The organism is Acidovorax sp. GW458-11-26-14-TSB4, assembly GCF_059423865.1.
Genome location: NZ_JBWKYR010000023.1, coordinates 1 through 56,622, shown reverse-complemented (window position 1 = coordinate 56,622; position 56,622 = coordinate 1). Strand labels below are relative to the sequence as shown.

The 56,622-nt window shown below is 68.3% G+C and carries 49 protein-coding genes (1 of these 49 only partly in view); 24 read left to right on the top strand and 25 right to left on the bottom strand.

Annotation, left to right across the window (positions count from 1 at the left end):
* The 4 genes from AC07X5_RS28010 to AC07X5_RS27995 all read right to left on the bottom strand — a co-directional run.
* On the bottom strand, positions 1 to 609 hold the beginning of the coding sequence (locus AC07X5_RS28010) for an aminotransferase-like domain-containing protein (protein ID WP_494772798.1). The gene continues 876 nt to the left of window position 1, outside the view; 609 of the gene's 1,485 nt are visible here — the first part of the coding sequence; its start codon is at positions 607 to 609; the stop codon falls past the left edge of the window.
* A 571-nt stretch (positions 610 to 1,180) separates the two neighbouring features.
* Positions 1,181 to 2,395 (bottom strand): DesA family fatty acid desaturase, encoded by a 1,215-nt coding sequence (locus tag AC07X5_RS28005; RefSeq protein ID WP_494772797.1) that lies wholly within the window; start codon positions 2,393 to 2,395, stop codon positions 1,181 to 1,183.
* Between the two features lie 209 nt (positions 2,396 to 2,604).
* Entirely contained in the window at positions 2,605 to 3,876 is a 1,272-nt protein-coding gene (locus AC07X5_RS28000) for an RsmB/NOP family class I SAM-dependent RNA methyltransferase (RefSeq protein WP_494772796.1), read from the bottom strand.
* A gap of 60 nt (positions 3,877 to 3,936) precedes the next feature.
* Positions 3,937 to 5,793 carry a M48 family metallopeptidase gene (locus tag AC07X5_RS27995; protein WP_494772795.1) on the bottom strand — a complete coding sequence of 619 codons (1,857 nt, stop codon included), beginning with the start codon at positions 5,791 to 5,793 and terminating at the stop codon, positions 3,937 to 3,939.
* A gap of 44 nt (positions 5,794 to 5,837) precedes the next feature.
* Here AC07X5_RS27995 and AC07X5_RS27990 point away from each other — a divergent pair, with 44 nt between their 5' ends.
* The 3 genes from AC07X5_RS27990 to AC07X5_RS27980 all read left to right on the top strand — a co-directional run bounded on the left by AC07X5_RS27990 (position 5,838) and on the right by AC07X5_RS27980 (position 7,981).
* Entirely contained in the window at positions 5,838 to 6,101 is a 264-nt protein-coding gene (locus tag AC07X5_RS27990) for a DUF1653 domain-containing protein (protein ID WP_494772794.1), read from the top strand.
* 206 nt (positions 6,102 to 6,307) lie between these two features.
* Complete coding sequence (gene xopAW, locus AC07X5_RS27985) at positions 6,308 to 7,291, top strand: XopAW family type III secretion system calcium-binding effector (RefSeq protein ID WP_494772793.1); 984 nt, start codon at positions 6,308 to 6,310, stop codon at positions 7,289 to 7,291.
* Positions 7,292 to 7,426: 135 nt separating this feature from the next.
* A complete protein-coding gene (locus AC07X5_RS27980) occupies positions 7,427 to 7,981 on the top strand; it encodes a hypothetical protein (protein ID WP_409960592.1) in 555 nt (184 codons plus the stop codon).
* Positions 7,982 to 7,987: 6 nt separating this feature from the next.
* Here the strand turns inward: AC07X5_RS27980 and purN are convergent, their stop codons facing one another.
* Positions 7,988 to 8,572, bottom strand: a complete 585-nt coding sequence (gene purN, locus AC07X5_RS27975) for a phosphoribosylglycinamide formyltransferase (RefSeq protein WP_494772792.1) — start codon at positions 8,570 to 8,572, stop codon at positions 7,988 to 7,990.
* Between the two features lie 24 nt (positions 8,573 to 8,596).
* Between purN and AC07X5_RS27970 the strand changes: the two genes are divergently transcribed.
* The 4 genes from AC07X5_RS27970 to AC07X5_RS27955 all read left to right on the top strand — a co-directional run bounded on the left by AC07X5_RS27970 (position 8,597) and on the right by AC07X5_RS27955 (position 13,122).
* Positions 8,597 to 9,295, top strand: a complete 699-nt coding sequence (locus AC07X5_RS27970) for a YceH family protein (protein WP_494772791.1) — start codon at positions 8,597 to 8,599, stop codon at positions 9,293 to 9,295.
* Between the two features lie 46 nt (positions 9,296 to 9,341).
* Complete coding sequence (locus AC07X5_RS27965) at positions 9,342 to 10,523, top strand: acyl-CoA dehydrogenase family protein (RefSeq protein ID WP_494772790.1); 1,182 nt, start codon at positions 9,342 to 9,344, stop codon at positions 10,521 to 10,523.
* A gap of 12 nt (positions 10,524 to 10,535) precedes the next feature.
* Positions 10,536 to 11,651 (top strand): acyl-CoA dehydrogenase family protein, encoded by a 1,116-nt coding sequence (locus tag AC07X5_RS27960; protein WP_494772789.1) that lies wholly within the window; start codon positions 10,536 to 10,538, stop codon positions 11,649 to 11,651.
* A 79-nt stretch (positions 11,652 to 11,730) separates the two neighbouring features.
* Complete coding sequence (locus AC07X5_RS27955) at positions 11,731 to 13,122, top strand: alpha/beta fold hydrolase (protein WP_494772788.1); 1,392 nt, start codon at positions 11,731 to 11,733, stop codon at positions 13,120 to 13,122.
* Positions 13,123 to 13,154: 32 nt separating this feature from the next.
* Here AC07X5_RS27955 and AC07X5_RS27950 read toward each other — a convergent pair whose 3' ends face one another.
* Positions 13,155 to 13,712 carry an HNH endonuclease gene (locus AC07X5_RS27950; protein WP_409962160.1) on the bottom strand — a complete coding sequence of 186 codons (558 nt, stop codon included), beginning with the start codon at positions 13,710 to 13,712 and terminating at the stop codon, positions 13,155 to 13,157.
* A 169-nt stretch (positions 13,713 to 13,881) separates the two neighbouring features.
* Between AC07X5_RS27950 and AC07X5_RS27945 the strand changes: the two genes are divergently transcribed.
* The 10 genes from AC07X5_RS27945 (at position 13,882) to AC07X5_RS27900 (ending at position 26,076) form a co-directional block, all read left to right on the top strand.
* A complete protein-coding gene (locus tag AC07X5_RS27945; protein ID WP_409962158.1) occupies positions 13,882 to 14,934 on the top strand; it encodes a bifunctional riboflavin kinase/FAD synthetase in 1,053 nt (350 codons plus the stop codon).
* A 112-nt stretch (positions 14,935 to 15,046) separates the two neighbouring features.
* Entirely contained in the window at positions 15,047 to 17,905 is a 2,859-nt protein-coding gene (ileS, locus tag AC07X5_RS27940) for an isoleucine--tRNA ligase (RefSeq protein ID WP_494772787.1), read from the top strand.
* The gene (gene lspA / locus AC07X5_RS27935; RefSeq protein ID WP_409962170.1) at positions 17,905 to 18,408 is read left to right on the top strand and encodes a signal peptidase II; all 504 of its coding nucleotides are present in this window, start codon (positions 17,905 to 17,907) and stop codon (positions 18,406 to 18,408) included. Before ileS ends, lspA begins: the two co-directional genes overlap by 1 nt.
* A 130-nt stretch (positions 18,409 to 18,538) precedes the next feature.
* Positions 18,539 to 19,531, top strand: a complete 993-nt coding sequence (locus tag AC07X5_RS27930) for a LacI family DNA-binding transcriptional regulator (protein ID WP_409962154.1) — start codon at positions 18,539 to 18,541, stop codon at positions 19,529 to 19,531.
* A 37-nt stretch (positions 19,532 to 19,568) separates the two neighbouring features.
* A complete protein-coding gene (locus AC07X5_RS27925) occupies positions 19,569 to 20,582 on the top strand; it encodes an ABC transporter substrate-binding protein (RefSeq protein ID WP_409962152.1) in 1,014 nt (337 codons plus the stop codon).
* A gap of 5 nt (positions 20,583 to 20,587) precedes the next feature.
* On the top strand, positions 20,588 to 21,403 hold the full coding sequence (locus AC07X5_RS27920) for an ABC transporter permease (RefSeq protein ID WP_494772786.1): 816 nt from the start codon (positions 20,588 to 20,590) through the stop codon (positions 21,401 to 21,403).
* Positions 21,404 to 21,413: 10 nt separating this feature from the next.
* Positions 21,414 to 22,211: an ABC transporter permease gene (locus AC07X5_RS27915; protein ID WP_494772785.1), complete on the top strand. Its 798-nt coding sequence runs from the start codon at positions 21,414 to 21,416 to the stop codon at positions 22,209 to 22,211.
* Positions 22,201 to 23,256: an ABC transporter ATP-binding protein gene (locus AC07X5_RS27910; protein WP_494772784.1), complete on the top strand. Its 1,056-nt coding sequence runs from the start codon at positions 22,201 to 22,203 to the stop codon at positions 23,254 to 23,256. Before AC07X5_RS27915 ends, AC07X5_RS27910 begins: the two co-directional genes overlap by 11 nt.
* Before the next feature lie 17 nt (positions 23,257 to 23,273).
* Positions 23,274 to 24,101: a phosphodiesterase gene (locus AC07X5_RS27905; RefSeq protein ID WP_494772783.1), complete on the top strand. Its 828-nt coding sequence runs from the start codon at positions 23,274 to 23,276 to the stop codon at positions 24,099 to 24,101.
* 319 nt (positions 24,102 to 24,420) lie between these two features.
* Positions 24,421 to 26,076 carry a Na/Pi cotransporter family protein gene (locus tag AC07X5_RS27900; RefSeq protein ID WP_494772782.1) on the top strand — a complete coding sequence of 552 codons (1,656 nt, stop codon included), beginning with the start codon at positions 24,421 to 24,423 and terminating at the stop codon, positions 26,074 to 26,076.
* Here the strand turns inward: AC07X5_RS27900 and AC07X5_RS27895 are convergent.
* Positions 26,063 to 26,908 (bottom strand): NUDIX hydrolase, encoded by an 846-nt coding sequence (locus AC07X5_RS27895; RefSeq protein WP_494772781.1) that lies wholly within the window; start codon positions 26,906 to 26,908, stop codon positions 26,063 to 26,065. The two genes, AC07X5_RS27900 and AC07X5_RS27895, sit on opposite strands and share 14 nt — an antisense overlap.
* Positions 26,905 to 27,888: a quinone oxidoreductase family protein gene (locus AC07X5_RS27890; protein ID WP_494772780.1), complete on the bottom strand. Its 984-nt coding sequence runs from the start codon at positions 27,886 to 27,888 to the stop codon at positions 26,905 to 26,907. Before AC07X5_RS27890 ends, AC07X5_RS27895 begins: the two co-directional genes overlap by 4 nt.
* 90 nt (positions 27,889 to 27,978) lie before the next feature.
* On the opposite strand from AC07X5_RS27890, the gene AC07X5_RS27885 reads away from it, so the two are divergent.
* Positions 27,979 to 28,878 carry a DMT family transporter gene (locus tag AC07X5_RS27885; protein WP_494772779.1) on the top strand — a complete coding sequence of 300 codons (900 nt, stop codon included), beginning with the start codon at positions 27,979 to 27,981 and terminating at the stop codon, positions 28,876 to 28,878.
* A 16-nt stretch (positions 28,879 to 28,894) separates the two neighbouring features.
* Here AC07X5_RS27885 and AC07X5_RS27880 read toward each other — a convergent pair whose 3' ends face one another.
* The 11 genes from AC07X5_RS27880 to AC07X5_RS27830 form a co-directional block, all read right to left on the bottom strand.
* On the bottom strand, positions 28,895 to 31,558 hold the full coding sequence (locus AC07X5_RS27880) for a bifunctional diguanylate cyclase/phosphodiesterase (protein WP_494772778.1): 2,664 nt from the start codon (positions 31,556 to 31,558) through the stop codon (positions 28,895 to 28,897).
* A complete protein-coding gene (locus AC07X5_RS27875; RefSeq protein WP_494772777.1) occupies positions 31,555 to 32,664 on the bottom strand; it encodes a TRAP transporter substrate-binding protein in 1,110 nt (369 codons plus the stop codon). The genes AC07X5_RS27880 and AC07X5_RS27875 overlap by 4 nt, the downstream gene beginning before the upstream one ends.
* A 244-nt stretch (positions 32,665 to 32,908) precedes the next feature.
* Positions 32,909 to 33,712, bottom strand: a complete 804-nt coding sequence (locus AC07X5_RS27870; RefSeq protein ID WP_494772776.1) for an SDR family oxidoreductase — start codon at positions 33,710 to 33,712, stop codon at positions 32,909 to 32,911.
* Between the two features lie 92 nt (positions 33,713 to 33,804).
* Entirely contained in the window at positions 33,805 to 34,725 is a 921-nt protein-coding gene (locus AC07X5_RS27865; RefSeq protein ID WP_494772775.1) for a DMT family transporter, read from the bottom strand.
* 147 nt (positions 34,726 to 34,872) lie between these two features.
* Entirely contained in the window at positions 34,873 to 36,177 is a 1,305-nt protein-coding gene (locus tag AC07X5_RS27860) for a DUF3422 family protein (protein WP_494772774.1), read from the bottom strand.
* A gap of 126 nt (positions 36,178 to 36,303) precedes the next feature.
* Positions 36,304 to 37,815 carry a tripartite tricarboxylate transporter permease gene (locus tag AC07X5_RS27855; RefSeq protein ID WP_409962126.1) on the bottom strand — a complete coding sequence of 504 codons (1,512 nt, stop codon included), beginning with the start codon at positions 37,813 to 37,815 and terminating at the stop codon, positions 36,304 to 36,306.
* Positions 37,816 to 37,833: 18 nt separating this feature from the next.
* Positions 37,834 to 38,322, bottom strand: coding sequence for a tripartite tricarboxylate transporter TctB family protein (locus AC07X5_RS27850; protein WP_409962124.1), 489 nt, complete (start codon positions 38,320 to 38,322; stop codon positions 37,834 to 37,836).
* Between the two features lie 130 nt (positions 38,323 to 38,452).
* The gene (tfpB, locus tag AC07X5_RS27845; RefSeq protein WP_494772773.1) at positions 38,453 to 40,261 is read right to left on the bottom strand and encodes a type IV pilus assembly ATPase TfpB; all 1,809 of its coding nucleotides are present in this window, start codon (positions 40,259 to 40,261) and stop codon (positions 38,453 to 38,455) included.
* 60 nt (positions 40,262 to 40,321) lie between these two features.
* Positions 40,322 to 41,086, bottom strand: a complete 765-nt coding sequence (locus AC07X5_RS27840; RefSeq protein ID WP_409962120.1) for a class I SAM-dependent methyltransferase — start codon at positions 41,084 to 41,086, stop codon at positions 40,322 to 40,324.
* Positions 41,087 to 41,635, bottom strand: a complete 549-nt coding sequence (locus tag AC07X5_RS27835; RefSeq protein WP_409962118.1) for a DNA-deoxyinosine glycosylase — start codon at positions 41,633 to 41,635, stop codon at positions 41,087 to 41,089.
* 69 nt (positions 41,636 to 41,704) lie between these two features.
* Positions 41,705 to 42,565 (bottom strand): TatD family hydrolase, encoded by an 861-nt coding sequence (locus AC07X5_RS27830; protein ID WP_494772772.1) that lies wholly within the window; start codon positions 42,563 to 42,565, stop codon positions 41,705 to 41,707.
* Positions 42,566 to 42,664: 99 nt separating this feature from the next.
* Here AC07X5_RS27830 and AC07X5_RS27825 point away from each other — a divergent pair, with 99 nt between their 5' ends.
* From AC07X5_RS27825 to AC07X5_RS27810, 4 genes are read left to right on the top strand one after another with little or no spacing between them, the layout of a single operon-like run.
* Entirely contained in the window at positions 42,665 to 43,612 is a 948-nt protein-coding gene (locus AC07X5_RS27825; RefSeq protein WP_494772771.1) for a S1C family serine protease, read from the top strand.
* A gap of 30 nt (positions 43,613 to 43,642) precedes the next feature.
* Positions 43,643 to 44,659 (top strand): AAA family ATPase, encoded by a 1,017-nt coding sequence (locus AC07X5_RS27820; RefSeq protein WP_409962112.1) that lies wholly within the window; start codon positions 43,643 to 43,645, stop codon positions 44,657 to 44,659.
* A complete protein-coding gene (locus AC07X5_RS27815) occupies positions 44,640 to 45,644 on the top strand; it encodes a DUF58 domain-containing protein (RefSeq protein ID WP_494772770.1) in 1,005 nt (334 codons plus the stop codon). Before AC07X5_RS27820 ends, AC07X5_RS27815 begins: the two co-directional genes overlap by 20 nt.
* A gap of 20 nt (positions 45,645 to 45,664) precedes the next feature.
* Positions 45,665 to 46,708 (top strand): VWA domain-containing protein, encoded by a 1,044-nt coding sequence (locus AC07X5_RS27810; RefSeq protein ID WP_409962108.1) that lies wholly within the window; start codon positions 45,665 to 45,667, stop codon positions 46,706 to 46,708.
* 4 nt (positions 46,709 to 46,712) lie between these two features.
* Here AC07X5_RS27810 and AC07X5_RS27805 read toward each other — a convergent pair whose 3' ends face one another.
* The 4 genes from AC07X5_RS27805 to AC07X5_RS27790 form a co-directional block, all read right to left on the bottom strand.
* Positions 46,713 to 49,616: a PAS domain S-box protein gene (locus tag AC07X5_RS27805; protein WP_494772769.1), complete on the bottom strand. Its 2,904-nt coding sequence runs from the start codon at positions 49,614 to 49,616 to the stop codon at positions 46,713 to 46,715.
* 139 nt (positions 49,617 to 49,755) lie between these two features.
* A complete protein-coding gene (gene lolD / locus AC07X5_RS27800) occupies positions 49,756 to 50,484 on the bottom strand; it encodes a lipoprotein-releasing ABC transporter ATP-binding protein LolD (RefSeq protein WP_494772768.1) in 729 nt (242 codons plus the stop codon).
* Positions 50,477 to 51,730, bottom strand: a complete 1,254-nt coding sequence (locus tag AC07X5_RS27795; RefSeq protein WP_494772807.1) for a lipoprotein-releasing ABC transporter permease subunit — start codon at positions 51,728 to 51,730, stop codon at positions 50,477 to 50,479. The genes lolD and AC07X5_RS27795 overlap by 8 nt, the downstream gene beginning before the upstream one ends.
* Entirely contained in the window at positions 51,730 to 52,986 is a 1,257-nt protein-coding gene (locus tag AC07X5_RS27790) for a lipoprotein-releasing ABC transporter permease subunit (RefSeq protein ID WP_409954445.1), read from the bottom strand. The genes AC07X5_RS27795 and AC07X5_RS27790 overlap by 1 nt, the downstream gene beginning before the upstream one ends.
* Before the next feature lie 75 nt (positions 52,987 to 53,061).
* Here AC07X5_RS27790 and AC07X5_RS27785 point away from each other — a divergent pair, with 75 nt between their 5' ends.
* Positions 53,062 to 54,012, top strand: coding sequence for a phosphoglycerate mutase (locus tag AC07X5_RS27785; protein WP_494772767.1), 951 nt, complete (start codon positions 53,062 to 53,064; stop codon positions 54,010 to 54,012).
* Positions 54,009 to 55,724 (top strand): single-stranded-DNA-specific exonuclease RecJ, encoded by a 1,716-nt coding sequence (gene recJ, locus AC07X5_RS27780; protein WP_494772766.1) that lies wholly within the window; start codon positions 54,009 to 54,011, stop codon positions 55,722 to 55,724. The genes AC07X5_RS27785 and recJ overlap by 4 nt, the downstream gene beginning before the upstream one ends.
* A gap of 10 nt (positions 55,725 to 55,734) precedes the next feature.
* Here the strand turns inward: recJ and AC07X5_RS27775 are convergent, their stop codons facing one another.
* Positions 55,735 to 55,959: a tautomerase family protein gene (locus tag AC07X5_RS27775; protein ID WP_494772765.1), complete on the bottom strand. Its 225-nt coding sequence runs from the start codon at positions 55,957 to 55,959 to the stop codon at positions 55,735 to 55,737.
* A 105-nt stretch (positions 55,960 to 56,064) separates the two neighbouring features.
* On the bottom strand, positions 56,065 to 56,622 hold a 558-nt coding region (locus AC07X5_RS27770; RefSeq protein WP_494772764.1), incomplete at its 5' end, for a methyl-accepting chemotaxis protein.

Below are 56,622 nucleotides of genomic sequence, written 5' to 3'. Positions count from 1 at the left end.
CGCGAGCGCCAGGTTCACAGCGTCCGAATTGCCCAGGGTGGCCATCACCTCCTGCGGCGCCACGTTCACGCCGACATCCAGCGCCTGCCGGGCCATGGCCGCCTGGAACAGCGGATGGGTGCCCGGCCGCGAATGGCCCTGCACCAGTATCTCGGGAAACTCGCGCAGCAGCGCGGCGCCGATCCGGTTCAGGGTGAGGTGGTCGAACAGCTCGGGCGCAGGCATGGCAGCCCCCAGGTCCACGCGCACCTGGGCCCTGCGCCCCTGCTCCAGCCACAGCGAGATGCGCTCGTTGATGCCCGCGAACTGGGCCCCGTCGATCTGCTGCACCGGACAGCGCGGGTCGGGCTCGCTGCTGTGGTCCAGCAGGTGCACCCGGTGGTCCTGCACGAAATAGCCGACGCGGGGACGCGCCAGCACGCTGCCCTGCTCCTCCAGGGTGCGCAGCGCCTGCAGCGCGGTCGACAGGCTCACGCCGTGGCGCTGCATCAGCTCGCGCACCGACGGCATGCGCGTGCCGGGCAGCAGCACGCCCTGGGCCACCGCCTGCTGGTAGTGGTCGGCCAGTTGGCGGTACAGGGGAAGGCTGTCGTCGAAGGCTATGGGCATGGCGAGCCGATGATGCGCCGAAATCTGCTACCAGAACAGATACAGGCCATCCAAGAATCGACCTCAACAGGGCACAAATCCATGGCCTGCTCTGCCTCGCCCGTCCGGTTTCTGTGCCTGTTGCGAAGCAGGCGTCGGTTCTACGCTGGAGGCATGAAACAGCAGCACCTCCCCCCATCCCCCGCCGCCACCGGCGCAAGTCGTCGGGCACAGCCCCTTCACCGCCCTGCGGAGGGCGTGCAACGCCTGGCCCTGGGCATTGGCCAAGGCCGCCTGGTCTGGCTGGACGCCGGCTGTGAGCTGCGCAGCCTGTCGGGCACCGTCCTGCTGCGCACCGCAACCACGGCGCCCGGGGGTCAGCCGCCACCGCCCCGCCTGCGCCCCCACACCGCATGGCGCAGTCCGCAAGCAGACTGGATAAGCATCGAGGCCGGCGAAGCGCCCGCCACCCTTGAGCTGAGTGCCCCCGCAGAACAGGGCGTGGCGCTGTCCGGAACGCACAGCCATGAAAAAAGCCGCCCAGGGCACGGGGCCCTGCAGCGGCTTCGGCACAGCCTGAGAAAACTGCTCGTCAGGCGCGCGCAGCCCGCAGGCTGATCGAGAAGTCGCGCAGGGCGGCAATGCCGCTTTCTTCGGCACGGCGGCACCAAGCCTGCAGGTCGGCCGTGAGCTGCTCGCGCGACTGCGTGGTGTTGAGCCACATCTGGCGCAGCTCTTCGCGCATCGTGACCATCTTGTCCAGGGCCGGGTGCGCCGCGCGCACCTGGGCCAGCTGGGACTGGGCATTGGCGGGCACCTTCTCGGCGTCACGGTGCAGCCAGCGCTTGGCCGCCTTGAGCACCGAGGCATCGGCCTGGCGCGCCTGCAGCGCAGCGATCTCTTCGCGGCAAGCCTGGCGCACGCCGCGGGCATAGCCGGCCATGACCTCGTAGCGGTTGGCGATCAGCGCCTCCAGCGTCTTCTCATCGGCCACGGGCTTGACGTCGCCGCGCAGCAGCTTGGGCGGCACCTTCTTCACGGTGGCCCAGCCCACCTTCTTCATCAGGCTGATGTAAACCCAGCCGATGTCGAACTCATAGGGCTTGACCGAGAACTTGGCCGAGGTGGGGTAGGTATGGTGGTTGTTGTGCAGCTCTTCGCCACCGATGATCACCCCCCAGGGCGAGAGGTTGGTGCTGGCGTCGGTCGCCTCGAAGTTGCGGTAGCCCCAGTAGTGGCCTACGCCGTTGACCACACCAGCGGCCCAGAACGGAATCCACAGCATCTGCACCGCCCAGACGGCCGCGCCGATGGCTCCGAACAGTGCCAGGTTCAGCACCAGCATCAGGCCCACGCCCTGCCAGGGGAAACGGGAGTAGACGTTGCGCTCCACCCAGTCATCGGGCGTGCCGTGGCCGAACTTCTTCAAGGTCTCGGCGTTCTTGGCTTCGGCACGGTACAGCTCGGCACCACGCCACATCACGGTATCGAGGCCGCGCGTCTGCGGGCTGTGCGGGTCGTCGGCGGTTTCGCACTTGGCGTGGTGTTTGCGGTGGATGGCGACCCATTCCTTGGTCAGCATGCCGGTACCCACCCACAGCCAGAAGCGGAAGAAGTGCGAGGGAATGGCATGCAGGTCCACCGAACGGTGGGCCTGCGAGCGGTGCAGGAAGATGGTGACGGCCGCAATGGTGACGTGCGTCGTCGCCAGGGTGTAGAGAACGATCTCCCACCAGGCGAGATTCCACAGCCCATGGCCCAGCCAGTCGATGGCCGCGTTCAGTACAACCCAGTCGGGTAACAGCATAGTGAGAAAACCTTGTGCAAAACACCCGGCCGCCAGCGGCGGCAGGTTCCGAATTTTAAAGGGCGGCCGCTGTTTTGGATCAGCGCTTATCCACAGTATTCACGGTGAAATAGCCCCTGCGTCGCTTGCGCGACAAGGCCCATGCAACCACCGTGCCAGAGCCCTGTCCGTACAGGGACCACCTCGCCCCGGAACAATGGTCCAGCGGACTACTTCCTCGTCCACACGGCGGCGAAGAACCCGTCCGTCTGGTGCATATGGGGCCAAAGACGCAGATAGCCAGTGCCCGAGGCACCGCCGCTGCACAATTTATCAGCACCCTCGACCTTGAGCTGGGCCAGGGCCTCGCCCGCATCCAGGGGCACGAAGTCGGGATGCGCCGCAGTGAAGGCGTCCGCGATCGCCTCGTTTTCCTCGGGCAGGATGCTGCAGGTGGCATACACCAGCCGGCCGCCGGACTTGAGCAGGCGCGCCGCGCTGGCCAGGATGGCGGTCTGCTTGGCCGTGAGTTCCTCCACCGCCTTGGGCGACTGGCGCCACTTGAGGTCGGGGTTGCGGCGCAGGGTGCCCAGGCCCGAGCAGGGTGCGTCGACCAGCACACGGTCGATCTTGCCGGCCAGGCGCTTGACGCGCTCGTCGCGTTCATGGGCAATGGCGGCAGGGTGCACGTTGGACAAACCGCTGCGCGCCAGGCGTGGCTTCAGGGCATCGAGCCGGTGGCCCGAGACATCAAAGGCGTACAGGCGACCGGTGTTGCGCATGGTGGCGCCGATGGCCAGCGTCTTGCCGCCCGCACCCGCGCAGAAGTCGACCACCATCTCGCCGCGCTTGGCGTCGAGCAGCAGGGCCAGCAGCTGCGAGCCTTCGTCCTGCACTTCCACCGCACCGCGGGTGAAGGCGTCGAGCTTGGCCAGCGCCGGCTTGCCATCGATGCGCAGGCCCCAGGGAGAGTACGGCGTGGACACGGCCTGGATGCCGGCCTTGGCCAGCTCCTTTTGCACGTCGGCGCGCTTGTCCTGCAAGGCATTCACGCGCAGGTCCAGCGGCGCGGCGTTTGAGAGGCTTTCCACCAGCGGCCAGAAGCCCGTGCCCAACTGGTCCTTGAGAGGCTGCACCAGCCACTCGGGCAGGTTGTGTCGGTGGCGCTCCATCAGGTCGTCGGCCGTCACGGCATCGCATTGGGCGAGCCACTTCTTTTCCTGCTCGTTGAGCGCCCCCAGAAGGAAATCGCGCGGGCCATGGAAGCCCAGGATGGCCAGGCGCCGCTCCTTCGGGCCCGAGCCCGAGGGGGCCATGTGATCGAACAGCAGTTTCTTGCGCAGCACGGTGTAGACCGTCTCGGCCAGTGTGGCGCGCTCGCGGGGCCCCAGGCCCCTGTTGTCACGGAAAAAACGCGACACCACCGCATCGGCGGGGTGTTCGAAGGTAAGGGTCAGCCTGACGAGTTCAGCGCAGGCGTCGAGAAGAGCTTTCGGATGCATATCCCCCCGATTGTCCCACTCTGGCCCATGGATCCTTGATTTGGGCTTTTGCCGGCCCTTTCAACGTGTGAATACGGGGTCGAACGCCGAGCGCTGGATTTCCTTGAGCGTCGGCGACTCGCCCGCCCACAGCACCAGGGCCGGGCCGGGCAGACCAAGCTGGCGCTCCATGGCACGGCACAGCTGGTAGCGGCTGCCGTCGTCCATGTCGGGCAGGTCCACGAAGACCAGGTAGGCGCGGCGCTGGGGGTGCTCGCGCAGGTTCTTCCGCACCAGCCAGCAGCGTTCCACATCGCTGTAGCGCACCAGCTCGGCCTGCAGCTCCTCCAGTTCGAAGGGGCTCAGGTCATGGCGCGTGGTCTGGCTGAAGAAGGAGGTGCCCGACAGCTCTTCCCAGGCGCGTTCCTCGGACTCCTGGGCGCGCTCGAGCCGCTTGCGCCACTGCTTGAAGGCAGCGGCATCGTGGTCGTGGCCCAGGCGCGGCGTTTCCAGTTCGGCCAGCGCGGTGCGCGCGGTCCAGTAGCGGTCGCTGCTGCCGGCCTCCCAAAGCCGGTGCAGCAGGGCCATCTTGCCCTCGCGGTCCTCGGGCGCCAGGCACTGCACCAGCCCGCGCAGCGCAGCCGGGTAATCGGTGCTGCGCGCCAGCGCCGTCTCGTAGAGGCCGCGCACCTCGGCGCGCGGGTCCAGGTGGCGCTGCAGGCGCGCCAGTTCCACCAGCTCCGCAGCGCTGGCCTGGGGCATGCGCGCCTGCAGGACCTGGGCACGGTCGCGCACCCGGCCCAGCCAGCCGTGGTGGCGTTTCCACTCGCCAGCGTTGTCGCGGCACCATTGCTTGTCGAAATGCGCCACCCAGCGCTTGGCCTCGGACCCGAGCAGTGCCAGCGCCCCACCCCGCGACCATTCGACAGGCAGGGTGGGCACAGCGTCCAGCGATTCGAGGCGGTCGCGCAGGCCTGGGTGCGTGTCGTCCACGTTGCTGATGCGCTTGAGCGCCTGGCGCAGCGCGTCGTTGGCGAATGCGGCCTCGGGCACTTCGGCCAGGCGCTTGCGCATGGCCCGGTAGGGCCCCACGGGCAGGGGATTGCCGGCGGCCTCGCTCCAGTGGCGGCCCCAGAAGTTGTCGTTCAGCCATTCGCCGCGCACCTCGATCTCGATCAGCGCGGCCGCGGCGATGTCGCGCCCCAGCAGCTTGCCGGCGATGCGGTCGGCCTCGTACTCGTCCTGGCGCGCCAGCGCGAAGGTCTTGGCCACGAAACGCGGGAAATACCAGCGCATGAAGGCCTGGGTGGCCACGGCCACGGCGCCCTCATCGTCCTCCAGGCTGCTGTTCAATCGCATCCAGGACAGCCGGGTGCGGTAGATCCAGGCCGCAAACCGGCCATGGTCGCCACGCAGGTGCCCGTATTCGTGCGCCAGCACGGCCAGAAAGCGCGGCCGGTCCAGCGCCAGCAAGAGCGGCAGGCCGATGGTCAGGTAGTTCACGGCCCCACCCAGCAGGCCATAGCGCGGCAGCTGCTGGATGCTGGCGTTGAACTCGTCGTTCAGGTAGACATGGTGGATGGGCGGGCCCTTGATCTTGCGGCGCATGCGCTCCAGCGCCTCGAACAGCTCGGGCGCCTCCAGCGCGGTGATCTCCATGCCCTTGGGCTCGTCCACCCGCACCCAGAGGGCGCGTATGCTCACCCACAGCAGGCTGGCAGCGCCCAGCAGCACCATCACCAGCACCAGCCGGAACCGGCCATACAGCAGCTGCGGAATGGCCCAGGCCAGCAAGCCCACGCCCAGTGCCAGGCAGCCGAGCACCCAGGCGTAGCCGAGCGCAGCGAACGCAGCCACGCCCAGCCGGTAACGGCGGCTGTTGTCGGCACTGTCCTGCTCGCTCATGCGCACCAGGTGCACGAAATCTGCCTGATCCACTGGACTTTCCCCTCAACCTTGTTCTTTATCGACCGACATACTAAATGACCGACAACGACCTGCCCGCATTGACCCTCACCCCTCCCGGCCTGTACCGGCACTACAAGGGCATGCTCTACGAGGTGATCGACACCGTGCGCCACAGCGAGACACTGGAGCCCATGACGCTGTACCGCGCGCTGTACGGCCAGCGCGGCCTGTGGGTGCGCCCCGCGGCCATGTTCGCCGAGGACGTGCTGATCGATGGCCGCCTGCGCCCGCGCTTCGAGAAATGCAGCGACGAGACTGCACCGCCTGCGCCCGCATGAACCCGCCCCTGCGGGGCGATGCGCCGAATTGAAGGGCAAACACCCGCCAGTTCGCACGATCACCTGCGCCATTGTGTCCGCCCGGGCACAAACCGTACAAACCGCGGTGACCGGAGCTTCCAAGAATGGGACACGGGCCGCTGCCGGCATTGCTCGCCGCTTCGGGGAACACAGGCCGCGGCCCGCAACCCTTGGAAGGAACGACGATGACGAGCATCACAAGCAGCGTCAGCAGTGCCTGGTCCAGTGCGAATATGCAGCGGGCGCAACAACGCCCGGGGCACTCGCCGGAGCGGCTGCTGGCCAAGATGGACACCGATGGCAGTGGCGGCGTGAACGCAACGGAGCTGCAGGGCCTGCTGGACGATGTGTCCAACAAGACCGGCGTGGGCAGTCAGGCCAGCGCCGCCGGCCTGGTCCAGCAGTACGACAGCGATGGCGACGGTAGCCTCAATGCCGATGAGCTGGGCAAGACGATGCAAAGCGTTCTGCCCCCGCCGCCGTCGACCATGGCCTTCGCACAGTCGCGCAGCGACAGCAGCACGGGCGCTACGGGACAGGCAGGCGACGACCTGTTCGGCAAGGTGGATACCGATGGCGACGGCGGCGTGAGCCAGACCGAACTCCAGGCCCTGCTGGAAAAGATGTCCGGTGGCACGGCGGGCAAGACCGGCGTCAGCAGCGGCGAACTGTTCAGCCAGCTCGACGCAGATGGCGACGGCAGCCTCTCGGAGGCCGAATTCGACGCCGGACGGCCTTCGGGCGAGGCCGGAGGTGGCGTGGTGGCTGGCATGCCACCGCCACCTCCAGGCGGTCCGTGCGGTGCGTCGGCCAGCAGCAGCACCACCTATGACCCGCTCGATACCAACGAGGATGGTGTGGTCTCGGCCGCGGAGCAGGCCGCGGGCGCAACCCAGGCGGATGCGATCACAGCGCTGTTCAAGACCATTGATACCAACGGCGACAGCAGCATCAGCAGCGCAGAGGCACAGTCCTTCATCAGCCAGTTGACGAGCCAGTTCGCCAGCGCCACGGGTAGCACGGAATCCGCGTCCCGCAGCGAATCGTCCGGCAGCGGGCAGAACACGGACCTCGTGAAACTGGCCCAACTGGCACGCAGCCAGTACGAGGCCGCAGCCGGCTCCTGGTCGCGCAGCACCAGCGGCGCCAGCCTGAGCGCACTGGCCTGACACAAGACGGCGTGGAGGTGTGAGGCCCTGCGCCCGCACCTGCACGCCGTGCAGTCCTACAGCATCCCCCGGAAGCCCGGTATATCTTTATAGCCATTGCCCAGGCCTCCATGCCCGAGGGCCCGGAGCACTTTCATGGACTATCTTTTGCAAGGAATATTCAGCGACAAATCGCTGGCCAAGGTCGTAGGGTTCTTCACCCGGCAGGCCGATGCGGACATCGCGGTGCGCCGCTTGCTGCGCTTGCCCGGCATGGCGTCCGACCAGGTCCGGCTGCTGGGGCCGGAGCAGGCCCGGTTGCGCGCGCGGGATCTGCTCACCCAGACATTGGAGCCGCAGCCGCAGGGCTTTGTCACCACCCTGGTTCGCACCCACGCGATTGCGGGCTGCGCTGGCGCCGTACTGGGCCTGCTGGCCTTTGGCTTCCTGATCGCCACCCACGAACCTGCGGTGCTGAACAGCCCCTTGCTGGCGTTCATCGCCATCGTGGGCTTCGGCACCACCTTCGGCCTCATGCTGGGCGCGCTTGCGGCATTGCGGCCCGACCGCATCTGGGTCATCAGCCAGGTGCGCTCTGCCCTGCGGCGCCACCAGTGGGTGGTGGTGGCCCACGCCACCGATTCGCACCAGACCGTGCTCGCACAGGACTTGCTGGAGAGCAGCGAAGCCCAGGTGGTGCGCACCCTCTGAGCGCGATCAGCCCAGCGCAGCCACGAATGCCCGCACGGCACGCGGGTAGATCACGTGCTCCTGGGCCTGCACCCGGGCCGCCAGAGTTTCGGCCGTGTCCCCCGGGAGTACCGGGACTGCTGCCTGGTCCAGTATGGGGCCCACATCCAACTCATCAGTGACCTGGTGCACCGTGACGCCGGCGACCTTGCAGCCGGCATCGATGGCGCGCTGGTGGGTGTTCAAACCCGTGAAGGCAGGCAGCAGCGAGGGGTGGATGTTGATCAGCCGACCGGCATAGCGCGCGACGAAGCCCGGCGTCAGAATGCGCATGAAGCCCGCCAGCACCACCAGGGCGGGTTGGTAGCAGTCGATGGCCTGGGCCAGGGCCGCGTCGAAATCCTCGCGGCTGGCAAAGGCCTTGTGGTCGAGCGCCTCGGCGGCAATGCCTTCGCCGCGCGCGAAGGCCAGGCCCGGGGCATCGGCCTTGTTGCTCAGCACGGCCGCCACGCGGGCACCGTGGCGGCGCGCCCAGTCCTCCTGCTGCGCAGTGCGCACGATGGCAGCCATGTTGGAGCCGCTGCCAGAGATCAAAATCACGATGTTCTTCATAAATTGCCACGGATTATCCCAGCCATGCCCTTCGACCCCGCCAACCGCCCCCTGACCGCCAACGAAGCCCGCGTGCTGGCCACGCTGATGGAAAAGGCCCGCACCGTGCCCGACAGCTATCCGATGTCGCTCAACGGCCTGGTGACCGGCTGCAACCAGAAGACCAGCCGCGACCCAGTGATGACCCTGAGCGAGGCAGAGGTCCAGGAGGCCCTGGACTCCCTGCGCCAGCAGACGCTTGCCTTCGAGACCAGCGGCAACCGCACCACGCGCTGGGAGCACAACTTCCAGCGCGGCGTGGGCGTGCCCGAGCAGTCGGCGGTGCTGCTGGGCCTTTTGATGCTGCGCGGTCCGCAGACCGCGGGCGAGCTGCGCATCAATGCCGAACGCTGGTACCGGTTTGCCGACATCTCGTCGGTCGAGGCCTTCCTCGACGAGCTGCAGGAACGCAGCGCCGAGAAGGGCGGGCCGCTGGTCGTGCTGCTGCCCCGGGCTCCCGGAGCACGCGAACAGCGCTGGGCCCACCTGCTGTGCGGGCCGGTGGACACCACCGCCCCGGCCGCCGCCAGTGCCGCAGGGGGTGGAGCGCCGTCGGCCCTGCAGGCGCGTGTGACGGCCCTGGAGACCCAGGTGGCCGGCCTGCAGGCCACGGTGGAGCGGCTGTGCGCAGAGCTGGGCATCGCCCCGCCCGAGGCCCCGATGTCGCCACCCGGACAGGAATAAAACGAACGACCGTGCTACAAACAGGACTTCTCAGGAGACAAGCCGTATGGACCTCGCATTCACCCCCGAAGAGCAGGCCTTCCGCGAAGAAGTTCGCGCGTGGGTCCGCAGCAATCTGCCCCCCGAAATTTCGCACAAGGTGCACAACGCCCTGCGCCTGACCCGCGACGACATGCAGGGCTGGGCCAAGATCCTGGGCAAGAAGGGCTGGCTTGGCTTCGGCTGGCCCAAGGAATTCGGCGGCCCCGGCTGGACCGCCGTGCAAAAGCATTTGTTCGAAGAAGAGTGCGCACTGGCCGGCGCGCCACGCATCATCCCTTTCGGCCCCGTGATGGTGGCCCCGGTGATCATGGCCTTCGGCAATGCCGAGCAGCAAAAGCGCTTTCTGCCCGGCATCGCCAGCGGCGAAGTCTGGTGGAGCCAGGGCTACAGCGAGCCGGGTTCGGGTTCGGATCTGGCCTCGGTCAAGACCCGCGCCGAGCGCGTGGGCGACAAGTACATCGTCAACGGCCAGAAGACCTGGACCACGCTGGGCCAGCATGGCGACTGGATGTTCAACCTGGTGCGCACCAGCACCGAGGGCAAGCCGCAGACCGGCATCTCTTTCCTGCTGCTGGACATGAAGTCGCCCGGCGTGACCGTGCGCCCCATCAAGCTGCTCGATGGCGAGTGCGAGGTCAACGAGGTGTTCTTCGACAACGTCGAAGTGCCGGCCGAGAACCTGATCGGCGAAGAGAACAAGGGCTGGACCTACGCCAAGCACCTGCTGAGCCACGAGCGCACCAACATCGCCGACGTGAACCGCAGCAAGCGCGAACTGGAGCGTTTGAAGCGCATCGCCAAGGCCGAAGGCCTGTGGGAAGACACGCGTTTCCGCGACCAGGTGGCCCTGCTCGAAGTGGACATCGTGGCCCTGGAAATGCTGGTGCTGCGCGTGCTCTCGGCCGAGAAGTCGGGCAAGAACTCGCTCGACATCGCCGGCCTGCTCAAGATCCGCGGCAGCGAGATCCAGCAGCGCTATGCCGAGCTGATGATGCTGGCCGCGGGCCCCTTTGCCCTGCCCTTCATCGAGGAAGCCATGGAAGCCGGCTGGCAGGGCGACTTCCCTGGCGGCGAGGCGGCCAACGCGCCCCTGGCATCGACCTACTTCAACCTGCGCAAGACCACCATCTACGGCGGCTCTAACGAGGTGCAGCGCAACATCGTGGCGCAGACCGTTCTGGGCTAAGGAGACAAGAACATGGATTTCGATTTTTCCGACGACCAGGAACAGCTGCGCGACGCCGTGCGCAAATGGGTGGACAAGGGCTACAGCTTCGAGCGCCGCCGTGCGGCCGTGGAGGCCGGTGGCTTCTCGCGCGACGCCTGGAATGAACTGGCCGAGCTGGGCCTGACGGCCCTGACCGTGCCCGAGGCCCATGGCGGCCTGGGCCAGACCGCCGTGGATGCCATGGTGGTGGCCGAGGAGCTGGGGCGCGGCATGGTGCTGGAGCCCCTGGCCCAGGCCTTTATCGCGAGCGCCGTGCTCTCGGAGTTCGGCAGCGCCGAGGTGCAGGGCGCCTGGCTGCCGCGCATCGCCAGCGGCGAAGCGCTGGTGGTACTGGCCCAGCAGGAGCGCAAGGCGCGCTACCGCCTGGATGTGTGCGATGCCAAGGCCACCGCAGCCGCGGGCGGCCATACGGTGAGCGGCACCAAGAGCATCGTGGCTGCGGGCGACCAGGCCGATGCCTTCCTGGTGCCCGCCCAACTCGACGGCAAGATCGCGATGTTCGTGGTGGAGCGCTCGGCCAGCGGCGTCGCCACGAAGGGCTACGTCACGCAGGACGGCAGCCGCGCCGCAGAAGTGGTGTTGGCCAACGCGCCCGCCACCCTGGTGACCACCGACGGCCTGGCCGCCCTGGAGCTGGCCGTGGACACCGGCATCGCCGCCACCTGCGCCGAGGCCGTGGGCGTGCTGGACAAGACCGTGGCCGGCACCGTCGAGTACATGAACCAGCGCAAGCAGTTCGGCGTGCTGATCTCAAGCTTCCAGGCCCTGCGCCACCGCGTGGCCGACATGAAGATGCAGCTGGAGTTGGCGCGCTCGATGAGCTACTACGCCAGCCTCAAGCTGGGCGCCCCCGCCGCCGAGCGCCGCGCCGCCATGGCCCGCGCCAAGGTGCAGCTGGGCCAGGCCATGCGCTTCGTGGGCCAGCAGTCGGTGCAACTGCACGGCGGCATCGGCGTGACCGACGAGTACATCGGCAGCCACTACTTCAAGAAGCTCACGCAGCTGGAGATGGCCTTTGGCGACACGCTGCACCACCTGGGCGAGGTGTCGGCGCGCATGCAGGACACGGCGGGCGTGTTTGCCTGACGCAGGCACGTAACACCGGCATGACATGCTCGTGGATCACCCGGTCCACGGGCATTTTTCATTTCTGGAGAAGAACACGATGACGACGATTTCCCTGCAACGCCGATCCGCACTGATTGCCGCAGCCGCCACGGCGCTGGCCCTTGCGGGCTGCGCCAGCCAGGCACCTTTGCAGGACAGCAGCCTTCCGCCCATCGTCTTCGTGCACGGCAACGGCGACACGGCAGCCCTGTGGCAGACCACGGTGTGGCGCTTCGAGTCCAACGGCTGGCCGCGCGAGCGCCTGCACGCCATCGATGTGCCCTACCCGCTCAACCGCGACGACGACACCAAGCCCCAGGCCGGGCGCACCTCGGCGGCCGAGCACATGGCCTACCTCAAGTCTGAGGTGGACAAGGTGCTCAAGGCCACCGGCGCGAAGAAGGTGGTGCTGATCGGCAACTCGCGCGGCGGCAACGCGATCCGCAACTACATCCAGAACGGCGGTGGCGACCAGACCGTGAGCCATGCCATCCTGGGCGGCACACCCAACCATGGCGTCTGGGCGATTCCGGGTTTTCGCGAAGGCAATGAGTTCGCGGGCACAGGCCCCTTCCTCAAGGGCCTGAACGCGCCCAAGAACGCCGCTGGCGACGAGGTCACCGGCCCCGTGCGCTGGATGACCGTGCGCTCGGACAGCAACGACAAATTCGCCCAGCCCGACGGCCTGTGGATCGGCCAGAAAGGTACGGCCACGAATGTCACGGCGGCCGGGCCCGAGCTCAAGGGCGCCACCAACGTGGTGATCCCGCGCATCGACCACCGCGAGACCTCGTTCTCGCCCGCCGCTTTTGCCGCAGCCTACCAGTTCATCACGGGCAAGGCGCCGTCCTCCACGGCCATCGCCAACGAGGCGCGCGTGGCCCTGTCCGGCAAGGTCACGGGCCTCGGTGTGGACCCGCTGGACGCGAAAACCGGCAATTTCAGCAACAACCTGCCCCTGCCCGGCGCCCAGTTGGAGGTGTTTGCCACCGACCCAGCCACAGGCGCCCGCACCGGCAATGCGCTGCTGCGCACCACGGTCGCGGCCGATGGCCAGTGGGGCCCCGTGGCCGTGCCGACGGGCGCGCCGCTGGAATTCGCCATCACCGCCCCGGGCTATGCCACCACGCACATCTACCGCAGCGGCTTTCCGCGCAGCAGCGCCATCGTGCACCTGCGCGCCGAACGCATCGCCGACGCCGACAAGGCTGCCGCCAGCGTGGTCAGCATGACCCGCCCGCGCGGCTACCTGGACCCGGCGCGTGACCAGATGCTGCTGGACGGCGCCCCGCCCGCAGGCGTGCCGGCCGGCGCTGGCGTGGCCTCGGCCAAGATCAAGCCCGAGGGCCCCCAGCGCAGCGTGGCCGCGCAGTTCAATGGCGAACGCGTGGTGGGCCAGACCTGGCCGGCCGCCAGCGGGCACCTGGTGTTTCTGGAACTGACGTATTGAACAGACAGGGCAGGTGCGGAGCCTGCCCTGCTCTATGCCAGCAAGCGCGAAGATTTCGGTACGTGGGCCATCAAAAATTCCATTTGATCGGCCAGGATGCGGCGGTTGCGCAGAATGAAGTCTTCCCACAGGCTGGGCACGTACGGGGCGTAGAGCAGCGGCATGTGCGCCTGCTCGGGAGTACGCGGGCCCTTCCTGTGGTTGCACGGCCGGCAGGCGGTGACCACATTCATCCAGTGGTCCTGCCCGTTGCGGGCAAAAGGCACGATGTGCTCGCGCGTGAGGTTGTCTTCGTGGAAGTGGCCGCCGCAGTAGGCGCACACATTGCGGTCGCGGATGAAGAGCTTGCTGTTGGTCAGGCCGGGCTTGAGGTCAAAGGGGTTGATGCTGGGCACGCCCTTGGTGCCGATGATGCTGTTGACCGCGATCACCGACTGCTCGCCCGTGACCGCGTTGTGCCCACCCCGGAAAAGCGCGACCTGGCCGCCGGATTCCCAGCGCACCTCGTCGGCAGCATAGTGGGTGACGGCCTGCTCCAGCGATATCCACGACTGGGGCAGCCCCTGGGCTGACAGCTTCAAGACCTTCAAAACACGCCTCCTGGAACAAGAATGAACACAAGGAATCGGAACGCGGATGTCTCGCGGACCCGGCTGCGCAGCCGGGCCCGTAGTACACAATATACTCTGTTTTCGTGACAGATTGGCGTCTGGTGCTTTACCCATATGCCCAAGCTGCTATCAAAAAGATAACAAGTCCATGAAGATCTTCCGCGGCTTCCACCACCCCGGCATCGCCCCCGCCTGCGCGCTGACCATCGGCAACTTCGATGGCGTGCACCGCGGCCACCAGGCCATGCTGGCCCTGCTCAACAGCGAGGCCGCCCATCGGGGGGTGGAAAGCTGCGTGCTCACCTTCGAGCCCCACCCGCGCGACTACTTTGCCGGGGCCCTGCACAAGCCCGAACTGGCGCCCGCGCGTGTGGGCACGCTGCGCGACAAGCTCACCGAGCTGGCACGCTGCGGCGTGCAGCAGACGGTGGTGCTGCCCTTCGATGCGCGCCTGGCCGCCCAGTCGCCCCAGGCCTTCATCGACGAGGTGCTGCTCAAGGGGCTTGGGGTGCGCTATGTGCTGGTGGGCGACGATTTCCGCTTCGGCGCCCAGCGCGCGGGCGACTACGCCCTGCTGGATACCACCGGCCAGGCCAAAGGCTTCGACGTGGCGCGCATGAACAGCTACGAGGTGCACGGGCTGCGCGTGTCGAGCTCTGCCGTGCGCCAGGCCCTGGGCCAGGGCGACATGGAGGCCGCGGCCCGCCTGCTGGGACGGCCCTACGCGATTTCGGGCCATGTGGTGCATGGCCGCAAGCTCGGGCGCGAACTGGGCGCCACGGCCGAGGGTGCGGGCGACGGCTTTCGCACGCTGAACCTGCGCTTTGCGCACTGGAAACCCGCCGCCAGCGGCATCTTCGCCGTGCTCGTGCATGGCCTGGGTGAAACGCCGTTGCAGGGGGTGGCCAACCTGGGTGTGCGACCCTCGCTGGACCCCGACGACGTGAATGGCGGCCGCGTGCTGCTGGAGACGCACTGCCTGCAATGGCCCGCCGAACTGGGGGCCGAAGGGGCGTACGGTAAAATCGTCAGGGTGGAACTGCTGCACAAACTGCACGACGAGCTCAAGTACGATGGTCTGGATGCCCTGACAACAGGCATTGCCAAGGACTGTGCGGATGCGCGCGCCTACTTTGCGTCGGCCCACGCACCCACCAACCACACCGAGACCCGGCGCCAGACCACGCGCGACCGAATTTAGGGGGCTGCCTGCGCAGCGCCTGCCCTGCAGGCCGGATACCGTCCAACCCTCCTTGTTGCTTCCCGCATTTGCTCCGGGCCTGCCCCGGAATGCCCCGTTTTAAGGCTCCCCCATGTCCGACAACGCCAGTACCCCCGAATCCACTGCACCGGATTACCGCAGCACCCTGAACCTGCCCGACACCCCCTTCCCCATGCGCGGCGACCTGCCCAAGCGCGAGCCGGGCTGGGTCAAGGAGTGGGAGGACAAGGGCCTGTACAAGCGCCTGCGCGATGCGCGCTGCGGTGCGCCCAAGTTCATCCTGCACGATGGCCCGCCCTATGCCAACGGCCAGATCCACATGGGCCACGCGGTCAACAAGATCCTGAAGGACATGATCACCAAGGCGCGCCAGCTCGAAGGCTTCGACGCGCTGTACGTGCCCGGCTGGGACTGCCATGGCCTGCCGATCGAGAACGCCATCGAGAAGAAGCACGGCCGCAACCTGAGCCGCGACGACATGCAGGCCAAGAGCCGCGCCTATGCCACGGAGCAGATCGCGCAGCAGATGGCCGACTTCCAGCGCCTCGGGGTGCTCGGCGAATGGGACAACCCCTACAAGACCATGAACTTCGCCAACGAGGCGGGCGAGATCCGTGCCTTCAAGCGCGTGATGGAGCGCGGCTTCGTCTACCGCGGCCTCAAGCCCGTGTACTGGTGCTTCGACTGCGGCAGTTCGCTGGCCGAGTTCGAGATCGAATACGCCGACAAGAAGAGCACCACGCTGGACGTGGCCTTCAAGGCGCACGAGCCCGCCAAGCTGGCCGCCGCCTTCGGCCTGCCCGCGCTGGCCAAGGACGCCTTCGTGGTGATCTGGACCACGACCGCCTGGACCATCCCCGCCAACCAGGCGCTGAACCTGAACCCCGAGATCAGCTACGCGCTGGTGGACGCTGGCGAGCGCCTGCTGCTCGTGGCCGAACCGCTGGTGGCCTCGTGCCTGGAGCGCTACGGCCTCACCGGCCAGGTGCTGGCCACCACTGCCGGCAAGAACCTGGGCGGCCTGGAATTCGAGCACCCGCTTTACGACGTGGACGCCGGCTACCGCCGCCTCTCGCCCGTGTACCTGGCCGACTACGCCACGGCCGACGACGGCACGGGTATCGTGCACTCCTCGCCCGCCTACGGCCTGGAAGACTTCAACTCCTGCCGCGCCCATGGCCTCGCGCTCGAGGACATCCTGAACCCCGTGCAGGGCAACGGCACCTACGCGCCGGACTTCCCGCTGTTCGGCGGCCAGCACATCTGGAAGGCCGTGCCGGTGATCATCGAGGCGCTGCGCGACGCCGGCCGACTGATGGCCACCAAGGACATCAGCCACAGCTACCCGCACTGCTGGCGCCACAAGACGCCGGTGATCTACCGCGCCGCTGCGCAGTGGTTCATCCGCATGGACGAAGGCGAAGGCGTGTTCACCAAGGCCGGCGAGAAGCCTGCCAAGACCCTGCGCCAGATCGCGCTGGACGCCATCGAGCACACCAGCTTCTACCCCGAGAACGGCAAGACCCGCCTGCACGACATGATCGCCGGGCGGCCCGACTGGTGCATCTCGCGCCAGCGCAGCTGGGGCGTGCCCATCCCGTTCTTCCTGCACAAGGATTCGGGCGAGCTGCACCCGCGCACCATGGAGATCATGGACCAGGCGGCCGAGATCGTCGAGAAGGGCGGTATCGAGGCCTGGAGCCGCGTGACGCCCGAGGAGATCCTGGGCGCCGAGGACGCCGCCTGCTACACCAAGAGCACCGACATCCTGGAGGTGTGGTTCGACTCGGGCTCCACCTTCTTCCACGTGCTGCGCGGCACGCACCCCAACGTGCACCACGACACCGGCCCCGAGGCCGACCTGTACCTGGAAGGCCATGACCAGCACCGCGGCTGGTTCCACAGCTCGCTGCTGCTGGCCAGCGCACTGGAAGGCCGCGCGCCCTACCGCGGCCTGCTGACCCACGGCTTCACCGTGGACAGCCAAGGCCGCAAGATGAGCAAGTCGCTGGGCAACGGCATCGACCCGCAGGAGATCAACAAGAAGCTGGGCGCCGAGATCATCCGCCTGTGGGTCGCCGCGAGCGACTACTCGGGCGACATCGCGGGCGACGAGAAGATCCTGGCGCGCGTGGTGGACGCCTACCGCCGCATCCGCAACACGCTGCGCTTCCTCTTGGCCAACGTGAGCGATTTCGATCCGGCCACGGACACCGTGCCGTTCGATCAGATGCTGGAGATCGACCGCTATGCGCTCACGCGCGCGGCCGAGTTCCAGGCCACGGTGCTCGCGCACTACAAGGTCTACGAGTTCCACCCCGTGGTGGCCAAGCTGCAGCTGTACTGCTCGGAAGACCTGGGCGGCTTCTATCTGGACGTGCTCAAGGACCGCCTGTACACCACGGCGCCCAAGAGCCTGGCGCGCCGCAGCGCTCAGACCGCGCTCTACCAGATCACGCACGCCATGCTGCGCTGGATGGCGCCGTTCCTGTCCTTCACGGCCGAAGAGGCGTGGAAGGTGTTCGGCTCGTCCGACTCCATCTTCGTGGAGACCTATGGCTCCATCGCCAGTGCCGACGAAGGCATGTTGGCCAAGTGGTCGCGCCTGCGCGAGATCCGCGACGTGGTGAACAAGCAGATCGAAGTGCTGCGCGCCGAGGGCCAGGTGGGCTCGTCCCTTCAAGCCTCGGTGGTGCTCACGGCGGCGCCCGAGGACCACTCGTTGCTCGCCAGCCTGGGCGATGACCTGCGCTTCGTGTTCATCACCTCGGCCGTGCAACTGGTGGCGGGCGATGCCCTGCAGATCAGCGTCAAGCCCAGCAGCGATGCCAAGTGCGACCGCTGCTGGCACTACCGCGCCGATGTGGGCCAGGATGCGGCCCACCCGACGATCTGCGGCCGCTGCACGAGCAACCTGTACGGCGCTGGCGAAAGCCGGGTGCACGCATGATGGCGGCCAACGGCAGCTCTTCCTCGGCCCTGGGCCGCATGTGGCCCTGGCTGGCATGGGCGCTGGTGATCCTGGTCGCCGACCAGATCACCAAGTCGCTGATCCTGGACGCCTACCGCCTGGGCGATGCCACCCCCATCACCAGTTTCTTCAACATCGTGCGCGCGCACAACACGGGTGCGGCCTTCTCTTTCCTGGCCGACGCCGGGGGCTGGCAGCGCTGGGCCTTCACCGGCATCGGCGTGGCCGCCACGGTGTTCATCGTGTGGCAGTTGCGCGCGCACCCGGAACAGAAGCTCTTTTGCTTTGCGCTGTCGAGCATCCTGGGCGGTGCCGTGGGCAACGTGGTGGACCGCTTGATGCACGGCTACGTGGTCGACTTCCTGGACTTTTACGCACGCGGCTACCATTTCCCGGCCTTCAACCTGGCCGATTCGGCCATCACCGTGGGCGCGGTGTGCCTGGTGCTTGACGAGTTGCTGCGGATGAAGAAGGCCAAGTAAACCGCCCCGCTCCCGCATTCCTGAACGGCCCTTGAGAGGGCCGTTTTTTTATGGCCGGCGCTGCGCCCCGGTCACACGCGCGTCACATGGCTTCGCTCCAATGTAAACGTTTACATTGCAACGAGGTTCCATGAGCATCCAGGACGTGGCCCGCCAGGCGGGCGTGTCGGTCGCCACCGTGTCGCGGGTCTTCAACCTGCCGGACAAGGTGACACCCGCCACGCGCCTGCACGTGGAGCAGGTCGCCCAGGCACTGGGCTACCTGCCCAACGCCAGCGCGCGCACGCTGCGCACCCAGCGCAGCCGCGTCATCGGCGTGGTGCTGCCGACCCTGCTCAACCCGGTGTTCGCAGAATGCCTGCAGGGCATTGCCCAGGCGGCAGTCGGTGCCGGCTACGCGATCCTGCCCTTTGCCTCTGAGTACCTGCTGGCGCAGGAAGACCGTGCCGTGCATCTGCTGCTGGCGGGCAATGTGGACGGCATGATCCTGGTGGTCTCCGACCCTGCCACGTCCACCGCACTGCAGCGCCTGGCCGAGGCCGGCCTGCCCTATGTGCTGGCCTACAACCGGCACCCGGACCATCCCTGCGTGTCGGTGGATGGCGAGCAGGCCGTGGCCGAACTGGTGGAATACCTGGCATCGCTGGGGCACCGGCGCATCACCATGGTCAGCGGCCAGTTCTCCGCCTCGGACCGTGCGCAGCAGCGCTGGCGCGGATTCCAGCGCGGCATGGCGGCGGCTGGCCTGGCCGATGCGCCGGTGCTCGAAGTGCCGTTTGTCGAAACCGCAGTGCAGGACGTCGCCACCATGCTGCAGCGCGCGGACCGGCCTACTGCGCTGGTCTGCTCCAACGACCTGCTGGCCATCCGCAGCATCCGCGCGGCCCACCTGGCCCGCCTGGCCGTGCCGCGCGACCTGAGCGTGGCGGGCTTCGACGGCATTGCACTGGGCGAAGACCTGACCCCCATGCTGAGCACCGTGGCCCAGCCCAATGCCGACATCGGCCGCTGCTGCGTGCAGTTGCTGGTGCAGGCCATGGCCGGCGGCACCCCGCTGGCGCCCGATGCCGGGCTGACCCTGGCGCACCAGTTTCGCACCGGCGAGTCCTGCGCGGCCGCCTGATTCTCCCCTCCCCACCCCCTGTCCACAGGAGTTCCCGATGACCTTCCCGCTCACCCACTTCCTGCGCGCTGCGGCGCTCGCCTTCGGCCTGGCGGCCACCGGCACGGCCATGGCCCAGACCGCCATCTGCTACAACTGCCCGCCCGAATGGGCCGACTGGGGCAGCCAGATCAAGGCCATCAAGGCCAAGACCGGCGTCACCGTGCCGCCGGACAACAAGAACTCGGGCCAGTCGCTCGCGCAACTGGCCGCCGAGAAGGCCAGCCCCGTGGCCGACGTGACCTACCTGGGCGTGACCTTCGCCATCCAGGCGCAAAAGGACGGCCTGGTCACTCCTTACCAGCCTGCGGCATGGAAGGACATCCCCGACGGCCTCAAGGACCCGGCAGGCCACTGGTTCACCATCCACTCGGGCACGCTCGGCTTCATGGTCAACGTGGACGCGCTCAAGGGCAAGCCCGTGCCGCAGTCCTGGGCCGACCTGCTCAAGCCCGACTACAAGGGCCTGATCGGCTACCTGGACCCGGCCTCGGCCTTCGTGGGCTACGTGGGCGCCGTGGCCGCCAACCAGGCACGCGGCGGCACGCTGGAGAACTTCGGCCCAGGCATCGACTACTTCAAGGCGCTGCAGAAGAACGAGCCCATCGTGCCCAAGCAGACCTCGTATGCGCGCGTGCTCTCGGGCGAGATCGCCATCCTGCTGGACTACGACTTCAACGCCTACCGCGCCAAGTACAAGGACAAGGCCAACGTGCAGTTCGTGATCCCGGCCGAAGGCACGCTGGTCGTGCCGTATGTGATGAGCCTGGTGGCCAATGCGCCCCACGCCGCAGACGGCAAGAAGGTGCTGGACTTCGTGCTCTCCGACGAAGGCCAGGCCCTGTGGGCCAATGCCTACCTGCGCCCGGTGCGCGCCAGCGCCATGCCCAAGGAGGTGCAGGCGCGCTTCCTGCCCGCCAGCGACTACGCGCGCGCCAAGACGGTGGACTACGGCCGCATGGCCGCCGTGCAGAAGGGCTTCTCGGACCGCTACCTGGCCGAAGTGAAGTAACGCCCATGCGCCACGGTTTTGCTCCTTCACGCACGCTGCTGCTCGGCTGCGCAGCGCCGGCCGTGGCCTTCTTCGCGGCCTTCTGGCTGCTGCCCGTGGCCCTGCTGCTGGCCCTGCCGGCGGGCAAGGGCTGGGCCACCTATTTCGCGGTGCTCACCAACGCGCGCTACCTGCAGAGCCTGCTGCAGACCCTGGGCCTGTCGCTGGCCGTCACGCTGGCCACGCTGGTGCTGGGCGCGCTGGTGGGCATCACGCTGGCGCGCCAGCGCTTTCGCGGACGCCAGCTGCTGCTGTCGCTGCTCACGCTGCCGCTGTCCTTTCCCGGCGTCATCGTGGGCTTCTTCATGATCCTGCTGGGTGGGCGCAAGGGCCTGGTGGCCGACCTGTCGGACGCGCTGGGCGCAGGCCGCACCACCTTTGCCTACGGGCTCGCAGGCCTGTTCCTGGCCTATTTGTATTTCTCGCTGCCGCGCGCCATCGCCACCTACACCGCCGCGGCAGGCGCCATGGATGCAGCGCTGGAGGAGGCAGCTCGGTCACTGGGCGCTTCGCGCTGGCGCGTGGCGCGCGACGTGTGGCTGCCCGAGCTGGCCGCCACCACGCTGGGTTGCGGCGCCATCGTCTTCGCCACCGCCATGGGCGCCTTCGGCACGGCCTTCACCCTGGCCAGCAAGTTCGAGGTGCTGCCCATCACCATCTACAACGAGTTCACCAACTACGCCAACTTCGCACTGGCCGCCAGCCTGTCGATCACGCTGGGGCTCATCACCTGGCTGGTGCTGTGGGCGGCGCGCCGCGCCTCCGGCACCCCGGCCTTCTGAAGCACCCATGATGAGAAACGCACGACAAGCCCCCTGGTCCCTCGTCGCCCTCACGGCGCTGGTGGCCCTGTTCATGCTCGCACCCATCGCGCTGTCGGTACTGGCCGGGCTGGTGAACAACTACAGCACCGGCCTGAAGAGCGGGCTCACCCTGCGCTGGCTCGGCGAGGTGTGGGAGAACTATGGCGGCACCGTGGGTGCGTCGCTGCTGCTGGCGCTGGCTTGCGTGCTGGGCAACCTCGCCATCGGCGTGCCCTGCGCCTATGCGCTGGCACGCAGCCGATCGCGCTGGGCCCGGCTGTTCGAGGAACTGCTCACGCTGCCCGTGGCCGTGCCGGGCCTGGCCAGCGCGCTCGCGCTGATCCTGGCCTACGGCACGCTGCAGGGCTTTCGCCAGAGCCTGGCCTTCATTCTCGTGGGGCACATGGTGTTCACGCTGCCCTTCATGGTGCGCACCGTGGGCGCGGCCTTCCAGAAGGACGAACTGCGCTCGCTCGAAGAGGCAGCGCGTTCGCTGGGCGCCAGCTTCGCGCAGCGCTTTCTCGGCGTGTTGGTACCGGCCGTGCTGCCGGCCATCGTGGCGGGCTGCCTGATGGTGTTCACGCTCTCGGTGGGCGAATTCAACCTCACCTGGATGCTGCACACCCCGCTCACGCGCACCCTGCCCGTGGGCCTGGCGGACAGCTACGCCTCCATGCGCATCGAGATCGGCTCGGCCTACACGCTGGTGTTCCTGATCGTCATCCTTCCCGTGCTGTGGGGCCTGCAGGCCATCGGCAGCTTCATCGAGAAACACCATGGAACTTGAACGCACGCGCGTGGACATCGTCCGCTGCGCCAAGACCTATGCCGACGGCACGCGCGGCCTGCAGCCCACTGACCTCACCGTGGAACCCGGCGAGGTGCTGGCCCTGCTGGGCCCCTCGGGCTGCGGCAAGACCACGCTGCTGCGCCTGATCGCGGGCCTCGAGTCGCCTGACGCAGGCAGCTGCATCGCCTTCGGTGGCACCGACGTGACGCAACTGCCCATCGAGCAGCGCGGCATCGGCATGGTGTTCCAGCACTATGCCCTGTTCCCGCAGATGACGGTGGCTGCCAACATCGGCTACGGCCTGCGCATCCGCGGCACCGATGCGACCGAGCAGCGCCGCGTGGTCGGCGAGCTGGTGGACCTGGTGCGCCTGAACGGTCTGGAAAACAAGCGCCCCGCCGAACTCTCGGGCGGCCAGCGCCAGCGCGTGGCCCTGGCCCGCGCCGTGGCCGTGCGCCCGCGCGTGCTGCTGCTGGACGAACCGCTCACTGCGCTGGACGCCAAGCTCAAGGAATCCCTGCGCGACGAGCTGGCCGAGTTGCTGCGCCGCCTGCACATCACGGCCATCCACGTCACGCACGACCAGCAGGAGGCCCTGGCCATTGCCGACCGCCTGGCCGTGATGCAGGCCGGCCGCATCGTGCAGGTGGGCGATGGCGAGACGCTGTACCGCGCACCGGCCCACCCCTTCGTGGCCACCTTCTTGGGCCGGGTCAACCGGTTGCAGCGCGACGACGCGGCCCGCCAGCGCCAGGTGCTGCCGCTGGGCGGCATCGAGCTGCCCTGCCCTGCCCCCGACTCCGTACTGCTGGTGCGACCCGAAGACATCGAGGTGCGGCCCGGCCACGCCGGTGACGGCTGGGGCCGCGCCGAGGTGCTGCGCCGCAGTTTCCTGGGCGAGCGCGTGCAGCTCACGCTGGCGGTGGACGGCCAAGGCCCGCTGCAGGCCGACGTGGCGCGCGACCACCCGGCCCGCCATGGCGAGAACGTGGCCATCCGCATCCGCCCAGAATGCCTCATGCCCAGCCACGAAAGCCCCTGATCAGCCCTTCGACAACCATGACCACCCTGCTGCTGCAACTGTCCGACCTGCACATCCGCGAACCCGGCCGCCTGGCCTATGGGCGCATCAACACCGCGCCCTACCTCACACAGGCAGTGCAGACCATCCTGCGCCTGCCGCAGCAGCCCACGGCCCTGGTGATCACCGGGGACCTGACCGATTTCGGCCGCGCTGCGGAGTACGAGCACCTGCGCGGGCTGCTGGAGCCGCTGGGAGACCTGCCCACCTACCTGCTGCCCGGCAACCACGACGAGCGCCAGCAATTGCGGGCCAGCTTTCCTGAGCACCACTACCTGGGGACGGAGGGCTTCGTGCAGTACAGCGTGCCCGTGGGCGCACTGACACTGGTCGCGCTGGACACGGTGGTGCCCGGTGCCAGCGAGGGCGGCCTGTGCGCCGAGCGCCTGGCCTGGCTGGCGCGCGAGCTGGAGACCCACCGCACGCGCCCCGTGGTGATCGCCATGCACCACCCACCGTTCCGCACGCTGATCGGCCACATGGACGACATCGGGCTGCTGCAGGGCGCCCGGGAGCTGGAGGCCCTGGTGGCCCGATACCCCAATGTGGAGCGCATCGTCTGCGGGCACCTGCACCGCAGCATCCAGGTGCGCTTTGGCGGCACCCTGGCGATGACCGTGCCCTCGCCCGCCCACCAGGTCTGCCTGGACCTGGCGCCCGCCGCCGCCTCGGCCTGGACGCTGGAGCCCCCCGGGTTCGCACTGCATGCACTGCCCGCTGGTGGCCGGCTGGTCAGCCACCTGGTGGCCAGCGGCAGCTACCCGGGCCCCTTTCCCTTCCATGACGGCGGGCAGTTGATCGACTAGCGCGTGCCGGCCGGTCCTGTCCGAAGCGGACAACACACCGGTCGGCTCATGGGCATGCTTCCCGCGCTATGGATTCAGGAGTATGCTTGCGCGTCCGTTATGTGTCATTTTTATGACAATGGCGGGTGCCTTTATTGTCTGCGAGCGCCCACTCCACCCCGGAGTCGCTCCGCGCCGCAGCCCTTCTCCGCGCCCGCCCAGGGTGCTGCAGCGCCCTGCAATCCCACAATGTGGAAATGGACGGATGGAGCCGACCCGCGTGCGGGCACGGTGCATGCTTGGCAGTGCACGTCACAAGAAGAAAAGTTAGCGTTTACTAATGAAGCATCTCCTGAATCTGTTGGCAGCGGTTGCGCTGCTGGTATGGGGAACCAACCTCGTGCGAACGGGTGTGCTGCGCGTGTTCGGCGCCAACCTGCGGACCATGTTGGCGCGCAGCATGGGCAACCGCTTCACGGCGGCGCTCTCGGGCATGGGCGTCACGGCGCTGGTGCAGTCGAGCACGGCCACCTCGCTCATGACCTCGTCCTTCGTGGGCCAGGGGCTCATCACCCTGCCTGCGGCCCTGGCCGTGATGCGCGGCGCCGACGTGGGCACGGCCCTGATGTCGGTGCTGTTCTCGTTTGACCTGTCCTGGCTGTCGCCGCTGTTCATCTTCGTCGGGGTGGTGCTCTTCATCTCGCGCCAGGCCAGCACGGCCGGGCGCGTGGGGCGGGTGCTCATCGGCCTGGGGCTGATGCTGCTGGCGCTGGAGATGGTGGTGCAGGCCAGCGGGCCCATGCTGGCGTCGCCCATCATCAAGGCCATGCTGGGCTCGCTCAACAGCGATATCGTGCTGGAAATCTTCATGGGCGCGCTGCTGGCGGTGCTGGCCTATTCCAGCCTGGCCATCGTGCTGCTGCTGGCGGCCATGGCGGCGTCTCAGGTGGTGCCGCTGGACGTGGCCCTGGGCCTGGTGCTGGGTGCCAACCTGGGCAGCGGCTTGCTGGCCGTCTTCACCACGGCCAAGTCGGCCATCGAGGTGCGCCAGGTCACGGTGGGCAACCTGGCCTTCAAGCTGCTCGGCGTGCTGCTGGTGGCGCCCTTCATCGGGCTGTGGCTCACCTATGTGCAGCCACAGCTGCCGGGCCGGGGCCAGGGGGTGGTGCTGTTCCACCTGGGCTTCAACGTCATCATCAGCGTGGGCTTCATCGGCTTCACCCACTGGGTGGCCGACTGGGTGGCGCGCCTGCTGCCGCGCGAGAAGGCCCAATCGGCGGCCGGCCGGCGGCCGCACCACCTGGACCCGTCGGCCCTGGCCACGCCCTCACTGGCCATCTCGTGCGCGGCGCGCGAGGCGCTGCACCAGGCCGATGTGGTCGAGTCCATGATGATCGGCCTGCACACGGTCATCCGCACGGACAACCTGCAGCTCGCGCAGGAGCTGCGCAAGCTCGACGACGAGGTGGACGGCCTGTACTCGGCCATCAAGTACTACATGACCAAGATCTCGCGCGAGTCCCTGGACGAGCGCGAAAGCCGGCGCTGGGCCGACATCATCAGCTTCACCATCAACATGGAGCAGATCGGCGACATCATCGAGCGCGTGCTGATCGACATCGAGGACAAGAAGATCAAGAAAGGCCGCCGCTTCTCCGAAGCCGGCATGGAAGAGATCAACGAGCTGCACGCCCGCCTGCTGGACAACCTGCGCCTGGCGATGAGCGTGTTCCTCAACGGCAACGTGCGCGATGCGCAGAAGCTGCTGGAGGAAAAAGCACGTTTCCGCGACCTGGAGCGCGCCTACTCGGCCACCCACCTGGTCCGGCTGTCGGACAAGACGGTGCAGAGCATCGAGACCAGCTCGCTGCACATCGACCTGATCAGCGAGCTCAAGCGCATCAACTCGCTGCTGTGCTCGGTGGCCTATCCGATCCTGGAGTCGGCCGGCGCGCTGGCACCGAGCAGGCTGCGGGCTGCCGTCACTCCTGAATGATGCGCTGCTGCGCCCCAGCCGCCGCGTTATCCAGGTAGCCACCGATCACCAGCCCGGCCTCCTGCGTGAACTCGCCGCGGGCCACCCGGTCCTGCACCTCGCCCAGGTCGAGCAACTCGAAACGCTCCACCTCGCCATCCTGGTTGGCGGGCTCCACGCCCTCGGGCACGGTGGCGCGGAACCAGTCGATGCGCTCGACCATGTAGCCGATGCCGCCGCCCTCGCGGCTGGGCCGCGAGAACAGCACATGGCCGCCATGGGCCACGCCAGCCAGCTCGGCCGTACGCAGCCCGGCTTCCTCCCAGGTCTCGCGCGCGAGGGCCTGGTCGAGCGTATCCACGGCGGCGACCATGCCCCCCATCAGCGTGTCCCACATGCCCGGGTTGTTGGGCTTGGTGTGCGAGCGCAACTGCACCCACATGCGCCCGTCGGGCGCCAGGCCCACCAAGTGTACGGCCCGTGTGGCGATACCGAGCACGCGCACGGCGCCGCGCTCTACCGTAGCGACGACCTCGCCCTGGGCGTTGGGCACGGCCAGCTGTTCGTTGCGCCAGGGGCCGCACCGCTCCCGCGCGCGCAGCGCTGCGGCCAGTGCGTTGAGTGCGGCCGTGGCCGCGTCCGGCGCCACGTCCAGGTGCCAGCCACGCGCCCCGCGTTGCAGGCGATGGCCGCCTTCCACCCCGGGAGCCAGGGCATCCAGCAGGCCTTCGGCCACCGAGCCCACCACCTGCCCCGCCACGAGCAGCGGCTGCCGGGCCTGCGCCGGAGCCTGCTGCGCGGCCACCCGCGCCGCAGCCAGCCAGCCGGCAAAGGTCTGGGTGGGCGTGCTCACAGCGTGAGGATGGTGCAGCCGGTGGTCTTGCGCGCTTCCAGGTCGCGGTGCGCCTGCTGCACCTGGGCCAGCGGGTAGCGCTGGTCGATGTGGATCTTGACCTGGCCGCTGGCGACCACCGCGAACAGGTCGTCGGCCATGGCCTGCGTGCTCTCGCGCGTGGCAATGTGGGTGAACAGCGTCTGGCGCGTGACGTAGAGCGAGCCCTTGGCACCGAGTGCGCCCGGTGCGAACGGCGGCACCGGGCCCGATGCATTGCCGAAGCTGGCCATGAGCCCGAAGGGGCGCAGGCAGTCGAGCGACTTGTCCCAGGTGTCCTTGCCCACCGAGTCGTACACCACCTTCACACCCTGGCCGCCGGTGATCTCCTTGACGCGGGCCGCGAAGTCCTCGGTGTTGTAGTTGATGGCATGGGCCGCACCATTGGCCAGCGCCAGCTGGCACTTGGCGTCGGTGCCGGCCGTGCCGATGAGCTTGAGGCCCAGGGCCTTGGCCCACTGGCTGGCGATCAGGCCCACACCGCCGGCAGCGGCGTGGAACAGCACATGGTCGCCCGCCTGCAGGCCCTGCACGGGCAGGGTCTTCTTGAGCAGGTACTGTGCCGTGAGGCCCTTGAGCATCATGGCGGCGCCGGTCTCGAAGCTGATGGCATCGGGCAGCTTGCAGACGCACTTGGCGGGCATCACGCGCACTTCGCAGTAGCTGCCGGGCGGCTGGCTGGCATAGGCGGCGCGATCACCCGCCTTGAGGTGCGTGACCCCCTCGCCCACAGCCTCGACCACGCCCGCGGCCTCCATGCCGATGGTGGCCGGCATGGACAGGGGGTACAGGCCGGTGCGGTGGTAGACGTCGATGTAGTTCAGCCCGATGGCGTGGTGGCGGATGCGGATCTCGCCCGGGCCGGGATCGCCCACGGTGACATCGGCGAGGTGGAGTTCTTCGGGGCCGCCATGCTGGCGGATCTGGACGGCGAGGCTCATGGTTCTGGTCTCCTGGTGGCTTGGAACGATCGGCGGCATCGTGCCATGAATCTGCAAGGCTTGCCCGGCATGGGCCGATACATTAGCGGGATGACACAAAGACTCACGCCCGGCACGGCGGCGATGCTGGTGGTGCCGCCGATGCTGTGGGCTGGCAATGCCGTGGTCGGCCGGCTGGTGCACGACCTGATTCCGCCCCTCACCCTGAACTTCATCCGCTGGGTCCTGGCCTTTTGCATCCTGCTGCCGCTGGCGCACGCCGTGCTGCGCTGGGACAGCGCGCTGTGGCCCCACTGGCGCCGCTATGCGCTGCTCGGCCTCTTCGGCGTGGGCCTGTACAACGCATTGCAGTACATGGCGCTGCAGACTTCCACGCCCATCAACGCCACGCTGGTGGGCTCCAGCATGCCCATCTGGATGCTGGCCGTGGGCGCGCTGTTCTTCAAGGCGCCGGTTACGCGCCGCCAGGTGGCGGGAGCCTTTTTGTCCATGTGCGGCGTGCTGCTGGTCCTTTCGCGCGGCGAATGGGGGCAACTGCTGGCCCTGCGCCTGGTGCCGGGCGACCTGTTCATGGTCTTGGCCACCATCTCCTGGGCCTTCTACAGCTGGATGCTCTCGGGTACGCGCGAACCTGCGGCCATCCGCGGCGACTGGGCAGCCTTCCTGATGGCGCAGATGGTCTTCGGCCTGGCCTGGTCTGGCAGTTTTGCCGGGCTGGAGTGGGCCAGCGGGCGCACGCACATCGAGTGGGGCTGGCCGCTCATCGCCGCGCTGGCCTTCATTGCGGTGGGGCCGGCCGTGCTGGCCTACCGCTTCTGGGGCGTGGGGGTGCAGCGTGCCGGGCCGGCGCTGGCGAGCTTCTTCGTGAACCTCACGCCGCTGTTCGCGGCCCTGCTGTCGGCGGCCTTCCTGGGCGACACGCCGCAGCTGTTCCACGGCCTGGCGTTTGCCCTCATCGTCGGCGGCATCGTCGTTTCGTCACGCCGGTGACGGCGGGCCTGGCCCGTCACGCCGTGAGCGCCGTGCTGCCCGCGCCAAGCAGGTCTTCGAGATCGGCCACGGGCACCGGGCGGCCCATGAGGTAGCCCTGGAAGAACTGGCAACCGTGCAGGGCCAGGAAGTCCTTCTGGGCCTGGGTTTCGACGCCTTCGGCGATCACGTCGAGTTCCAGGTTGCGCGCCATGCCGATGATGGTCTGCACGATCACGTCGTCGGTGTGCTTGACGCCCAGGTTGCGCACGAAGGACTGGTCGATCTTGAGCTGGTCCAGCGGCAGCCGCGTGAGGTAGGCCAGCGAGGAATAGCCGGTGCCGAAGTCGTCCACCGAGAAGCGCACGCCCTTGGTCTTGAGCAGGCCCATCTTGGCGATGGTGTCGTCCACGTTGTCCAGCACCAGCGACTCGGTGAGCTCGAGCTTGAGCAGGTGCGGCCGGGCCCCGGTCTCGCGCAGCACCTCAACCACGCGGGCCACGAAATCGCGCTGGCGGAACTGCCGCGCACTGACGTTGACCGACAGCTGCACATGCCGGTAGCGCGCATCGCCCTGCCAGGCGGCCAGTTGCTCGCAGGCGGTGCGCAGCACCCAGTGGCCCATGGGCACGATGAGCTCGCTCTCCTCGGCCACGCCGATGAAGTGGCCCGGCCCGATCAGGCCGCGCTCGGGGTGGCGCCAGCGGATCAGCGCCTCGGCCCCGACGATGCGGCCATCCAGGTGGAACTGGGGCTGGTAGTGCAGCACGAACTGGCGGCCGGTCAGGGCGGCCTGCAGATCGCTTTCCAGTTGCGCGCGCTGGCTGATCGCGATCTGCATCTGCGGGTCGAAGAAGCACAGCGCATTGCGGCCCTGCGACTTGACCTGGTACATGGCGATGTCGGCCTGCTTGAGCAGGTCCACCGAAGGCTGCATCGCGCCGCCCATCAGCGTGGCGCCGATGCTGGGGGTGCTGTGGTAGGTGTGGGTCCCGAGCGTGTAGGGCTGGTTGAGCTTGCGCAGGATCTTCTGGCCCACCCGGCGCGCATAGGCCGCCGCCTCGCTGCTGTGCTCCGACAGGTCGCTGAGCATCACCACGAACTCGTCGCCGCCCAGGCGGGCCACGGTGTCCTCCCGGCGCACGCAGGTCTTCAGGCGCTGCGCCACCTGGCGCAGCAGCATGTCGCCGACCTCGTGGCCCAGGGTGTCGTTCAGGGTCTTGAAGTGGTCCAGGTCCAGGAACAGCAGGGCCCCGTGCTGGCCGCTGCGCACACTGGCCGCCGTGGCCTGCTGCATGCGGTCCATCAGCAGGCGCCGGTTGGGCAGGTTGGTCAGGGGATCGAAGAAGGCCAGGCTCTCGATCTCGGCGCTGGCCTGGCGCAGTTCGGTCACGTCGTGGTAGGTGATGACCAGGCCCGATTCGGGCGTCACGCGCTCGGTGATCTGGATCACCCGGCCGTCGGGCAGGGACTGCTCGTGCGGCCCCTGGGGCTGTGCCTGCAGGGCCAGGCGGTGCTCGATCCACAGCGCGCGCTCCGAATCGGAAGCCTGCGGCAGGTGGTGCCGCGCCTTCTCTTCGAGCACCTGGCGGAACGGGACCTGGGGTGCCAGCATGGGCTGCAGCCAGGGAAAGATTTCCTCAAAGCGCCGGTTCCACTGCACCACGCGCTGCGTACCATCGAGCAGCACGAAGCCGCTGACCATGGATTCAAGGGCCTGGTCCAGCGTGGCCTTGCTCTGGGCAATGGCCAGGCGGGCCTGCGTCATGCGGTCGATGTAGCGCAGCGCGAATCCGCCTGCCGCCAGGATCATGGCCAGGAAGGCCAGCGCCGTGAGGGCCACGGCATTGCGCTCGGTGCGCCAGGAGGCCAGGGCATCGCGCTGCGGGATGCTGGCCGAGATGCGCAGGTCCTGGTAGAGAATGGGGCGGTACACCACCAGCGCGACCTCGCCGCTCAGGCGTGCGGGGGCGCGCCATTGCGGGCCCCGCTCGTCCAGGGCATCGAGCGGCGGTGACAGCGTATGGGTGCCCACGTCCTCGCGGCTGGGCACGCTCAGCAGCATCTGCCCGCCTGCCCGCTCCAGCGTGACCTGCAGGCCGCTGATGTCCACGCCCTGCACCAGCACCGAGCTGAGCGAGGCCACGGGCAGTTCGGCCAGCGCCACCACGCGCGAGCTGTCGGCCATCTTGAGGTGGCGCGCAAAATACAGCACCCGCTCGGCACTGGCAAAGCTCACCACGGGCTGGCTGACCATGAGGGTGGAGACCGACTGGCGCAGCACCTCGTCCAGGAAGCCGGACGGCAGGTCCAGCGCCAGCCGGCTGCCCGCCGCGTCGGAAGACGCGATTACCTTGCCCTGGGCATCCACCAGCGCCACATAGCGCACCATGAGGTTCTGGCGCGCCGAGCTGCGCAGGCGCTGGCTCGCGCCTTCAGAGTCGATCCACTCCACCATGGCGGTGGACAGGCCCAGCAGTTCGTCCATGCTGGCCAGCAGCACGTCCACCGCCAACAGCGAGCGATTGAGGGCCGCCTCCGCACCCGCCACGAAGCGCGTGGCCTGCGTGGCGCTGTCGGCCAGCGCCACCTGGCGTGCATTCCAGACCAGCGCAGCCGCCACCAGCACCACCGACGCGAGGAAGAAGGCCACCGCCCCCGAGACGTAGAACTTGATGCGCGCTGGCGAGGATGGGTTCATTTGCCAGGCGCCGCGACCAGGCCGCGCACGGGCCCGATGGTTCGGTTCCAGATATCGGCGCAGCGCGGGCCGCAGCGCTGCACCCAGCGCGGCAGCACCGTGGAGGCCAGGATCTCGCGGCGGCTCTTCTCGTCCTGCTCGGAGACGGGCACGATGGCCATGTTGCCCTTGCGCCCGCCGGTGCAGCTGGCCGCCCCGCGGTTGCAGGCCATGCCGTCGGCGGTCTCGCGCTCGGCCTCTTCCCAGATCGCGGCCTCCAGCCGGGGCAGTTCGCGGCGCAGCAGCGCCCGCAGGTCGGGAGGCAGGGCCTCCCATGCTGCCTGGTTGGCGGCGAACACCGCCAGGCCCCAGGTCACCGGCAGCGCGTGCAGGTGGGAGGTCATGGTGTACAGGCCCAGGGTGTTGCCGGACATGGTGCCGGTGATCGCGCACTCGGTATTGCCGGCCGACAGGCTGGTGACGATCTGTGCAAAGCCCGTGAGCACGGGAATGCCCCCCAGCGCGCCGACGAAGTCGGCCTGGCTCGACGAGGAGACGCGGGTGCGCCGGCCCGACAGGTCGGCCAGGCTGCGCAAGGGCTTCTTGCAGAAGACCACCTGGGCCGGGTAGACGTAGATGGCCAGGGCTTCGACTCCGTGCTGGTCGCGCAAGGCCTTTTCCAGGTAGGGACGGAATGCGGCCACCGTGCTCTTGAGCGTGGCGATGTCGGGGTTCAGCCCCGCGAGGTCGGGCGCCGTGTACTCCGGGTACTGGGCCGAGAAGGAACTCATGAGCGTGGTGCCGAAGGGCACCACCCCGAGCTGCAGCAGGCGCAGCATCTCGCCGCCGGGCACACCGGCGCGGTCGAAGGGCACGATCTCGGCTTCGAACTTGCCGCCGCTCAGGCGGGCCAGGTCCTTGCTCCAGAACGGCTCTTCCTGCCGTGTGTACTGGTTGATGCCGGCCAGCCCCCCCACAATGCGCAGCTTGTACGGCGCAGCCGTCTTGGCCGCCGGCGCAGCCCCGGCCGCCTGCGCCCACGCAGCACCGCTGCCGCACGCCCACGCGCTTGCACCCAGCAGGGCCAGTGCGGCGAATCGGGCTGTCAGGACACGGGACAGGTTCATGGCATTGGTATCTCCGGCCTTATTTTTCGTCCTAGTTTCCCAAAGTATGGGAACAATGCGTGCAAAACACAACGGACTCTAATAGGGAAAGCAGTCCATTGTGCCTTTGCAGCCTCCATCCAATACCGGGAAAACACGCAGAAAAGCGCCCCCTGCAACACCCGGCCCCCGCCTCTTTCCACCGGTCTTGAGGGACACCAAGGCGCCACGCCTGCCACGCAGGGCGGCACGGACGCCGGACCGCTCAGAACGTGCCCTGGTATGCGCCGCCGTCCGCCAGCACGTTCTGGCCGGTCATGTAACCGGCCTGCACGCTGCACAGGAAAGCGCAGATGGCGCCGAACTCCTCGGCCGTGCCATAGCGGCCGGCCGGAATCTGGGCCTGCTGCAGCCTGCGGAATTCTTCCACGCTGACGCCGGCCTTGGCCGCCCCCGAACCGATGGTGCCGGCCAACCGGTCGGTATCGAATTTGCCCGGCAGCAGGTTGTTGATGGTCACGCCGCCGGCGGCCAGCTTGCTGCGCGCGACACCGGCCACGAAGCCCGTGAGGCCGCTGCGTGCGCCGTTGGACAGGCCCAGGATGTCGATGGGCGCCTTCACCGCACTGGAGGTGATGTTGACGATGCGGCCAAAGCCGCGCTCTGCCATGCCGTCCACCGTGGCCTTGATGAGCTCGATCGGGGTGAGCATGTTGGCATCCACGGCCTTGATCCAGGCATCGCGGTCCCAGTTGCGGAAATCGCCGGGCGGCGGGCCGCCTGCATTCGTCACCACGATGTCGAAGCCCAGCCCTGGACCGCCTGGCGCTGCAAACACGGCCGCACGGCCTTCGGGGGTGGTGATGTCGGCCGCGACGGCCACCACCTGCACCTTGGCGGCGGCGCCCTGCGCCTGCAGGCGGGCAGCGGCCTGCGCCAGCACATCGGCATTGCGCGCGTTGATGACAACGTGGACGCCCTCGTTCACCAGGGCCTGGGCGCAGCCAAAGCCCAGCCCCTTGCTCGCACCACACACCAGCGCCCACTTGCCCGCGATTCCGAGATCCATATCCAACTCCGTGTCTTTGATCTGCAAGCGCACACCGCGCTTGCGCTGGCCAAATCATAAGTGGAGCCGGACAGCCTTGCCCGCAACGGGGTTCACGCCGCCGGCTTGCGGGACATGCGCGTGAAGACGAAGATCCCCGCGACCACCAGCGCGGTGCCGCAGGCCACCCACACGGTGAAGGGCTCGCCCAGGATCCACACCCCCATGAGGATGGTGGACAGGGGCCCCACCATGCCGATCTGTGCGGCCATGCCGGCACCGATGCGCTCGATGGCCATCATCACCATGAGCACCGGAACGGCCGTGCACAGCGTGGCGTTGAGCACCGACAGCCAGATCACCTCCGGCGCCACCACGGCAGCGGACAAGGGCCGCAGCACCACGAACTGCAGCAGGCAGCACAGGCAGGCCACCGTGGTGGCCAGGCCCACCAGGCGCAGCGAACCGATGCGCTGCACCATCTCGCCGCTGTAGACCAGGTAGATGGCGTAGCTCACCGCGCTCAGGAACACCAGCACGGTGCCCAGCGCCACATTGCTGCCCTGCAGGGTGACCTCGTGGCCAAAGACCAGCACCACGCCGCAATAGCTCACCAGCATGCCCAGTGCCTGCGCGCCACGGATGCCGCGGCGGTACAGGACCCAGCCGAGCATCATCACCAGCGTGGGGTTGAGGTACAGGATGAGCCGTTCCAGGCTGGCGCTGATGTAGGCCAGGCCGGCAAAGTCGAGAAAGCTCGCCAGGTAGTAGCCGGTGATGCCCAGGCCGACGATGCCCAGCCAGTCCTTGCGCGACAGCGGCGCCTTGCCCCGGCTGGCCCACCAACCCATGGCGGCGAAGATGGGCAGCGCAAAGAGCATGCGGTACATGATGAGCGTGACTGCGTCGACGCCGTGGCGGTAGGCCAGCTTGACGATGATGGCCTTGCCGCTGAAGGCGATGGAACCGAACAGGGCCAGCAGAAGGCCGGAGGCCAGGTGCCGGCCCGGCGGTGAAGGTGGGGTGTTGGACACGGGATCTTGCGCCGATGTTTCTGGGCATGCCGGCAAGGCAGGAACGGCCGGGTGCGGGCACGAGTGTGGCATGGGAGGAAAGACCCATGCCATCGGTCCTCTGTTCCACCGCCCCCGCGATACGCGATGGCCCTGGCAAGAGGCGCCTCAGTGGCCCAGGGGCTTGTGGAAGATCCGGTGGTGCAACTTGCGCAGCGACCACCAGACGCCCACGGCCACCAGCGGGATGGCCAGGGCCGCCGTGGTCTCGGCCGAGAGCGGCCAGCCGATCTTCTGGGCGCCCTTGGCCAGGTAGCTCACCAGGCCCACGATGTAATAGGTGATGGCCGCCACCGAAAGGCCTTCCACCGTGGACTGCATCTTGAGCTGCAGGTCCTGGCGGTGGTTCATGGTGGCCAGCAGCGCCTGGCTGCTTTGCTGCTGCTCGATCTCCACGCGCGTGCGCAACAGGTTGCTCATGCGCGAGACGCGCTGCGACAGCGCGTCCTGGCGCCGGGCCGCCCACTCACAGGTGCTGCGCGCGGGCGTCAGGCGCCGGTCCATGAAGTCGCGGATGGTCTGCATGCCCGCCAGGCGCGATTCGGCAATGTCTTCGATGCGCTTGTCCAGCAGCGCAAAGTAGGCGCTGCTGGCCGAAAAGCGTGAATGCGTGGCCGCGTACTGGCTCTCGACCTGTCCGGCCAGGCGCGTGAGCCGGTCGAGCAATGCGGGCTCGGTGTCCCGGTCGGCGCTGCGGATCGCCTCTGCCAGTTCGGCCAGCTCGCGCTCGGCAAAGGCCAGCACGCTGGCAGCCTCGCGCGCGGCGGGCAGCCCCAGCAGCGCGGCCATGCGGTAGGTCTCGATCTCCAGCAGGCGCTGCACCAGGCGGCCCAGGCGCCGCGGCGTCATGCCGCCGGCCAGCAGCACCATGCGCGAGAAACCATCGGCATGGATGGCGAAGTCGGTGTACACCTCGCCATGGCCATCGGCCACGGTGGAGGCGACCAGCGTGTCCTCGTGCAGCACATGCTTGACCAGCGAGCCCGAACCGAAGGTGTGGGTGGGCAGCACCCACAGGTTCAGGCTGCACAGGCACTGGCCCGGCAATGCGGCCAGCCACTCCTGGGGCACGGCCTCGGCCGCGCCCACGGGATCCCGGTCGCCGAAGGCATCGACCTGTGCCGGCACCATGAAGGTCCAGGTGACGAATTCCGTGTGCATTTCCCAGCGCATGCGAAAGGCACCCAGGTCCATGCGCAGATGGGTGGTATGGGCATCGGGCAAGGCCATGTGGTGGTTGCGCAGCAGCGCGGCCACATGGGCGCGGCTGGCCTCGCGCCCCGCAGCGTCGGCCAGCATCACGATGTGGGCGATGGCCAGCGGCGCCGCCATGGCCTCTGGCGGGCGCGCATGGATCTCGTTGTGCAGCAGGGCCCGATGCGGGTGCTGCTGGAGGCTGGTAGGGGCAGGCATGCGTGGTTTGGGGAAGGTGTTCACGCCATTGTCCACGGGGTGCCCAGGGCCCCGGGGGTTGGACTCGCCAAAAAACAACGGCGCCCGAAGGCGCCGTTGTGTTGGCTCTCGAAGCAGGCCGGGCGATCAGTCCTCGACGAAGGCCTCTTCGCGCTTGCTCTTCACCGCAGGCAGCAGCACGATCACCAGCAGCAAGGCGGCAGCCGCCAGCAGGCCGGCCGACAGCGGACGCGTGACGAACACGCTCCAGTCGCCGCGCGACAGCAGCAGCGCACGGCGCAGGTTCTCTTCCATCATCGGGCCCAGGATGAAGCCCAGCAGCAGCGGCGCGGGTTCCGTGCCCAGCTTGTGGAAGATGTAGCCCACCAGACCGAAGATGCCGACCATCCAGATGTCGAAGGTGTTGTTGTTGGTCGAGTACACACCGACCGCGCAGAACAGCACGATGGAGGGGTACAGCCAGCGGTAAGGCACGGTGAGCAGCTTGATCCAGATGCCGATCAGCGGCAGGTTCAGGATCACCAGCATCGCATTGCCGATCCACATCGAGGCGATCAGGCCCCAGAACAGCTCGGGATTGCTGGTCATCACCTGGGGACCAGGCTGGATGTTGTGGATGGTCATGGCACCGACCATCAGCGCCATCACGGCGTTGGGAGGGATACCGAGCGTCAGCAGCGGGATGAAGGAGGTCTGCGAACCGGCGTTGTTGGCCGACTCGGGCGATGCCACACCGCGGATGTTGCCTTGGCCGAACGGGACTTCGCCGGGCTTGAGCTTGGTCTTCTTCTCGATCGTGTAGGCAGCGAAGGCCGCCAGCAGCGCGCCGCCACCGGGCAGGATACCGAGGGCAGCGCCCAGGGCCGTACCGCGCAGCACGGCGGGAACCATGCGCTTGAAGTCTTCCTTGGTGGGGAACAGGCCTTCGACCTTGGCGGTGAACACCTCGCGGTCGTCATCGGGGCGCGCGAGGTTGGCGATGATTTCACCGTAACCGAACACGCCCATGGCAATGGTCACGAAGCCGATACCGTCGGTCAGTTCAGGGATGTCGAAGCTGAAGCGGGCCACGCCCGAGTTCACGTCGGTACCCACCAGGCCCATCAGCAGGCCCAGCACGATCATGGCCACGGCCTTGAGCAGCGAACCCGATGCCAGTACCACAGCACCGATCAGGCCGAGCACCATCAGCGAGAAGTATTCGGCAGGACCGAACTTGAAGGCCACTTCGGTCAGCGGGGGCGCGAAGGCCGCCAGGATCAGCGTGCCCACGCAGCCGGCAAAGAACGAACCCAGCCCGGCCGCCGCAAGCGCCGGCCCCGCTCGGCCCTTGCGCGCCATCTGGTAGCCGTCGATCACCGTCACCACCGAGGACGATTCGCCCGGCAGGTTCACCAGGATGGCGGTGGTGGAGCCGCCGTACTGGGCGCCGTAGTAAATGCCGGCCAGCATGATCAGCGCAGCCACGGGAGGCAGTGCATAGGTGGCGGGCAGCAGCATGGCGATGGTGGCCACGGGGCCGATGCCGGGCAGCACGCCGATCAGCGTGCCCAACAGGCAGCCGATGAAGCAGTAGATGAGGTTCTGGAACGTGAACGCTACGCCGAAGCCCAGCGACAGGTTGTTGATCAATTCCATGGTGTGGATGCTCCTGGCTTAACCGGAAATGAAACTGGGCCACACCGGGAACTGAAGCTTCAGCGCCCAGACAAATGCCACATAGCTGCCTACGGCCAGCACGGTGGCGAGGATGAACACGTCGCGCGCCTTGAACTCGTTGCCGGCCAGGCTGGCGATGAAGGTCAGTGCATAGATGCCGACGATCAGGCCCATGGCCGGAACCCCGATGCTGGGCAGGCCGCCCAGCAGGATGCCGAAGGCCAGGTTGGCGGCGAGGATGAAGAACAGCGGCTTCCAGGCCCACTTGCCGATCTTGTCGCCGTCCACCGTCTCGACCGTGGTGGCCTTGAAGGTGATCACGGCACCGATGATGGCCAGCAGGATGCCGAGCAACAGGGGGAAGTAGCCAGGGCCCATGCGGGCGCCGTTACCGACGTTGTACGTGGTGGCACCCCACGCAAACGCGACCCCGACACCCATGAACATGAGGCCGGAAAAAAAGTCTTTCTGACTTTTGATTTGCACGATTTGTCTCCTATGCGGATTTCACAACCGTGCGATTGTGCTGGCAACAGGAGGCTTGCCGGATGTGGATTCCACCTACACCCGGTAACACTCGGGACTGCGCGTTTTCCCTATGTACAACGCATGCGAATCAGTCCATGGGAGGGGTTGCGGACATCACCTCTTCGATGGTGGTGATGCCCTCGGCCACGCGCAGTGCACCGGCCAGGCGCAGGGGCCGCATGCCATCGGAAATCGCCTGCCGGCGCAGTGCCTCCATCGACGGTGCGGTGGTGATCTTGTCCTTGAGCGCTTCGCTCACGGTGAGCAGTTCGTACAGGCCCATGCGGCCCTGGAAGCCGGTCATGCGGCAGTCCACGCAGCCCACGGCCTTGTAGGGCTGGTAGGCACCGCTGAGCTTCCATGGCTTGATGAAGGCACCCAGCGCCTCGCGGTCGGCCGACTCGTCCTTTTGCTTGCACTGCTTGCAGAAGGTGCGCACCAGGCGCTGCGCGAGCACGCCGAGCAGCGTGGCATTGATGAGGTAGGACGGAACCCCCAGCTCCATCATGCGGGTGATGGCCGAGGGCGCGTCGTTGGTGTGCAGCGTGGAGAACACCAGGTGGCCCGTGAGCGCCGCCTGGATGGCCATTTCGGCGGTTTCCAGGTCGCGGATTTCGCCGACCATGATGATGTCCGGGTCCTGGCGCATCAGCGCGCGCAGGCCTTCGGCAAAATTGAAGTCGAGCTGGGGCTGCACCTGGGTCTGGTTGAAGCTCGGTTCGATCATTTCGATCGGGTCTTCCACCGTGCTCACGTTGACCTCTTCCGTCGCCACGCGCTTGAGCGTGGAGTACAGCGTGGTGGTCTTGCCCGAGCCCGTGGGCCCGGTCACCAGGATGATGCCGTGCGGGCGCTTGACCAGCGACTCCCAGCGCGTCGCATCGTGCTGCGCGAAGCCCAGCGCGTCGAGGTCCTTGACGGTGTTGTCGGGATCGAAGATCCGCATCACCATCTTCTCGCCGAAGGCCGTGGGCAGCGTGGACAGGCGCATTTCCACTTCGTCGCCACGCTGGTTGCGGGTCTTGATGCGGCCATCCTGCGGCCGGCGCTTTTCCACCACGTCGATGCGCCCGAGCAGCTTGATGCGTGAGATCATGGCGTTGTGCACGCCCATGGGCATCTGGTAGACCGGGTGCAGCACGCCGTCGATGCGAAAGCGGATCACCCCCTGCTCGCGCCGCGGCTCCAGGTGGATGTCGCTCGCACGCTGGTCGAAGGCGTATTGCCATAGCCAGTCCACCACCTTGACCACGCCCTGGTCATTGGCGTCGAGTTGCTTGTTGCTGCGCCCCAGCTCCACCAACTGCTCGAAACTGCTGCCACCCGATGCGCCGCCTGCCTTCTGCGCGGCGCGCACGGATTTGGCCAGCGCGAAGAACTCCGCCGTGAAGCGGTGGATGTCCTGCGGGTTGGCGACCACGCGGCGCACCGTGCGGCGCGCCTGGCGCTCGACCTCGGCCACCCAGTCGTCGACAAAGGGTTCGGCCGTGGCCACCACCACCTCTTTGGGCGTCACCTGCACCGGCAGCACCTTGTGGCGCTCGGCATAGGTGGCGCTCATGGTGTCGGCCACGCGGCCTACATCGACCTTGAGGGGGTCGATGCGCATGTAGGGCAGGCCGCTGCGCTTGGCCAGGTACTCGGTGAGCAGCTCGATGTCCAGCGGCTTGCCGTCGGAGGCACGCGTCATGGCCACGGCCGCCAGCCGCACCAGGGCCGGCTGCGAGCTCTCGGCCTGCGAGCAGCGGGCAATGGTGCGCTGCGCCTCCTCCTGGGAGATCACGCCATCGGCGCTCAGCCACTCGACAAGGCGGCGCCAGTCCACGGGGCCGATGTGGTTGGCCGGTTTGATCGCTGCCTTGGCAGCGGGGACGGGCGGGGTGAGGGTGGTGCTCATGTCTGCGGGCCTCTCGGAGGGGATGGACGGGGCAGGACGGGTGGGTGGGATGCGGCAGGTTCAGGCCGCCACCGGCTTGAAGGCCCGCAGCCACTTGGTGGTGGGCAGGTCCCAGCGGGCCTGGATGGCCTCGGCCCGGGCCGCCAGTTCGGCGCGCTTGGGGCGCGTGGGCGTGCGCTGGGCCAGCACCACGGTATTGCCTTCGCGCGTGGGCTTGAAGGCCCACAGGGCGTCTTCGCCAAAGGCGCTGGCCATGCTTTTGAGGCTCTTCTCGTAGCTTGACGAACGGCCGAACAGGTTCACGGTCATGCTGCCGTCCTCGGACAGCAGGGCCCTGCAGTCGGCATAGAAGTCGGGACTGTCGAGCACGGGCGCCGCGGCGTCGTGGTCGTACAGGTCCACTGCGAGCGCATCGACGGTGCCCAGCCACATCGGGTTTCGGATCTCCTGCGCCGCATCGGCCAGCACCACACGCAGCTTGGGGCCGTCGGGCGGCAGCTTGAACCACTGGCGGCACACGGCCACCACCTGCGGGTTGAGTTCGATGGCCGTGGCGCACAGGCGCAGCTTCTTGTGGCAGAACTTGGTGATGGCGCCCGCGCCCAGGCCCAACTGCATGGCGTGGCGCTTGCTCACCGAAGCGGGCTCGACAAAGAGCAGCCAGGCCATCATGCGCTGCACGTATTCCAGTTCCAGCGCGAAGGGCTCGTCCACCCGCATGGAGCCCTGGATCCAGGGCGTGCCCAGGTGCAGGTGGCGCACTTCGCCATCGTCGGAGACGCTGACTTCGGGCAGTTCGGCGGTGCTGTTCTTCTTGCGGGTCATTCAGGTCAGTCGGTAGCGGGCCATCAGTTCGGCCCACGCGTTCAGTTTGCGCTCAAAACTCCACGAGGCGTTGGCCGGACTGGTGGAGGGAAGTTTGTGCACCGGCACGCCCAGGGCGGCGGTGCGCGCTGCGTGCTTGTAGCTTTCGCCCCCATTGTGGGCGATGGCGGCCAGGCGCGGCGCCACGGTGCGCAGCGACGCGAAGTCGTTCACCACGGCATGGCGAATGTCGGCGTCCAGGCTGCCTTCGCGCTCGCAGCTGGCGTACACATCCCACAACCCCAGTCCGCGCTCGAGCAGCCATTCGCAACGCTCGGCATAGCTGGCGGGCCCGGCAGACCCCGGCAGAGGATGCTGCGGCCAGAGGGCCTGCAGGATGCGCCAGAAGTGGTTCTGCGGGTGCCCATAGTACTGCTGCGCACGCAGCGAGGCCGCGCCGGGAAAGCTGCCCAGCACCAGCACGACGGTACTGGCGGACACCACGGCGGGCAGTCCGGCCAGGCGGGCGGCGGGGGCGTCCAGTGGCGAGGCAGGGGCGGTCGAGGGCATGGGGCAAGGGGTTCGGGACAGGATCGCCCGGTTACTATCAAATATATAGCTAAAACCCGAGAGCGAACGTCAGGAATCGGTAAAAGACCGTGACGGAGCCGGCCCGCTCTGCAGCAAGGGCGCCAGCCGCGGCAGGGCTGCCAGCGCATTGGCGGTAGAGGCCTCGGCCAGCGCCTGCGCGGGCATGCCGCGCAGTTCCGCCACCACCGCGCCGATGCGCGGCAGCTCGCCCGGGGTGTTGCGCCCCTGGGGCCGGCCCGCCTCGCGCTCGGCGGCGGTGGTGTAGAGCCAGTGCGGCGGGATGTCCGGGGAGTCGGTCTCCATCACCAGGCAATCGAGCGGCAGCTCGGTGGCCAGGCGGCGCAGCTGCAGGGCCCGGTCGTGGGTGACCGCCCCGCCGAAGCCGAGCTTGAAGCCCAGGTCCAAGAAGGCCTGGGCCTGCTGCGCGCTGCCATTGAAGGCATGGGCGATGCCCGACAGGCCCTGAACCTCGCGCAAGCCCTTGAGCAGCCTGTCGGCCGAACGGCGCACGTGCAGGACCACCGGCAGCCCGAAGCGCCGCGCCAGCTTGAGCTGCCCGCGGTAGAAATGCTCCTGCCGCTCCGGGTCGAGGCCGCCCACGAAGTAATCCAGGCCGATCTCCCCGACGGCGACGAGGCGCGGATCGCCCCGGCGCTCTTCGAGCTCCCGGGCCAGCCATTCCAGGTCGTCGTCCGCCGCCGTGCGGGTGCACAGGGGGTGGATTCCCAGGGCATAGCTGTCCCCATACTGGTGCGCCAGCAGGCGCACAGCGTCCCAGTTGGCGCGCTCTACCGCAGGCAGCACGCAGTGCGCCACGCCGGCCTCACGGGCCTGGTTGCGCACGGTGTCCACGTCGCTCGCCAGTTCGGGCGCATCGAGGTGGCAGTGGGTGTCTATCCAGAAGCTCATGCAACATGATGCACGATGAAGCCCCCGATGTGCACAAGGGCGCGATCCGTGCTACTGTGAAACCATGCACCGCGCCAAGGTGTACCGGAAGGTGACAGGATGCCCAGACCCACTGTCTACAGCAGCTCCCGCCCCGCCCGCCGCCCTGCCGGGGCCGCGGCCCCGAGCAGCGCTGTGCCCTCGGAACCGGCCCGCCCGGCGGAGTCCGTGGCTGCGCCAGCCCCTAGCCAGCCCGCCGGCAGGCCCCAGGCGGTGGTTCTCTCGCGCCGCAACCTCTATGCCCTGTGGGCGGCCCTGCTGCTGCTGGCCTCCCTGCTGGTGGCCAGCGTGTGGCTGAACCAGCGCAGCGTGCCCCGCAAGCTCACCCAGGAAGACATCGACCAGGCGGTGCTGCGCACGCTGGAAACCACCACCCTGCCCTCGGCGGCGGCACGCGCCGTGGAAACCATCGCGCCCTCGGTGGTGCGCGTGGTCGGCTTCGGGCGCAGCAAGAGCGGCAAGGAGGAGGTGGAGCGCGGCGTGGGCACGGGCGTGGTGATCGTCGACAAGGGCGTCATCCTCACCAACCTGCATGTGGTGCAGGGGGCCGACCGCATCCAGTTGACCTTCCACGACGGGCTGCAGACCACCGCCACCATCACCGGCGTGCAGCCCGAGAACGACCTGGCCGTGCTGCAGGCGCACAAGGTGCCCGACGATCTGGAGGCCGCCTCCCTGCGCTCCACGAATGACCTGCGCCCCGGTGACCAGGTCGCCGTGGTGGGCTTTCCCTTCGGCATCGGGCCTTCGGCTTCGGCCGGCGTCATTTCCGGGCTGGGGCGCCAGTTCACCTCGCCCGAGGGCAAGCGCGAGCTCGGTAACCTGATCCAGTTCGACGCCGCGGCCAACCCCGGCAACTCGGGCGGCCCCCTGGTCACCATGGACGGCGAGGTGATCGGCATCGTCACCGCCATCCTGAATCCCACGCCGGCACGCACCTTCATCGGCATCGGTTTTGCCGTGCCCATCGAGAACGCGGCCTCGGCCGTGGGCATGTCGCCTTTCTGACCTGAACCTTCACCCATCGCAAGGAGCCCCATGGAACCGACCCCGCTGCCTTCCGCATCGAACGCCGCCACCGCCACCTTGATGGAGCAGGTGCTCTACGAAGTCAAGCGCGTCGTGGTGGGGCAGGACCGCTTCCTGGAACGCGTGATGGTGGCCATGCTGGCCCAGGGCCACCTGCTGGTCGAGGGCGTGCCCGGCCTGGCCAAGACGCTCACGGTGAAGACCCTGGCCAGCACCATCCAGGGCAGCTTCAAGCGCATCCAGTTCACGCCCGACCTGGTGCCCGCCGACCTGGTGGGCACGCGCATGTACAACCAGAAGACGGGCGAGTTCAGCACCTCCCTGGGCCCGGTGTTCACCCACCTGCTGCTGGCCGACGAAATCAACCGCGCGCCCGCCAAGGTGCAGAGCGCCCTGCTCGAGGTGATGCAGGAGCGCCAGGTGACGATTGCCGGCGAGACGCACAAGGTGCCCTCGCCCTTCCTGGTGATGGCCACGCAGAACCCGATCGAGACCGAGGGCACCTATGCGCTGCCCGAAGCCCAGGTGGACCGTTTCATGATGAAGGTGCTGATCGACTACCCGACCGAGGAAGAGGAATTCGTGATCGCCCAGCGCGCGCTGGACAAGCCCGTGCAGGTGCTGCCCGTGGCCACCACGGCCCAGCTGGCCGCACTGCAGGCCGAGTGCCGTGAGGTCTATGTCGACCCCTCGCTGCTGCAGTACGCCGTGAAGCTGGTGGCCGCCACGCGCGCCCCGGCACGCCACGACCTCAAGGACCTGGCCCCCTTCATTGCCTGTGGTGCCAGCCCGCGCGCCACCATCTGCCTGGCCGAAGGCGCCCAGGCCCTGGCCATGCTGCGCGGGCGCAGCTACGTGCTGCCCGAGGACATGACCGACCTGGCGGCCGACGTCTTGCGCCACCGGCTGTCGCTGTCGTACGAAGCGCTCTCCGAGGGCCTGGACGCCGATGCTCTGATCGCCCGCATCATGGCCAAGGTGCCTGCCCCTGCCAAACCTTTGCACCATGAGCCCAAAGCCGCCTGACACCGGGGCCGCGCCCGTGCGCCCGCTCCCCACCCTGCCCGGCCAGGCTGACCGCCTGCTGCGCCAGCTGGAGTGGAGCGTGATCCGCCGGCTCGACGGGCTGCTGCAGGGCGACTACCGCACGCTGATGCGCGGGGCCGGCCTGGACCTGGCCGACCTGCGTGAGTACCAGCCGCACGACGACGTGCGCCACATCGACTGGAACGTCACGGCGCGCCTGAACATGCCCCATGTGCGCGTGTTCACGGAAGACCGCGAGATGTCGGCCTGGTTCCTTCTGGACCTGAGCCCTTCGGTCAATTTCGGCCCCCAGGGCAATGCCAAACGCGACATCCTGACCGGCTTCGTGGCCGTGCTCTCGCGCCTGCTCACACGCCACGGCAACCGCGTGGGCGCCATGCTCTACGGTGCCGGTGGCGCACCCTCGCGCGCGGTCGATACGGTGCTGCCCCCGCGCAGCAGCCGCGCCCAAGTGCTGCACCTGGTGCACCAGTTGCTCCAGCCCGCGCCCAAGCTGCAATCGGGCAGCACCGAGCTGCACCTGCTGCTGCAGGGCGCGTTGGGCACCTTGCGCCGGCGCTCGACGGTGTTCGTGGTGTCCGACTTCATCAGTGCCCCCGGCTGGGAAAAGCCGCTGGCCCAGCTGGCGCGCCGCCACGACGTGGTGAGCGTGCGCCTGCTCGACCCGCTGGAGCTGGAGCTGCCCGACGTGGGCCTGGTCACGCTGCGCGACGCCGAAAGCGGCGAACAGCTGCAGGTGGACACGCACGACAGCGGCTTTCGCCACCGCTTCGCGCGCCTGGCGGCCCAGCGCGAGGCCGTGCTGCGCGAGGGCCTGGCCAAGGCGGGCGCCGACACGCTCGAGCTGCGCACCGACGACGACCTCGTGGACGCGCTGCTGCGCTTCATGGACCTGCGCCAGCGCCGCGTGCGGCCCGCCACGCACCCCTCGTTCCAATGGACGGCAGCGCAGGCCGCCGCCTGACAACCACAGGACACGCCACCATGGTCTTTCTCTGGCCCTCTCTGCTCTGGCTGCTGCTGGCCGTGCCGCTGCTGGTACTGCTGTACTGGTGGCTGCTGCACCGGCGCAAGAAAACCGCGCTGAGCTATTCCAGCCTGTCGCTGGTGCGCGAGGCCATGGGCCCGGCGCAGCACCTGCGCCGGCACATTCCGCCCTTTCTTTTCCTGCTGGCGCTGGTGGCGCTGCTGCTGGCCGCGGCCCGGCCTCTGGCGGTGATCACCCTGCCCTCGCAGGACCAGACCATCATGCTGGCCATGGACGTCTCGGGCAGCATGCGCGCCACCGACGTGCAGCCCGACCGCATCACCGCCGCGCAGGACGCGGCCAAGGCCTTCATCGCCGAGCTGCCGCGCCATGTGCGCGTGGGCATCGTGGCCTTTGCCGGCAGCGCCCAGCTGGCGCAGCTGCCCACGCAGAGCCGCGAAGACCTGGTCAAGGCCATCGACAGCTTCCAGCTGCAGCGCGGCACGGCCACGGGCAACGGCATCATGCTGTCGCTGGCCACCCTCTTCCCCGATGCCGGCATCGACATCTCGGCCCTGGGCGGGCGCCAAGCCATGAAGCCGAAACCACTGGAAGACCTCAACAAGCAGGACCCCGCCAAGCCCTTCACGCCCGTGGCACCGGGCTCCTACAACTCGGCTGCCATCATCATGCTGACCGACGGGCAGCGCACCACCGGGGTGGACCCGCTCGAAGCCGCCAAATGGGCCGCCGAGCGCGGCGTGCGCGTGTACACCGTGGGCGTGGGCACGCTGCAGGGCGAGACCATCGGCTTCGAAGGCTGGTCCATGCGCGTGCGGCTCGACGAAGAGACCCTGAAGGCCGTGGCCACCCGCACTGCGGCTGAATACTTCCACGCCGCCACGGCGGCGGACCTCAAGAAGGTCTATGAGACCCTGAGCTCGCGCCTCACGGTGGAGAAAAAGGAAACCGAGATCTCGGCCCTGTTCGCGCTGGTCGGCGCCGCCCTGGCGCTCCTGGCGGCAGGCCTGTCGGTCTGGTGGTACGGGCGGGTGATGTAGGGCATCAGCCGCCCTGGAACTGCCCCCGGCCGGACCGCTTGGCCAGGTAGAGCTTTTCATCGGCGCGGGCCATGAGGTCGGCCCAGCCCCTGGCCGGGTCCGTACCCAGCGCCAGCCCCGCGCTGGCCCCCACCGACAGCCGCAAATTGCCGATCTCGAACGGCGTGTGCGCCGCCTCCAGGATCTTGTGGGCCACGGCCTCGGCATGGGCCGGCTCGCGCACGCCGGCCAGCACCACGGCAAATTCATCGCCGCCCAGCCGCGCCACCGCATCGCTGGGCCGCACCAGGGCCAGCAGGCGCTGCGCGAAGGCCTGCAGCAGCAGGTCCCCCACAGGATGGCCGTGCGCGTCGTTCACCGGCTTGAAGTGGTCCAGGTCGATGTACAGCAGGGCCAGCAGCGGCCCCTCTAACGCCAGGTCCTTCTGGCCCACATAGGCCTGCAGTCCGGCCCGGTTGAGCAGGCCGGTGAGGGGATCGTGCTGCGCCAGTTCCAGCAGCCGCCCGGCTTCCTGGTGGTAGCTGGTGACGTCCTGCGCCATGGAGACGAAGCCATCGACCGCCCCCGGCTCGGACCACAGCGGAATGAAGTGGATGGTGACATGGCTGGCCGGCACGCGCTGGGGATGGTCCTGGTCGAAGGTCAGGGTCTCGCCCCGCAGCACCTTCTGCACCATGGGCCGGGTGCGCGCGTACTCCGCCGCCCCCAGGAAATCCTCCATGCTGTGGCCCAGGATCTGCTCGCGCGGCACGCGGTGCCAGCGCTCGAAGGCGCTGTTGACGAACTGGTAGCGCTCGTCCGGCCCGACCACCGCGACCAGCGAGGGCAGGGCCTCGGTGATGGAACGCAGGGTGGCCGTCTGTTTGAGCAGGGCGGCGCGCGCCTGCGCAGCTTCCGAAATGTCACGCATGATGGCCGAGAAGTGCTGGATGCGCCCCTCCCCATCGCGGTGCGCAATCACCATGTGGCTCACCGGCACCACGCGTTGCCCGGCCGCATACACCGTGGTCTCGCCCACCCACATGCCGCCGGCCCTGACAGCCGGCAAAATGGCCTCCCCATACAGCACATTGGTCTCGGGGGTGTTGAATTCCGTGAACATGTGGGTGCCCACATCCTCGTCGGGGGAGAAACCGAGGGCCCGCCGCGCCGCGGGGTTCATGTAGGTGACTCTGCCCTTGAGGTCGGTCTGCACCACGAAATCGGAGGTGTGCTCCAGGATGGCCGTGAGCACGCGCAGGCCGCGCTCGGCCGCCGCGCGCTGGGTGATGTCGACACCCGTGGAAAAGAAGCCCCGCACCTGGCCATCGTCGGAGATGTCGGGCACCAGCTGGCTCTCGATGCGGTGCACGACACCATCGCGCACTTCGTCGCGCTCGTAGCTCTGCACGGTGCCCGCCAGCACCCGCTGGATCCGCTGCACCGACTCGGGCGACGCGGGCTCCCCGAGCAGTTCTTCGCGTGTGCGGCCGATCACCTCTTCCCGGCTCACGCCAAAGCGCTGGCACTGGGCCAGGTTGGCAAAGCGAAAGCGCAGTTCCCGGTCCACGTAGGCGATGCGGATCGGCAGGCCGTCGGTGACCAGGCGCACGAAGCGCTCGCTGTTGGCCAGTTGCTGCGCCATCCGCCGGCGTTCGGTCACGTCCTGGAAGGCACCGAACAGGCGCACCACGGCGCCCCCTTCGTATTCGGCCTCGCCGACCGCGCGCACCCAGATGCGCTGCCCGGCGGCGGTCACCAGGGGCACCTCCAGGTCCCACGAGGCGCCCGTCATGGTGGCCTGGCGCACGGCGGCCGACATGGCACGCTGCGCATCGGGCGTGTAGAAATCGAGGGCGTTGTCCAGCGTGGGCGTAAAGTCCGCGGGCACCTCATGGATGCGCCGCGTCTCGGCCGACCAGGAAACGCGGCGGCTGCGCAGGTCCAGTTCCCAGCCACCCACCCGCGCCACGCGGCCAGTGCGCTCCAGCAATTGCTGGCTGGCCAGCAGCGCCCGTTCCGCCGCCTTCTGGGCCGTGATGTCACGCCCCACCGAGTGCAGGTAGGGCCGTTGCTCGCTGTCGCGCAGAAAGCTGTTGGTCCAGGCCATCCAGCGCTCCGAGCCATCGGCGCTGACCATGCGGTTCTCGCCCTGGGTCGTGCCCTCGGTGCGGAAGACCTCGGCAATGCGCGAGCGCACCGCCTCGCGGTCGGCCGCATCGACGTACGAAAACAGGTCCTTGCCCACCATGTCGCCGGGCTGCAGCCCGAAGTGGCGCGCATAGGCCGGGTTGACGTAGAACACCTCGCCCTGCGGCCAGGCCAGCGACATCATCTCGGTCTGCGCCTCGACCATGGTGCGGTAGCGCATCTCGCTTTCGGACAGGGCTTTTTCGTACTCCTGGCGCACCGAGAACGCGCGCGCGATCAGGTCGCGGCGCATGTCCAGCGCCTGCGACACCATGGTCGACAGCGAGTGCAGCGTGGCCCGCTGCTGCTCGGTGAGTTCGCGCGCCCGGCGGTCGATGACGCACAGGGTGCCCACGCGGTCGCCATCGCCACTGGCGTGCAGGGGGGCGCCAGCGTAAAAGCGGATGTCGGGAGCACCCGTGACCAGGGGATTGCGCGCAAAGCGCGCGTCCTGCGTGGCGTCATGCACCTCCATGAGCTCGTCCGAGAGGATCGCATGGGCGCAGAAGGCCACGTCGCGCGGCGTTTCGTTGACACCGGGCAGGCCGACACTCGCCTTGAACCACTGGCGCTCGGCATCGACCAGGCTGATGAGCGCGATCGGCACGCCGCAGACCTCGGCGGCCATGCGGGCGATCGAGTCGAACAGCGGCTCGGCGGGGGAGTCCAGCACCATGAGGGCGCGCAGAGCCTCCAGCCTGCGCACTTCATCGGAGGGGATGGATGCCGGAACCGTCATCGCGCGAATCTCCTGAAGCCAACTGCGAGCATCTTAAAACGGGTTCATGCCCATCCGAACCATCCCGTGCCACCGAAGCGTGCCGCGATGGTAACCAGCAGTTCCCGCACCACCGGCCACCGGCGGGCGGGCCGGCTGCTCAGCCGAGCTTGCCCAGCACCAGGTGCACCACCCGGTCGCAGCGCGCGGCCAGCGACTCATCGTGCGTGACCATCACGAAGGCCGTGCCCTGTTCGCGCGCCAACTGCAGCATGAGCGCGAAGACGCCGTCGGCCGTGGTGCGGTCCAGGTTGCCCGTGGGCTCGTCGGCCAGCACGCAGGCCGGGCGCGTGACCAGGGCGCGGGCAATGGCCACGCGCTGGCGCTCGCCGCCCGACAGCTCGGCGGGGCGGTGGTGCAGGCGCTCCTTGAGGCCCACCGAAGTGAGCACGCGCGCGGCCTCCTCATGGCACTGCGCCTGCGGCATGCGGCGGATGCGCAGCGGCATGGCCACGTTGTCCAGCGCCGTGAACTCGGGCAGCAGGTGGTGGAACTGGTAGATGAAGCCCAGATGCTCGTTGCGTAGCCGGCCCTGCTCCACCGGAGACAGCGAGGACAGCTGGTGGCCCTTGAGGCGCACACTGCCGGACGTGGGGGCATCCAGCCCGCCCAGCAGGTGCAGCAGGGTGCTCTTGCCCGAGCCCGAAGCGCCGACGATGGCCAGGGTCTCGCCCGCATGCACCTGCAGGTCCACGCCATGCAGCACGGTCACGTCCAGCCGGCCTTCGGTGAAGCGCTTGGTCAGGCCCTGGGCCTGCAGCACCACCTCGCCACGCGCGGGCGGGGCGGCAGGCAGGGGCATGGCGGATGGAACGTTGTTCTTATTCATAGCGAAGCGCCTCGGCGGGGTTCACACGGCTGGCGCGCCAGCTGGGGTAGAGGGTGGCCACAAAGGCCAGGATCAGGGAGATGATGGCGATGGGGATGATGTCCGAGCCCTGGGGGTCGCTGGGCATCTTGCTGATGAGGTAGATGTCCTTGGGCAGAAAGCTCGCATTGAGCGCCCGCTCGATGGCCGGCACGATCACGTCGATGTGGAAGGCGATCACCAGGCCCAGCAGCAGGCCGGCGAGGGTGCCGATCACGCCCACCATGGCCCCCTGCACCACGAAGACGCCCATGATGCTCCTGGGGCTGGCGCCCAGCGTGCGCAGGATGGCGATGTCGGCACGCTTGTCGGTCACCGTCATCACCAGCGTGGAGACGAGGTTGAACGCCGCCACGGCCACGATAAGCGTGAGGATGATGAACATCATGCGTTTTTCGAGCTGCACGGCGGCGAACCAGGTGCGGTTCTGCTGCGTCCAGTCGCGGATCACCAACCCGCCGCTCACGCTGCCCGCCAGCTCTGCCGCCACGGAGCGCGCCTGGTGCACGTCGGTGAGCTTCAGGCGGATGCCGGTGGGGCCTTCCAGGCGGAAGATGCGCTGGGCGTCCTCATGGTGCAGCAGCACCAGCGCCGCGTCGTACTCGTAGTGGCCCGAGTCGAAGGTGCCAGCCACCGTCATCTGCTTGAGGCGCGGCACCACGCCGGCCGGCGTGACCTGGCCGGCGGGCGCGATCAGCGTCACGGTATCGCCCGTGCGCACACCCAGGGAGCGTGCCAGCTCGCCGCCCAGCACCACGCGGAACTCGCCAGGCACGAGGAGCTTGAGCGTCTTCTCGTTGCCCGCCGCCAGGTCGGTCACCGAGCTTTCGAGCGCCGGGTCGATGCCGCGCACCAGCGCGCCGCGCATGTCCGGGCCGCGCGAAAGCAGCGCCTGCGCGGAGACGAAGGGCGCGGCACCGGTGACGTTTGGGTTGCGCCTGGCCTCGGCCAGGGTAGTGGCCACGTCGGGCAGCGGAGCCCCCTGGGGCGCCAGGATCTCGATGTGCGAGACCACGCTGAGCATGCGGTCGCGCACCTCGCGCTGGAAGCCATTCATCACCGACAGCACGATGATCAGCGCCGCCACGCCCAGGGCGATGCCCAGCATGGACACGCCCGAGATGAAGGAGATGAAGCCGTCGCGCCGCGTGGCGCGGCCGGCGCGGGTGTAGCGCCAGCCCAGGGCCAGTTCATAGGGAATTTGCATCATTCGTAGCGCAGCGCTTCAGCAGGGTTCACGCGGCTGGCGCGCCAGCTCGGGTACAGGGTGGCCACGAAGGCCAGTGCCAGCGAGATCAGGGCGATGGGAACGATGTCCGTGCTCTGCGGCTCGCTGGGCATGCGGTCGATGAGGTAGATGTCCTTGGGCAGGAAGGAGGCGCCCAGCGCCTTCTCGATGGCCGGCACAATCACGTCGATGTTCAGGGCGATGCCCAGGCCCAGAACCAGGCCGGCCAGGGTACCGATGATGCCCACCATGGCGCCCTGCACCACGAAGACGCCCATGATGCTTTTGGGGCTGGCGCCCAGGGTGCGCAGGATGGCGATGTCGGCGCGTTTGTCGTTGACCGTCATCACCAGCGTGGAGACGAGGTTGAAGGCCGCCACGGCGACGATCAGCGCCAGGATGATGAACATCATGCGCTTTTGCAGGCGCACGGCCTCGAACCAGGTGCGGTTCTGCTGCGTCCAGTCGCGCAGCAGCAGGTCGCCGCTCACGGTGCGGGCCAGTTGGTAGGCCACGGCGTTGGCCTGCTCCAGGTCCTGCAGCTTGAGGCCGATGCCCGTGGGCCCGCGCAGGCCGAAGACGGCCATGGCGTCGTCCTGGTGCATCCAGACCAGGGTGGAGTCGTACTGGAAGTGGCCCGAGTCCACCGTACCGGCCACGGTGAGCGGCTGGTAGCGCGGGCCGCCCTGGCTGCCATTGCCGCCCTGACCGGCAGGCACCACCAGGGTCGCGGCGTCGCCCGCCTTCACACCGAGCGATTTGGCCAGCTCGCTGCCCAGCACCACGCGGAACTGCCCGGGCACGAGGGTGGCCAGCACCTGGGCGTTCGATGCGGCCAGCGAAGTCACCGAGCCTTCCAGCGCCGGGTCGATGCCGCGCACCAGGGCGCCTTTCATGTCGTCGCCATGGGCGATCAGGGCCTGGGCTGCCACGTAGGGGGCGGCGCCAGTGACGGCCGGGTTCTGCTTCACCTCGGCGATGGTGCGCGCCGCATCTGCCATGGCGGCGCCCTGGGGCGCAAAGACCTCGATGTGGGCGACCACGCCCAGCATGCGCTCGCGTACCTCCTTCTGGAAGCCGTTCATGACGCTGAGCACCACGATCAGCGCCGCCACGCCCAGGGCGATGCCGAGCATGGACGCGCCGGAGATGAAGGAAATGAAGCCATTGCGCCGCGTGGCCCGCCCCGAGCGAGTGTAGCGCAGGCCCAGGGCCAGTTCGTAGGGAAGTTGCATGGTGGAGAAACGCCGGGGCCACAGGAAATGGCCGAACACGGCGGGAGCGATTGTGGCATCCCGGACAATAGGGGGATGTCGGACATCCCCCATTTGCTCATCCCCTACGCTGCCAGCGCCTCCGAGGGGTGCCGGCAAACGCTGGCCAGCCTGCCCCTGCCCCACTTGGACCGCCTGCTGGCGCGGCTCACCGCCGACCCGGCCCACTCCCGCAGTGGCGAGGAGACCAGCTTCTCGGCGCCCCACGAGCGTGCCCTGGCCCAGGCCCTGGGGCTGCCGGCCGAAGATGGCCGCACGCCCTGGGCTGCCTGGTACCGGCTGCAGCAGGGGCTGCCGGCCGATGGCGAGGCCTGGGCTTTTGTCACCCCCTGCCAATGGCAGGTGACCACCGACCACATCACCCTGCGCGACCCCGAGACCCTGGGCATCGATGAAGCTGCCTCGCGTGCATTGCTGGCCATCGTCGCCCCCTGGTTCGCAGAGGACGGCATCACGCTGCACTATGACCAGCCCACCCGCTGGCTGGCCAAGGGCCCGCTGCTGGCCGACCTGGCCACCGCCTCGCTGGACCGCGTGCTGCTGCGGGATGTGCGCCCCTGGATGCCCGACGCCACCCGGGCGCGCACCCTGCACCGTCTGCAAAGCGAAATGCAGATGCTGCTGTACACCCATGCCTTCACCGAGCAGCGGGCCGAGCGCGGCCTGCCCATGGTCAACTCCTTCTGGGTGCACGGCGCAGGCCCTCTGCCTGCCACGCCACCCGCGCATGCGCCGCAAATGCCCATGGCCTTGCGCAATGCCGCACTGCGCGAGGACTGGCGTGGCTGGGCCTCTGCCTGGACCGCCCTGGACGCCGGGCCCGTGGCCGAACTGCTGCGCCAGGCCGAGCAAGGTGCGCGCGTGCGCCTGACGCTGTGCGGCGAGCAGTCCGCAAGGTCCTTCCATACCGCACCACGCGGCCTGCTGCAGCGCATCCAGGCCCATTTCAAGCCCACCCGCTTTGCCCAGGTGGCACCCCAACTATGAAAATCACGGCCAGAGACATTCCCCCGCGTGCCGCCTGGGCGCTGGAGCAGGCCGGCGTGCACCCGCTGCTCGCGCGCCTGTACGCCGCGCGCGGCGTGCGCGACAAGGACGAGCTGGACGATGGACTCGCGCGCCTGCTGCCACCCGCCGGGCTCATGGGCATCAAGGCTGCCGCCGCCCTGCTGGCCGATGCCATCGCACAGGACCTGCGCCTGTGCATTGTGGCCGACTACGACTGCGATGGCGCGACGGCCTGCGCCGTGGCCGTGCGTGGCCTGCGCCTGCTGGGCGCAAGGCATGTGGACTACCTGGTGCCCGACCGCGTGACCGATGGCTACGGCCTGACCCCGCCGATAGCACGCCGCGTGAAGGAGCGCGGCGCAGACGTGCTGATCACCGTGGACAACGGCATCGCCAGCGTCGAGGGCGTGGCCGAGGCCAAGGCCCTGGGCCTCTCGGTGCTGGTCACCGACCACCACCTGCCCGGCCCCGAGCTGCCCGCGGCCGACGCCATGGTCAACCCCAACCAGCCGGGCTGCACCTTCGAGAGCAAGTCCCTGGCCGGCGTGGGCGTGATGTTCTATGTGCTCATGGCCCTGCGCTCCGAGATGCGTGCACGTGGCGTGTTCGACCTGGCCAGCCAACCCAAGCTTGACCCCCTGCTCACCCTGGTGGCCCTGGGCACCGTGGCCGACGTGGTGCGCCTGGACGCCAACAACCGCCGCCTGGTGGCCCAGGGCCTGCGGCGCATCCGCGCCGGCGCCATGCCGGCCGGCGTGGCCGCGCTGTTCACGGCGGCCGGGCGCAAGGCGCCGGCCGCCACCACCTTCGACTTCGGCTTTGCGCTGGGGCCTCGCATCAATGCCGCGGGGCGCCTGGCCGACATGACGCTGGGCATCGAGTGCCTGCTGACCGACGACCCGGGCCGGGCGAGCGATCTGGCCGGCCAGCTGGACACCATCAACCGCGAGCGCCGCGAAATCGAGGGCGGCATGCGCGAGCAGGCCATGCTGATGGCCGAGAATCTGTTCGACGAGAGCGAGGACCCGCCCCCGGCCATCAGCGTCTTCGACCCCGACTTCCACGAGGGGGTGGTGGGCATCGTGGCCTCGCGCATCAAGGACAAGCTGCACCGCCCGACCTTCGTCTTCGCGGCCAGCAGCGCACCGGGCAAGCAGCACGAGCTCAAGGGTTCGGGCCGCTCCATCCCGGGCTTTCACCTGCGCGACGCGCTGGACCTGGTGGCCAAGCGCCACCCGGGCGTGCTGCTCAAGTTCGGCGGCCATGCCATGGCGGCCGGCTGCACCGTGCCTGAGGAAGCCTTCGAGACCTTCGAGCAGGCCCTGGCCCAGGTGGCGCAGGAGTGGCTCGATGCCTCCACGCTCACGCGCCGCATCGAGACCGATGGCCCGCTGGCGCCCGAGTACTGCCGCGCCGACGTCGTGGACACGCTGCACCAGGAGGTCTGGGGCCAGGGCTTTGCGCCGCCGACCTTCAGCGAAGAAGTGCAAGTGCTGAGCCAGCGCCTGGTGGGCGAGGCCAAGAACCACCTGTCCATCAAGCTCATGCACCAGGGCAACCCCGTCGATGCGATCTGGTTCGGCCACACCGAGCAACTGCCTGCGCGCGTGCTGCTGGCCTTTCGCCTGGATGTGAACGAATGGCGCGGCGAGCGCAAGGTGCAATTTCTGGTGGAGGGCGCTGAGATCTAGCGCGGCGGTTTCAGGCCTGCAAAGGGCCTTTGGCGCGCTGGCGCACCACCGTGACCTGCTCGCCACCCACGCCCCAGTTGTCAGGATCGACCTCGTCGATGATGACGGTCACGGTCTCGGGCTTCTTGTCGAGCACCTCCTGCATGAGGCGCGTAACGCCGGCGATCAGCGCGGCCTTCTGGGCGGACGTGGTGGGGATATCGCGGTTGGCCAGGCGAATGTTGATCAGGGGCATGGAAAGGCTTTCTGTCGAGGATTGGTGTCTCAGGAATGAAAAAGGCAGCCTGTGCTGCCTTGGTGGATTGTCTGCGGGAGCGCTGCCCCGTTGCAACGCCTGCGGTCAGAAGCTTTCCCAGTCGTCGTCCCCGCCCTTTGCGGTGGCGCGGGGGGCCGGTGCAGGGGCTGGACCGGCTGCTGCAGGCTTGGGGGCCGCTGCCGGTTTGGGCACCGACGCCGTGAGCCGTGCCGTGGCAGGCGCTGGCGACTTGCCGGCAACGCCTTTGCGCGCGGGCGCGGCCACCGGCCGGCTGGCAGCCGGTGCAGGCCGTGGCGCTGCTCCAGGCGCCCGTGCCGCCACAGCCCCCACGTTGAACATCGATACCACCTCGGCCAGCTTCTGCGCCTGGTCGCGCATCGACGCCGCCGCTGCCGTCGATTCTTCCACCAGCGCCGCATTCTGCTGCGTCATCTGATCGAGGTGCGTCACCGCCTGGTTCACCTGGGCGATGCCGTCGCGCTGCTCGGTCGAGGAGGCCGTGATCTCGCCGATCAGATCGCTCACCCGGCGCACGCTGGAGACGATCTCTTCCATGCTCTGGCCCGCCTGCGCCACCTGGGCCGAGCCCGATTCCACGTTCTCCACGCTGGCATTGATCAGCGTCTTGATTTCCTTGGCCGC

What these genes read in the sequence shown, in the direction of transcription:
- AC07X5_RS27885 (WP_494772779.1), top strand. Translation starts at nt 27,979, where the DNA reads ATGACACAAAGACTCACGCCCGGCACGGCGGCGATGCTGGTGGTGCCG.
- lspA (WP_409962170.1), top strand. Translation starts at nt 17,905, where the DNA reads ATGGCGGCCAACGGCAGCTCTTCCTCGGCCCTGGGCCGCATGTGGCCC.
- AC07X5_RS27915 (WP_494772785.1), top strand. Translation starts at nt 21,414, where the DNA reads ATGAGAAACGCACGACAAGCCCCCTGGTCCCTCGTCGCCCTCACGGCG.
- AC07X5_RS27905 (WP_494772783.1), top strand. Translation starts at nt 23,274, where the DNA reads ATGACCACCCTGCTGCTGCAACTGTCCGACCTGCACATCCGCGAACCC.
- AC07X5_RS27925 (WP_409962152.1), top strand. Translation starts at nt 19,569, where the DNA reads ATGACCTTCCCGCTCACCCACTTCCTGCGCGCTGCGGCGCTCGCCTTC.
- AC07X5_RS27810 (WP_409962108.1), top strand. Translation starts at nt 45,665, where the DNA reads ATGGTCTTTCTCTGGCCCTCTCTGCTCTGGCTGCTGCTGGCCGTGCCG.
- AC07X5_RS27875 (WP_494772777.1), bottom strand. Translation starts at nt 32,664, where the DNA reads ATGAACCTGTCCCGTGTCCTGACAGCCCGATTCGCCGCACTGGCCCTG.
- AC07X5_RS27790 (WP_409954445.1), bottom strand. Translation starts at nt 52,986, where the DNA reads ATGCAACTTCCCTACGAACTGGCCCTGGGCCTGCGCTACACTCGCTCG.
- AC07X5_RS28005 (WP_494772797.1), bottom strand. Translation starts at nt 2,395, where the DNA reads ATGCTGTTACCCGACTGGGTTGTACTGAACGCGGCCATCGACTGGCTG.
- AC07X5_RS27930 (WP_409962154.1), top strand. Translation starts at nt 18,539, where the DNA reads ATGAGCATCCAGGACGTGGCCCGCCAGGCGGGCGTGTCGGTCGCCACC.
- AC07X5_RS27870 (WP_494772776.1), bottom strand. Translation starts at nt 33,712, where the DNA reads ATGGATCTCGGAATCGCGGGCAAGTGGGCGCTGGTGTGTGGTGCGAGC.
- AC07X5_RS27860 (WP_494772774.1), bottom strand. Translation starts at nt 36,177, where the DNA reads ATGCCTGCCCCTACCAGCCTCCAGCAGCACCCGCATCGGGCCCTGCTG.
- AC07X5_RS27990 (WP_494772794.1), top strand. Translation starts at nt 5,838, where the DNA reads ATGACCGACAACGACCTGCCCGCATTGACCCTCACCCCTCCCGGCCTG.
- xopAW (WP_494772793.1), top strand. Translation starts at nt 6,308, where the DNA reads ATGACGAGCATCACAAGCAGCGTCAGCAGTGCCTGGTCCAGTGCGAAT.
- AC07X5_RS27955 (WP_494772788.1), top strand. Translation starts at nt 11,731, where the DNA reads ATGACGACGATTTCCCTGCAACGCCGATCCGCACTGATTGCCGCAGCC.
- AC07X5_RS27835 (WP_409962118.1), bottom strand. Translation starts at nt 41,635, where the DNA reads ATGCCCTCGACCGCCCCTGCCTCGCCACTGGACGCCCCCGCCGCCCGC.
- purN (WP_494772792.1), bottom strand. Translation starts at nt 8,572, where the DNA reads ATGAAGAACATCGTGATTTTGATCTCTGGCAGCGGCTCCAACATGGCT.
- tfpB (WP_494772773.1), bottom strand. Translation starts at nt 40,261, where the DNA reads ATGAGCACCACCCTCACCCCGCCCGTCCCCGCTGCCAAGGCAGCGATC.
- AC07X5_RS27890 (WP_494772780.1), bottom strand. Translation starts at nt 27,888, where the DNA reads ATGAGCCTCGCCGTCCAGATCCGCCAGCATGGCGGCCCCGAAGAACTC.
- ileS (WP_494772787.1), top strand. Translation starts at nt 15,047, where the DNA reads ATGTCCGACAACGCCAGTACCCCCGAATCCACTGCACCGGATTACCGC.
- AC07X5_RS27820 (WP_409962112.1), top strand. Translation starts at nt 43,643, where the DNA reads ATGGAACCGACCCCGCTGCCTTCCGCATCGAACGCCGCCACCGCCACC.
- AC07X5_RS27785 (WP_494772767.1), top strand. Translation starts at nt 53,062, where the DNA reads ATGTCGGACATCCCCCATTTGCTCATCCCCTACGCTGCCAGCGCCTCC.
- AC07X5_RS27920 (WP_494772786.1), top strand. Translation starts at nt 20,588, where the DNA reads ATGCGCCACGGTTTTGCTCCTTCACGCACGCTGCTGCTCGGCTGCGCA.
- AC07X5_RS27970 (WP_494772791.1), top strand. Translation starts at nt 8,597, where the DNA reads ATGCCCTTCGACCCCGCCAACCGCCCCCTGACCGCCAACGAAGCCCGC.
- AC07X5_RS27980 (WP_409960592.1), top strand. Translation starts at nt 7,427, where the DNA reads ATGGACTATCTTTTGCAAGGAATATTCAGCGACAAATCGCTGGCCAAG.
- AC07X5_RS27945 (WP_409962158.1), top strand. Translation starts at nt 13,882, where the DNA reads ATGAAGATCTTCCGCGGCTTCCACCACCCCGGCATCGCCCCCGCCTGC.
- recJ (WP_494772766.1), top strand. Translation starts at nt 54,009, where the DNA reads ATGAAAATCACGGCCAGAGACATTCCCCCGCGTGCCGCCTGGGCGCTG.
- AC07X5_RS27825 (WP_494772771.1), top strand. Translation starts at nt 42,665, where the DNA reads ATGCCCAGACCCACTGTCTACAGCAGCTCCCGCCCCGCCCGCCGCCCT.
- AC07X5_RS27900 (WP_494772782.1), top strand. Translation starts at nt 24,421, where the DNA reads ATGAAGCATCTCCTGAATCTGTTGGCAGCGGTTGCGCTGCTGGTATGG.
- AC07X5_RS27795 (WP_494772807.1), bottom strand. Translation starts at nt 51,730, where the DNA reads ATGCAAATTCCCTATGAACTGGCCCTGGGCTGGCGCTACACCCGCGCC.
- AC07X5_RS27830 (WP_494772772.1), bottom strand. Translation starts at nt 42,565, where the DNA reads ATGAGCTTCTGGATAGACACCCACTGCCACCTCGATGCGCCCGAACTG.
- AC07X5_RS27855 (WP_409962126.1), bottom strand. Translation starts at nt 37,815, where the DNA reads ATGGAATTGATCAACAACCTGTCGCTGGGCTTCGGCGTAGCGTTCACG.
- AC07X5_RS27815 (WP_494772770.1), top strand. Translation starts at nt 44,640, where the DNA reads ATGAGCCCAAAGCCGCCTGACACCGGGGCCGCGCCCGTGCGCCCGCTC.
- AC07X5_RS27960 (WP_494772789.1), top strand. Translation starts at nt 10,536, where the DNA reads ATGGATTTCGATTTTTCCGACGACCAGGAACAGCTGCGCGACGCCGTG.
- lolD (WP_494772768.1), bottom strand. Translation starts at nt 50,484, where the DNA reads ATGAATAAGAACAACGTTCCATCCGCCATGCCCCTGCCTGCCGCCCCG.
- AC07X5_RS27805 (WP_494772769.1), bottom strand. Translation starts at nt 49,616, where the DNA reads ATGACGGTTCCGGCATCCATCCCCTCCGATGAAGTGCGCAGGCTGGAG.
- AC07X5_RS27880 (WP_494772778.1), bottom strand. Translation starts at nt 31,558, where the DNA reads ATGAACCCATCCTCGCCAGCGCGCATCAAGTTCTACGTCTCGGGGGCG.
- AC07X5_RS27910 (WP_494772784.1), top strand. Translation starts at nt 22,201, where the DNA reads ATGGAACTTGAACGCACGCGCGTGGACATCGTCCGCTGCGCCAAGACC.
- AC07X5_RS28000 (WP_494772796.1), bottom strand. Translation starts at nt 3,876, where the DNA reads ATGCATCCGAAAGCTCTTCTCGACGCCTGCGCTGAACTCGTCAGGCTG.
- AC07X5_RS27840 (WP_409962120.1), bottom strand. Translation starts at nt 41,086, where the DNA reads ATGACCCGCAAGAAGAACAGCACCGCCGAACTGCCCGAAGTCAGCGTC.
- AC07X5_RS27775 (WP_494772765.1), bottom strand. Translation starts at nt 55,959, where the DNA reads ATGCCCCTGATCAACATTCGCCTGGCCAACCGCGATATCCCCACCACG.
- AC07X5_RS27965 (WP_494772790.1), top strand. Translation starts at nt 9,342, where the DNA reads ATGGACCTCGCATTCACCCCCGAAGAGCAGGCCTTCCGCGAAGAAGTT.